Genomic DNA, 57,671 nt, shown 5'->3' on the forward strand with positions numbered 1-57,671 from the left:
CGTTCCGCGATGGATGGCTGTATACGGGCGATATTGCAGTGATGACGGAGGACGGTTATCTAAAACTGACAGATCGAACGAAAGATTTAATCAAGAGTGGTGGCGAATGGATTTCGTCCGTTGACCTGGAAAATGCATTAATGACACATGAGGATGTTTTCGAAGCAGCGGTTATCGCAGTACCGCATGTAAAATGGCTGGAGCGTCCGCTTGCGTGCGTTGTGTTAAAAGAGGGGAAAACTGCGGGCGATGAGACAAAACGGCAGTTGATTAGTTATTTGGAGGGTCAATTCGCTAAGTTGTGGGTACCAGATGACGTCGTCTTTTTGGATGAAATTCCGAAAACATCCGTGGGGAAATTTCTAAAAGCTTCGCTGCGTGCCAAACTAAATGAGCATTATCAGGAAGTATAAGAGAATAGAATAAAAAGGGACTAATCCTCACTGGCTTAGTTCTTTTTTGTGTGTGGTGCTAGTTTTGTCACAATTCACAGGACCTGTAGGATGTGAGTAACTTCACGATCCATTTACGAAAAATGTGGATATCTTTTTAAAAAAAGATGAATAATATAGTAAAAGTTAATTTCGTGTAGAAAATTCAGAAATTATAAACAGTTTTAGAAGTTATGCACGCCTGATTGTGGATAACTATGCATTTTGAAAAGTTATGCACAAAATATTGAATGAATCATTGTTGAAATAAGGTCATAGTGATTGAATGGTTTGCGTAAAGTAGTTAATAGAAAAGGAACTTGATTCTACGAGAGAACGTCCATATAACTTGAGTCAGCAGAAGTTCAAACTTCTGCTGACTCAAGTTATGCCTCCGGCGGATGAAATTTTGAGGGAGTCAAGGACGGCAGTCTAAGATCGCGACATCCTGTCGCAACAAGGAAGGATACAGTTCAATCCTTCCTCCCTGTAGGCCTCAAGTGCAATTCAAAATTTGGACGCAATTACGTCGGGGTGTAGCTGATTGTGCAAAGGTAGTTTGCACTTATATTCGGTATTTAGTAAAGTTAAATTGTGGGGGCATCGCGTGGAAAATTGGATGACGGAATTAATGAGTCAGTTCGGCTATTTTGGTGTTTTTTTATTAATTATGGTGGAGAATGTGTTTCCTCCAATCCCGTCCGAAGTCATTTTGACGTTCGGGGGATTCATGACAACGTATTCGGACATGACGCGGATGGGCGTTATCATTGCGGCGACGGCCGGATCGGTAATTGGAGCGATGATTCTGTATAGCGTTGGAATGCTTCTTGATGTTACGCGTTTAGAGAAAATTGTCGATCGATGGGGCGGTATGTTGCGCCTTACACGAAAAGATATTTATCGGGCTGATGCATGGTTCGACAAATATGGCTCTTTGACAGTCCTGTTCTGTCGCCTTGTACCACTGATACGGAGTCTTATTTCGATTCCAGCGGGGATGGCGAATATGAATTTTCTGCTATTTATCCTACTGACAACGGTTGGGAGTTTAATCTGGAATACGGCCCTCGTTTTTCTTGGAGCTGCAGTCGGAGATAATTGGCAATTGATCGTGCATTATATGGATATCTATTCAAACATTGTGTACGTACTACTAGCAATTGGCGGTATAGCGGTTTGTTTTTGGATCATTCGCTTCCGCAGAAAGAGAGTGTAATGGCTTATGGAATTATTTGATTTGATTAAAGCGTTGATTCTAGGATTTGTTGAGGGGATGACGGAGTTTGCGCCAGTGTCTTCGACGGGACATATGGTGATCGTCGATGATATGTGGTTGAAAACGGAGGAGTTTTTAGGGAAATATCCGGCAAATACGTTTAAAATTGTTGTGCAGTTAGGGTCTATTTTAGCTGTTGTTGTTGTATTTTGGAAACGATTGTTCAGTCTCGTAGGGTTATATAAAATCGAAGGTGCAGAGTCTAACAAAAAGTTCAATTTGGCACATGTCATCGTAGGTATGCTACCAGCAGTTATTTTGGGGTTTGCTTTTAAAGATTTAATTGATGATTATTTATTTGGAGTGGAAACAGTAATTGTCGCGCTTGTGGCTGGGGCTATTCTAATGATTATTGCCGATAAGTTTGGTCCGAAAAAACCATGGGTGAATACATTGGATCAAATTACATACAAGCAAGCATTTACAGTTGGTCTTGTACAATGTTTGTCACTATGGCCAGGATTTTCACGCTCAGGTGCGACGATTTCAGGCGGTGTGCTTTTCGGGATGAATCATAAGACTGCAGCTGATTTCACATTTATTATGGCTGTCCCGATTATGGCAGGTGCTAGCCTCGTATCCATTATGAAAAACTGGGAACATTTAAGCATGGATCACCTGTCGTTTTACATTGTGGGGTTCGTTAGTGCATTTGTCTTCGCATTGATCTCCATTCGCTTTTTCTTGAAACTTATTTCACGCGTGAAGCTTATGCCATTCGCAATTTATCGACTGGTATTGGCGGCAGTGTTAGCAGTAATCGTATTTTTATAAGAAATTGAAACGACTTCCGCATGTGAATATGCAGGAGTCGTTTTTTTGTAAAGACATATTAATATAGGTTCATATTCGAACCTAGTTTTTCTGATATCCGTCTACCTGTTTCTTTCACTTTTTCAATCAGAAACTCTGTCCGGCTGTCGGTAAGGGTGAAACTAACAACTCCTATACTCACTGCTCCTACAATTTCTCCTAATCCATCCCGAACGGCCACAGCGACGGAAGAAGTACCTTCTGTTCTTTCCCCATGACTCATTGCGTAGCCTTGTTTTTTGATCTGTTTTAGCATCGTTTCAACTGCCGGTAACTGGTCTGTAGGTAAAAAATTCTCCAATATGGTTCTTGATTTTGCGGCAGGCATATTAGCGAGCATCGCTTTATTGGCCGCGCCAATATGCATCGGAATACGTAAACCAAGTTGGTCGTAAATTCGAATGGAATTATTTTCACTGTCAATTCTTTCGACAACGATGGCTTCCAATCCACTTGGCTTACTGAGATAAATACTTTCGTCCACTTCCCGCATCAAGCGTTCCAGCTCAGGTCTAATTTTAGTGACATAATCCATGGAATCGTACACTTGCAGCCCATACTCCAGCCAGATTGTACCAAGTCGATAGCATTTTGTGCGTTCATCTTGCTCGACCATCCCTTGTTTGATCATCGCTTTTAATAATCGATGCATGGTGCTAAGGGGGAGCTCACATTGTTTGGAAAGATCTGAAATGGACAGACCATTATCTGTTGCGTGCGTCGCCAAGACATTTGCCACCTTCATGGCACGTTCAATTGATTGCATCGTAAACACCGCCTGTCGTTTAAATAAATACTATAAATGTTGAACTTTTGATTTTTATATAATCTCCAACGAAGGCGCCTACTGGGGTAGCCGACGCAAGAAGACAAAGGAGGGATGCAGTTCAATCCTTCCTTAAGCGCCGAGCGTTATAGGTAAGATTCTTTATTTCAACATAAATACGAATTTATTATTCTGAAAAAATAGTGATGTATTTTTCTAAATATATTGACATTGTATCACGGAGAGAATATATTTTGTATATAAACTTTCCACTGAAAGGAAACGTTTTCCACTATGCGGAAAAGGGTGAAAAGAAATGACTTATTGTTTATCAATGTACAAGCCACTAGAACGAGTGATTGTGAAGCATCCAAGTGAAGCGTTTCGGGATCAGAATCATCTCGCAGATCAATGGAAAACATTTAATTACCTTGAAGAACCAAATTTTGAGGAGGCCATTCGGGAATTCTCGGATTTTATATCGATTCTTGAAAAACATGTACCGCAGATTGATTATTTACCAGCTTCCACTCAGGTAGGAATGGATTCGCTATATGCGCATGATCCGGTAAAATTTACGCCGGCGGGAGCAATCATTTTGAAATCTGGTAAAAAGTTGAGACAACCAGAAGCGGCCGTCTATAGAGAATTCCTCATGGAAAAGGAGATTCCGATTGTCGGAGAATTGACAGGAGAAGCAGTATCAGATGGTGGCGATATCGTTTGGTTGGATGATAGGACGATTGTTGTAGGCCGTGGCTATCGTACGAATGATGAAGCCATTCGGCAATTGAAAGAGATGACTGCGCCTTTTGTCGATGAATTCATTGTGGTTCATCTGCCGCACGATCAAGGTGAAGAAGAATGTCTCCATCTGATGTCGTTCATCAGTATGGTAGACCATGATTTGGCGGTTGTGCATTCTCGTCTTATGCCGGTATTTTTCCGTCAATTGTTAGTAGAACGGGGTATTGAATTGATTGAAGTACCTGAGGATGAATATCATACTCTTGGTTGTAACGTATTAGCACTTGCACCACGTGTCTGCGTAATGGTAAATGGAAACGCTTCCACGAAGCAGCAGCTTTTGGACGCAGGTGCAACTGTTTACGAATATAAAGGCGATGAAATCAGTGTAAAAGGGACGGGCGGTCCGACATGTCTGACGAGCCCAGTTGTACGAAACTAAAATAGGGGAGTGGATGAATATGTATAAAAATGTAATCGTAAAAACACCAGGGGTAAGTTATTTGAATGGATTGACGACGTCTGATCTAGGAAAACCGATATTTGAAAAGTTACTAGAACAGCATAAAAGTTATATAGAAGCATTAGAAAAGTGCGGCGTGACGGTCACACATCTTCCGGCAAGTGAGGAATTTCCAGACTCGACGTTTGTGGAAGATGCGGCCGTATTGACACCTGATTTTGCGGTGATTACAAACCCGGGGGCGGAGTCACGTAACGGGGAAATAAAAGAGATTGAAAGTGTACTGAAAGGGTTTTACGACAAATTTCATTATATAACAGCACCTGGAACACTTGACGGTGGTGATATTCTTCAAGCTGAAAATCATTTTTATATTGGTATTTCTGAACGGACGAACGAAGAAGGGGCTCGTCAGTTGAAAGAGATACTAGAACAGGAAGGTTTTGAAGCAACTATTATCCCGCTGAAAGAGTTTTTCCATTTGAAAACTGGAATTGCTTATTTAGGAGATAACCGGATGGTCGTAGCGGGAGAGTTTGTGGAGCACCCGGCGTTTGATTCCTATGAAAAAATTGTGATTGGCAGGGAAGACGAATACTCCGCTAACTGTATTCGAGTCAATGACTATGTCATCATTCCGAGTGGCTATGAGGAGACGAAACGTAAGTTCACGGAAGAAGGCTATCAAACAATTGAACTTGATATGTCTGAGGTTCAAAAGCATGACGGAGGATTAAGCTGTTTGTCATTACGATTTTAAGAATGGGGAAAATATAAAGGGAAAACAGAGGAGGAAACTTCATGTCCAGTAGTGGGGAACAACCGCAACAAAATCTATTGAACCGTTCCATGAAAAGCCGCCATTTGTTCATGCTTTCGCTCGGAGGAGTCATCGGGACAGGCCTGTTTCTAAATGCCGGTTATACAATTAACCAGGCTGGAGCGGGAGGGGCCTTGCTCGGCTACTTATTTGGTGGTCTGATTTTGTACATGGTTATGGTCTGTCTTGGGGAGCTGGCTGTTCACATGCCGGTGACAGGTTCATTTCAAACGTATGCTACTCGTTACATAAGTCCTTCCGCTGGTTTTTCACTTGGGTGGATGTACTTCGTAGGTTCTGCGGCAACTGCGGGAGTGGAGTTTACTGCCGCCGGAATCCTTATGCAACACTGGTTTCCAGATGTCCCGATTTGGATTTGGTGTGTGGTATTCATGGTCCTACTCTTCTCATTAAATGCCCTTTCTACAAGGGGATTTGCAGAAGCGGAATTTTGGTTCGCGGGTATTAAAGTACTTGCGGTCATTTTGTTTATCATTATCGGGTTTGCCGCGATTTTTGGTTTTATTCCGTTAGAGGATAGAGGAACACCATTTTTAACAAACTTAGCTCCTACAGGAATGTTCCCTGCAGGCATTGCTATAGTATTCGTAACGATGATGAACGTAATTTTCTCCTATCAGGGCTCGGAATTGGTCGGGATTGCTGCAGGAGAAACTGAAAATCCAGAGAAGAACATTCCAAAAGCGATTCGAACGATTTTGTTCAGAATTGTGATTTTCTATATTGCTTCAATCATTGTATTGTCAGCTATTTTCCCTGCATCTGAATTGGGCTTACTTGCTAGTCCGTTTGTGACATTGATGGAACTTGCCGGTGTTCCGTATGCGGCAGGCATTATGAATTTTGTCATTCTGACGGCTATTTTGTCGGTAGGGAATTCGTGCTTATATGCATCGACGAGACTTCTTTGGGCAATGGCCAATGATGGGATGGCACCAAAAGTATTTGGTCGACTGTCGAAGCGAAAGGTTCCACTTGCCGCCTTGATGTTCACCATGACATTCTCACTTTTATCCTTGTTAACAAGTGTAATGGAAGCGGATGCGGTATTCATTTTACTGATGTCAATTGCAGGTATTTCCGTTACGATTTCTTGGATGGGAATTGCATTATCCCAGTTGATGTTTAGGCGGCGCTACTTAAAAGCAGGCGGAAAATTAGAGAATCTGAAATATAAGGTTCCATTCTATCCCTTTGTTCCGCTGTTCTGTATAGCATTTTGTCTGCTCATTCTTATCTTTTTAGCGTTTGATCCGACGCAACGGATTGGTCTTTACAGTGGCGTAGGATTTTTCATCGCTTGTATGCTGTTTTATAAATTTAAATTAGATAAACAGGATAGGATTGTTCATGTTATTGAAGTGAAACCTGTCGAATTAAAGGAGAATTAATATGGATGAACTAAGATGGGGTACGCCTTCTACACTTCGATCACTGTTATGTGAACTTGTTAGTTGGGATAGCCGCACGCTAACAAAGGGAGAGCGGACGTTTGCACCGAAAGTTGCCGAGAAGCTGAAGGGGTTGGAGTATTTCCGTGACAATCCGAGTCATTTGGAATTACATGACGCCGGCTTAGGTCGACAACTTGTCACAGCTTTGTACAAACATCCGGAGGCAACGGAGACGATTGTACTTATTAGTCATTTTGACACGGTTTGGACGGAGGAATATGGTGTGTTGGAGCCGCTTGCTTTTCATCCGGAGGAGCTAACGAAGAAATTGATGGAGCCTGGCTTTAAGAAGGATCTTCCCGAGGCAGCACGTATCGATTTGGAGACGGGGAATTACTTATTTGGTCGGGGGACGATGGATATGAAGATGGGGCTCGCCCTTCATATGCAGTTAATTGAAAAAGCGAGCGTAGAAAATTGGCCAATCAACCTGATCTTGACGACTGTACCTGATGAAGAAGTGAACTCGGCAGGTATGCGGGCTGCCGTCACGGAACTTGTCCGTCTTCGTGAAGAACACAATTTGACATTCAAATTATTTTTAAATAGTGAGCCATCATTTTCTCAAAACCCAACGGATATCAAGGAATATGTTTACTCGGGTACCATCGGGAAAATTATGCCTGCCGCTTTGTTCTATGGCAAGGAAACGCATGTCGGTGAACCGATGAAAGGCATGACTGCGAACTATATCGCTTCCTACTTAACACAGCGAATGGAATGGAATGAGCTATTCCGGGAGACGGATCTCGGCGAAAGTACGCCACTGCCTGTTTCGTTGCAACAAAAGGATTTGAAGCTACAATATTCGACACAAACACCGTATCGTGCAGTGGCCCTTTACAATGTCTTCTTATTGAAGCGCACCGCGGCGGAAGTGATGGATCTATTCGAGCAGGTGGCAACAGAAGCGATGGCTGCCTGTAATGAAAGTTACAAAGCCATTTGTGATAGAGAGCAAGTGCAAGGTGTAGGCGACGTGAAAGTATTGCGCTATGAGCAACTACTTGAACATGCTATACAAAAATTAGGTTGCGCGGAAGTCGAACGTTGGAAACAAGAAGCGCTCCAAAATGATGAGTGGGATGATCGTGAGAAGTCGTTGCGCATCGTCGATAATCTGATGATTCAGTGTCAAGAACTTGCACCGGCTACCGTTTTGTTATACGCGCCTCCGTATTATCCGGCTATCAATTCGTCGAATGATCCGCTTGTAACAGAGTCGATTGAGTTGATGAAGAAAATGGCGCAAACGTTTAATAACACCGTCGAACAAATTCATTATTTCAACGGTATTTGTGACTTAAGCTATGTCAATTTCGAAGACGATGCAAATGGCTGGACTGCATTTGAAAGTAACACACCGGTTTGGGGAGATACGTACAGTATTCCTTTCGCTGAGATGGCCCAGCTGAAAGCGCCTGTGCTCAATGTAGGTCCTTTCGGAAAAGATGCACATCAGCGAACAGAGCGGTTGCATGTCGACAGCGCATTCGTCGAAATGCCTGTCATGTTGGATATGCTTATTAAAAATATGTTTGTCATGAATGAAAATCAGCTTGCAATGACAGACTAATGAATATAAATCATGGAGACCTTCGAAATTTGTGAGGGTCTCCATTTTTGTCTGAGTCTGTTAAGATGAAAGAAAAAAGTGGAAGGTGAATCAAATGAAAGAGCAAATATTGATTATCGAGGACGAAGAAAATATCGCACGTGTCCTTCAACTTGAGCTTGAATTTGAAGGGTACGGAACAGGGATTGCGCATACGGGGCCTGATGGACTTATCAAATATCGTGAACAACAGTGGGATCTCGTTTTACTCGATCTTATGTTACCTGGATTAAATGGACTTGACGTTCTGCGACGCATTCGTGCAACCGAGGCGGGTACGCCAGTTATTTTGTTGACGGCAAAAAACGATGTGGAAGACAAGGTGGCTGGGCTTGACCTTGGTGCAAACGATTACGTAACGAAGCCGTTTGAAATTGACGAATTACTCGCTAGGATTCGTTCGGCACTTCGATTCTCAAAGACGAGTGCGCCTGTAGTTGCAAAAGATGAATATCTTCTTGAGTTCGCCGGTTTGTCTATTCATGAGCAAACACGCGAAGTGAGTCGGAATGGACGCACCATTGAATTGACACCACGGGAGTACGATCTTTTGCTTCATCTGTTGAAACACCCGAACCAAGTACTATCACGCGAACAGTTGCTAGACGCTGTTTGGGGGTACGATTATTATGGCGATACAAATGTCGTCGATGTATATATCCGTTATGTTCGGAAGAAAATCGAACAAGGAGAAAAAAGTACGCTTATCCAGACGATACGCGGTGTTGGTTATGTTTTAAAGGAGCAAGCCAATGAAGCTTAAAACAAAAATCCATCTTTTTTCGACACTCCTGATGCTTGTCATCTTAACCTTGACGAACACGGGCATCTATTTTGTGTACGAGAAGTTAGCGTATGATACGGAATATCATCAATTGAAGATGCAATCGGAGGACCTTGTTGCCTCACTCAGTAAGGTCACTGGACAAAATCCTGCACTGGTGCTCCTTGCGTATCTTCCTCCAATCGGTGCAGTTCGTGTTCTGGATTCCACTGGTAAGGAAATCGTTGAATCTACGACGGTTGAAGGAATGAGGAACTACCAACCTAAAGTTGAACCTTCGGAAAAATACTCAATCGACGAATTTAATAAGACACCGGCAATGGTCATCAATATGCCAATTATATGGACAGATGGCAAAGTGGTTGAACTACAAATGATTCAACTTCTAACCGATGTAAAACATAATTTACGCCTACTTATGCTCATCCTTTTGGGGGTAACTTTGGTCGCGATGATTCCGATAACAGCATCGAGTATTGGACTTGGGCGAATTGTGATTCAGCCGATTGAAAATCTTATACAAACGATGTCCCGAAGCCGGCAAACAGGAAATTATGAAAAGATCGATGTTGCTGTAGAAGGGAAAGACGAAATGGCGCAGATGGGCCATGAGTTCAATGATATGATGGGTCAGCTTGAGTGCAACTTCAAGAAGCAAGAACAGTTTGTTTCGAACGCTTCGCATGAATTAAAAACGCCGCTTACGGTTATCGAAAGCTATGCTCGACTTCTATCACGCCGCGGGTTTGATGACCGTGCGGTAGCGGAAGAGGCAGTAGGGGCAATCCTTGGCGAATCGGTACGGATGAAGGACATGATCGCGCAAATGCTACAACTGGCAAGAGGTCAAGAACACGCCACATTTAACTTCGAGAAAACAAATATCCATGCGTTAGTTGAAAAGACGTTGCAGCCGATGCGCCAAGCATACACGCGGGATTTTATATTAGAAGGGAATGAGCAGTCGGTTGCTGTGACAGATCCTGATAAACTCAGGCAGCTTCTATTCATTCTGCTCGACAATGCGAGGAAATATAGCGAACGGGAAATTAAAACAACGATTTCTGAAACTGAAACCAACGTTTCGATTGCTGTCACCGACTACGGAAATGGGATTCCTAAAGAAGCCATCCCGCAACTTTTCGATCGTTTTTATCGGGTTCATGAAGACCGAAACCGCAAAACTGGAGGAACCGGACTCGGACTGGCAATTGCAAAAGAACTTGCAGACGGCCTCGTTGCGGAATTGAAAATCGAAAGTGTTGTTGGAATGGGAACCACCTTCCGAATCATTATTCCGAAAGAGCAGATTCTCACCGATTTTTAATGTTTCCATCGTATGATAAATGGAAGGAGGCGAGTGGAATGCATAATTTCAAAAAAAAGCCATGGTTTATACCTACCCTCTTAACGATCGTAATATTAACAGTGGGTGGATTATATATAGCGAGTTTAATTAATAAGAAGGAGCCAATAGCGGCTGATCAAATTCGAACGCAGCTAGAGAATATGTATGGTGGAACAGTCGATCAAATTGCAATAGAGGGCAATGTCTATAAAGCTGACATGACACGAAGCGGAGCGAAATATTCAGCTGAAATCAATGCAGTGACGGGGAATGTTCTATCGATTACTCAGACAAGTGAAGTGATCGAAAAGACCCCAGAGCCACATATGCTTTCCGAAGCGGATGTTAAGGAAGTTCTCTCGAAAAAATATGCCGGGACTGCCGAACAAATTACCTTGAATACAAAGGGGAAATCGCCGGTTTACGAAGTAAAGCTGTCGAAAGATCCGAAGTTTACAAACGTGACGGTTGATGCGACAACAGGTACGATAACTTCTGAAGTTGTGAAGGAAACGACAGGGCAGGATGCACTGATTACACAAGAACAAGCCATTAAAATTGCACTTGGGCAACTTAAAAAAGTGGAAATAGAGGAAGTAGATGACGTCTCTTACGAAAAATCCGAAGATGGAGGCTATTACCTAATTGAAATAGATACCATGGATGATCGTGAAGTCACCTTTATAATCCACGCCATTTCGGGAAAAGTAATGTCCCAAACGTGGGAGGAAGGTTAACTTCATGTAGCCAATGATTTTATAAGGAAAGCGAAACGACAGTTACAGAAGGTTCCCATAACTATAAGTGGCGTAATTGATTTTCTCATCAAATTCTAATAAACCTCACACTTCCCTCTCATATTCGATTGGTAATATGAAGATAACAACAAAAGGAGGAGTTAAAAGATGAAAAAGTGGATGATGGTTCCAGCACTAGCAGGTGCGGTTATGATAGGTGGAGTTGCAATGGTGGCTAATGCAGGACAGGGTTTAGCGGCTACGCCAAAAGGTTTATTGTCAATGGAGGAAGCGAAAGCAATTGCTGTAAAATCAGTCGGTGGCAAAGTGACGGAAATTGAATTGGATCGTGAAAAATCTGGTGACGTCTACGAAGTAGAGGTACACTCGAAAGGAATCGAATATGACCTTGATATCGATGCGCAAACTGGTAAAATACTGCGTACGGAACAAGAGCATATGGATGATGACGACCGAGACGATCATGTCGTCCCTAATGGAAAGTACATTACAAAAGACGCCGCTATTAAAATTGCGATGAAACAAGCAAAAGGTATAGTGTCAAAAGCCAAATTGGACAATGACGATGGCCGTGTAGTTTACGAAATTGAAATTGAAGCGGGCGCATATGAATACGATTTTGATATCGACGCTATTTCAGGTGAAGTCTTGAAGTTTGAAAAAGACCGTCATGATAACGATAATGACGACGACGATGACGACAACGATAACGATAACGATTAATGGACTAAGAAAAGGACTGTTCCGGTAGCGGACAGTCCTTTTTGCATGGAGAAAGTAGCCTTATAATTCGTAGGTTTTACCAACTACAGCAAGTTCGGTAGGTCCATTGAAAACGATGCGAGCTGCGTCGAGAATCTCTTCAATATTCCCGTGCAATGGCAAGTGGGTTAAAATAAGACTTTTTACGCCCGCCTGCTTCGCCAATGTTCCCGCCTCACTGCCACCCATATGTCCTGGCGCTTTGCCGACGTGCTCTTCATATAAATTCGCCTCGCTAATTAACAAATCGGCGCCTCGTGCAAAATCGACAAGTTCGTCCCGCCATTCTGTATCGGCAGTAAGCACGATTGAGTGATCGCCAATGCTGAACTTCATAGCCAGGCAATACACGGGATGGATTGTCCGGCAAAATGAGACGTCAAAAGGACCGATTTGAGTAACGGCATCCTCGGAAATGGCGACGCCGACTGTCTGCTCTTTGTACGATAGCTTATCAAAATTCTCTTGATCCTGGATATGCCCATAAATCGGCAAGGCGGGTGCCGGTTTGCCGAGATAGAAATTAATGAGTCGGCTATATTGCAAGCTGCCGACATCCGCAATATGATCCGCATGATAAAGGCTAATGACAACTGCATCCAATTTGTCTAACGGCAAATAGTTTTGTAAGGAAGACAGCACCCCGCTGCCACAATCGATAAGGCAATGAAATCCTTCATGTTCAATAAAAAAAGACGACGTCGCACTGTTCGCTTTCGGATAGCCGCCCCAGATGCCGATAGGTGTAATTTTCATCATGCCACTCTCCTTTTTCTTTGTTGGTGTAAGTGTATCGTGGGGGATGGAAATGGGGAAGGGAAATGGCATGGTAGTCCTAACACATACGATGGAATCACTATTTTAAAAAACCGCACCCTTTTCCAAGAGGTGCGGTTCCACAGTCATCACTCTTTTATTAAACCTGACTCAACAAGGAAATCCTGTGCAACTTTCTCGACCATTAAACCTTCATTATCAACTTTTGCATTCATTTTTTGCATCGCTTCTTCATTGATCATACCTTCAAGCTGCTTTAATACTTCTTCAATCTCGGGATACTCTCTCAGTGTTTCTTTCCGCACAAGCGGCAGTGCATGATAGGGCGGGAAGTAGGATTTATCATCCTCAAGTACACGTAAGTCGTAATCTTGTAGTTGACCGTCTGTGGTGTACGAGTTGATGACATCGACTTCTTTGGCGCCAATGGAACGATACATAATTCCGTGGTCCATACCTTTGATGTCTTTAAATTTCAGACCGTATTCTTCTTGGAAGCCGGGTAAGCCATCCGGACGGTCTATAAATTCAAAAACAGCACCGAGTATGAAGTCCTCCGACACTTTAGCGAAGTCACTGAATGTCGTAACGCCAAGTTCCTCGGCTCTTGATTCATCCAACGCTAATGTGTACGTATTATTGAAGCCGAATGTGTTGAAGGCAATAATACCGTCTTCATCGACAAGCCGTTTTGTGGTTGCCAGCGTTTCTTCTGCTGTACCCGGATCTTCATGGTAATAGTTAACAACAATGGTCCCGGTGTAATCGGGTATGACGTCAATCAGGCCGTTCAACATGGCGTTCCAGACGACGTTCGAGCCACCTAGATTTTCTTTGTATATGACATCAATATCTGTTTGGTTTTCAATTAATTGCCCCATGACGTGTGACAAAATAATGCTTTCAGTATTGTTCCGAGAGCCCAGTGTCAGTGAATCTTTTTCGATGAAAATACAACCTGATAACATACTGGCTACAAGCAACGTCAACATCAATGCTATGCACTTATTTTTCATTTACTTCAATCCTTCCGGCGTGGTCCACTTTTCAATCGCACCGAAAAGCGTTTCAAGTACAATCGCAAGAAGTGCGGCTGGGATGGCGCCAAGTAAAATCAACCCATCAATGCCACGCGTAATTCCAAGGAAAATGAAATCTCCTAGTCCACCTGCCCCGATAAAGGCTGCAAGCGTTGCCGTACCGACATTAATGACTGCGGCAGTCCGAATTCCAGCCATAATAACAGGAAGGGCAAGTGGCAACTCCACTTTGAATAGAATTTGCATGCTCGTCATACCCATTCCTTTTGCCGCTTCTGTCGTTGCCTTGTCGACGTCCTTAATCCCTGCGTATGTGTTGCGGATAATTGGCAACAAGGAGTAGAGGAATAGTGCGGCTATCGCCGTTTTGACACCGATTCCGAAAATTGGAATCATGAAACCGAGCAATGCCAGGCTTGGAATGGTCTGCATGATCCCAGCGCCACCAAGTACAATCGTTGTTAGCTTTGGGACACGTGTGATCAAAATTCCAAGCGTAATCCCAAGAGCGATAGCGATCAACATTGAGAAGAATACCAGTTGAATATGAACAGAAGTCGCTTCGAGCACTTCTTTCCATCTCATTTGTGATTGTTGCGACAGTTGTTGCCAAATCGTTAAGTTATTCATGCGTTGTCCTCCGTTTCTGTCCACTGGCTCGACATAGCAGATAGCAATGAACCGCGCGTTACGACACCTAACACTTTTTGATAGTTATCGACGATGGGAATAATACCGAAAGGCGCACTGTCCATCATGATAATGGCATCTTTAGCTGTTGCAGTATTCGTTAAGAAGGGCTCCCGTGATCCCATAATTTCATCGATTGCTTTAATAACGCCCATCTTTTTGATTAAATCATAGGCGGAAACGATTCCGAGTAACTTGTTGTCATCATCGACAATGATCAGGTTTGTAATTTTTCTCTGCCGGATAAGCGTGAGTGCTTTTTCCGGAGAACGTTGAGGAAGAGAAGTGACAACCGATCCCGACATAATATCGGTAACAGGCATGAGTTCGGGATTTTGGGTGATTCGATGTTTCCCGATGAACTCCTCTACAAAGCCGTGGGCTGGTTCGTGCAGTAATTTTTCTGGAGTGTCCAACTGTAGTAGTTTACCGTCTTTCATAATGGCGATGCGGTCGCCCATTTTTAAGGCTTCATCCATGTCGTGTGTCACAAAGACAAATGTCTTATTTAGCTTTTTATGCAAAGCACTTACTTCTGCTTGTAGTTGGTCGCGTGTCAGTGGATCAAGTGCGCTGAACGGTTCGTCCATTAGGATAATATCGGGATTGCCCGCAAGTGCTCTCGCAATGCCAACACGTTGTTGTTGACCGCCGGAAAGTTCCTTTGGATAGCGAGTTGCGTACATATCTGGATCAAGACCGACCAAATCAAGCAGCTCGTTGACACGTGCTTTAACTTCCTTGGCGTTCCAGCCTTTTAGTTGGGGAACAATCGCAATGTTTTTTTCGATGGTGTAGTGGGGGAAAAGGCCAATTTGTTGAATGACATAGCCGATATTTCTTCGCAGTTCCGATGGATTATACGAGTTGATATCTTTGCCGTTGATGGAAATGGTACCACTGGTATGCGGTTCCATCTTGTTGATCATTTTCATCGTTGTCGATTTTCCCGAACCACTCGGTCCAATCAATACAAGAAATTCACCTTGTTGAATATCGAAGTTGACAGATTTTACTGCTTGGAAACCGTCACCATACACTTTGCTTACGTTTTCAAAAGTTAACATAAGTACCTCCTGTAGTTTTTTGAGAATAAATACACTCCTAAATAGTAGATGAAAAAATCATCCGTACTGAATAAAAAAGAAGACATATCCAGCTCGAAGTAGCTTTCGAACAATGTCTTACTAGATTAGTATAACACAATCAGATAGATTAAACAGATAATACTGTATTTTATGACAAGAGGTTCGTTAACGTGTAATCCTTAATTGTATAAATCAACTTGCCTACACTGGCACAATCAAGGTCCTTGAATATTAATTATTTTTTCGATATTGCAATTATTCTCCGATTATACTATCATTCATAATGAATCAGATTCTTAACAATTAAATAATATATATTTTGGTTCTCTGCTTTCGAGTAAGAGATTAATAAGGAAACAGGTGAGAATCCTGTACGGTCCGGCCACTGTAATTGGGAAGTGACTTCTATTTATAGCCACTGGTTGAAAAACTGGGAAGGCAGAAGAAACGATGATCCATAAGTCAGGAGACTTGCCAAAGTATGCATGCGTGATACCTTCCGGGAAAAGGTTGCATTGTGTATCTTTGAATTTTTTTATTAATTTTTTGAGCATACATTTGCCCCTACCTTTTTCTTTGAAGGTAGGGGTTTTTATTTTTGAAGAAGGAGCTGCGGAAAAATACCGATTAGAAATGATTCTTTAAACTTACAGGTGAAAGAAGAAATTGGAGGGATTTTCATTGGGTATATTACAAAATCAGTTGAAGAAATATTTTTCAATTTTGTTGAGTTTGTTATTGGCAGTATCGTTGTTTACACCAACTGTGGGGGCGATAGCACTTGATGCAAGGCAAGGTGTCAGTGCAGAAAGCTTTGGAGGAAATTCGACTGAGCAGTCACTCGATGTTAAAAATCAACTAGAATCGACAGACAATCTTGATTCAGAACCATTAAAAAAAGAACAATTGCTTGGTGAGGCGCAAGGAAGCGAAGAAGGTAATCTATCATTTTCAGAGGCCAATCCTAGCAAGTTTGCAGTTTTTGAAGACAATTCTATTCAAGTCTCGGTGCGAATAGAAGGGCTTGGGGAAACGATTATTCCTCCTATGGAATTCGATGTTGAAGCATATGATATAAGCCATGCAACTGGGGAGACTGCAAGTTCAGCAACACAAGGGCCGCGTGCTATTCATGCGATTGTTAAGGCATTGGAATTAAGCGGTTTTGATGTCTCAGATAAAACGAAGTTCGATTTTGGTGGTGGCAATTTCATCACAAATGTTGATGGATTGAAGATGAACGCGATTAATCCTAGTTTGGATGGATGGATGTATTTTGTGAATAACGAGTATGCAAATGTCGGAGTTGGGGATTTTCAATTAAAAGAAAATGACTCCATTACTTTATATTTTGTAACCAACTACTTTACAAATACATTTACATGGTTCGATAAAGAATTGGTTGAGGTTCATGCAGGTGAAGAAATTCAATTTGAATTAATGGGTGATAACTATGGATCAACTCAGCCGATTGATAATGCAGTCATCCTTGTAAATGATGCGCCACTCGAAATAGATGGCCAAGAAATTGAAACGGATGCGCAAGGCATTGCATCTTTACGATTCGATACACCGGGTGAATATCATATATCAGCACAACGACTTGATGGCCAGTACAGTAATATAACTCGTCCTTATAGCAAAGTCATCGTGCTAGAAGAAGGAGAAAAGGAACCTAGTCCCACACCTCGGTTATCTGTAGATTCAATAGTAGAGGCTGGAACCATCAATCCAGCGGTCACTGTGTTGGTAATAGATGATACATTCTCAGCTAATGTAACAGATAAAGCGAATTGGGCTATTCAGGAAAATACGACAGGTCTTGAAATCGATACAATCACCAGTGAAAGTAATCAGAAAGTGACGATTTCTTTTAACGGAAAAGCACAAGAGGGTACGTTTGCAATCACTGCACTAGCTGGAGCGTTGGATGGTAGCGATGCAAGTGAAACAAATTTGGTTGAGGTTTTAAAGGGTGAAAATGTTCCAGAAGAAACGCAGCTGGATAAAATGATTGAAGACACGGTTCAGTATTATAAATCAGGAAGTAAGAACGTGTCCTCATGGTGGCAGCTTGTTGCATTATGGGGGGCTGGCGAGAACCTAACGGACGGTTCTTGGTCATTGCCAAGTTGGCAAACGACAGATCCGAAATTGAAGGAAGATACATTTGACACGGAGCATATTCGTTATATTTTTGGTTTGCTGGCGATGGGGAAAGACCCTTCGAAAGCCTGGGAGACCAATCGAAATCTATATGCTGAATTAGCGGCACAGCAAAAAGCTGATGGCAGTATCGGTGGCATGAACAAACATGTATGGGCAATGCTTGCGTTAGACGCAGGCGAAAAGCTAGGTCAGGATGTAGGAAAGTGGAATAAAGACAAGAAACAGCAAGCAGTAAAATATGTATTGGATTCACAAAAAAGTGATGGCGGATTTGCTCTTTTCGGCAGTATATCTGATACAGATATAACAGGAATGGTGTTACTCGCGTTAGGGAATTATCAAGGTGATAGTGCTGTTGATGCGGCGATTGAACGAGCAAAGAAATACTTGAAAGAACGCCAATTAGATTTAACAAATGGCGGCTTCAACTCCCCGGGCAATTTTGGGATGGGAGATAACTCCAACAGTCTATCTACTTCTGTTTCAGGACTAGTAGCCGTTGGAGAAGATATGCTAGCAGAGAAATGGATTGTAAACGGAAAAACGGTAGTGGACGCATATAAAGATTTCCAAATGGAAAACGGCGGATTTAAGTGGAAGCACAACGATAAAAATGTAAATGGTATGGCAACAGAGCAAGCGCTGGTTGCATTGGCAGATATCCAAAAAGGGAAATCGGTATGGCAAAGGATTGCGGAACCGAATTTAGAAGAGAAACCAGATTCAGATACTGCTGTTCAATCGGCCATTCGAAGTGTTAGTGAACTGATGCTTCAAAAGGGAGTTCTGAGTGAATGGGGAGCAATTGGACTTGCAAGAGCTGGTGTTGAAATTCCGGCAAGTTACACTGATTTATTTTTAGCGAACTTGAATAGCCAAGTCATTGATAAAGTTGGCTCGGGGAGACTAAAAATTACCGATGTTGAACGTCTAACCATTGCAGCGGCAGCGGTTGGAATCGATGCACGCAATGCCAACGGACAAGGGTTTAGTTTGATTGAAAAAATCCATACGAGTGAGCATTGGACATGGGAAAATACTGATAGCATCCTTTATCAAGGAAACAACGGTATTATTTTTGCACTCATCGCCCTTGATTCAAAAGGGTTTGAAGTCCCCGAGAATGCAAAATGGACACGTGATAAGCTTGTTGCCGAACTGTTAAAGTATCAAAAAACAGATGGTTCATGGAGTTTATCGGCATCGACAACAGGTACTTCGAGTGTCGATATTACAGCAATGGCTTTGATTGCGTTAGCTCCATATCAAGATAAAACGAATGCAAAAACAGCAATCGACAAAGCGGTTGCATACTTATCAACTGCGCAAGGTCCTACCGGCGGATTTAACGAAGCATTTGTTGGTGGGATTTCCAGTGAAGCGACATCACAAGTCATCATTGGACTAACGGCAAATAACATCGATCCACGCGGAGAGCAGTTTACGAAAAATGGCATCCATTTAATTGACCATCTATTGAGCTTCAAGGCGGAGGATGGCGGCTTTAAACATACTGTAGCCGATAAAACTTCTAACGGGATGGCAAATGAACAAGCGCTACAAGCTCTTGTCGCATTTGATTTATTTGAAAAAGGCGAAGGTAGACTGTACGACTTTGGGAAGGAAGTTCAAACAGAACCAGATACGGTTGTAGTATCAGTAAAGCCTGATACACCATTTGTTTTTGATAATGATTCACAGCCGGATGTATCTAAACCCGTCGTACTGGATTTCCAGCAATTTGACAAGCTAGTGTTGCCAGAGATTACGGTGGAACGCGGAGATACGACATTAAATATCCCGGGAGATACTCAGGTTGAAGGTGTATGGGATAAGAAAATTCAAGCACCAACTTATCAAGAGACTAACAATAGCGATAAGGAAAAAGTTAACTCGAAACTAGATGGTAAAAAGGTATCAACTATTGACGCTCACATCAAAGTGGGTGGAGCCAAGCAAATTAACTTCAATCAACATGTGACTCTTACATTCAAGGATATTGGAGAACATGAAGCTGGATTTATTGATACTGCTGGAAACTTTGAATTGATTAAAAAGTATCCGAAAGCAGACGCCGCAAGAGGTGCAGTAGAAGATGTCTATGCTTACAATGACGGCGCTGACCTTATTATCAAAACGAAGCATTTTACTGAGTTTCTAGCGTTTGAAACGACAGCTATAGAGCCGGGAAATCCAGGTTCTGGAGGCGGCGGAGGTGGTACCCTTCCGACGATTGAGTCGGTTACGCTATCTGTTGAAAAACGGACAATGGATCAAGGCGATATTATTGGATCTATGGATGCTACCCTTCAAAGAGGTGACACAGCGTTTACTTTATTGGAAAGAGTAGTCCGTGAAAAAGGGATTTCAATTGATTATATTGGTAGCGGAGCAACGCTCTATGTTCAAGCTATTGACGGTTTAGGAGAGTTTGACGGAGGACCATTAAGTGGTTGGATGTATTCGGTTAACGGTGTGTACCCGGATCATAGTGCTGGAACCTACTATTTGAATGACGGAGATGTTCTTCGTTGGCGATATACGAAAGATCTAGGCCATGACATTGGTGGCGGTTATGTCTCTGGTGAAGAGCAGGACAAAGATAAAGACAACAATAACAACAACCAAGAGCAAACTATACCTGACGAGTCCATTACGGGTGCAACGAAATGGATGAAAGCGAACCGAGATTTCTCAAACTATGATCATTTTATCGATTGGGATGTACTTGGATTAGCAAGATCAAACCAAGCTGTTCCTAGTGCTTACTATCATGCATTTGAGAAATATGTAAAAGAACAAAAAGGTAGCTTTAGAAAAGTGACGGATTATGAACGTATGGTATTAGCTGTAACCGCAATTGGGAAGGATCCAAAAAATATTGCGGGCTATGACTTTATCGAGAAGATTTATAATAATGAGCGAATGACAGCTCAGGGTACAAATGGTGTGATTTTTGCTTTACTAGCACTTGACTCGAACAACTATGAAGTTCCGAAAAATGCAAGTTGGACAAGAGAAAAATTACTCAAGTGGCTTCTGGAGCAGCAAAATAGTGATGGGGGCTTCCCATTGGCAGAAGGTGCTACGAGTGATGTAGATATGACGGCTATGGCACTTCAAGCATTAGCAAACTATCAAAAAACACAAGAAGTGAAAACAGCAACAAACAAGGCGTTAGAATGGTTGTCGAAACAACAAAGAGTAGAAGGTGGCTTCCAATCAGCAGGCTCAGTGAATAGTGAAAGCATTTCACAAGTCATCATCGCCTTGTCTAGTCTTGGCATTGATTTGTCTGACAAACGGTTTAAGAAAGGGAAAGGTGATTTACGTACCGCACTTCTTGCATTTGTGAATAAAGATGGAGGTATCTCGCATACGAAAGGTAGCGAAAGTAACTATATGGCGACCCAACAGGGCTTGCTGGCCTTTATCGCTAATAATCGTTTGAAAAATGGAGAAAACCGTCTTTATGATATGACTGACGTATCTGGCAAGAAGCCAACCATTGCGTTTTTGGATGTCACGAAGCAAACATTTGGATATGAAGAAATTTCCCGACTCGTAGCAGAAGGTGTGATTAGCGGTTATCCAGATGGCACATTTAAGCCTAATGAACATTTAAATCGTGGACAAGCGGCAATTCTTTTTGCCAAGGCTCTTCGTTTGAATACTGCAGGATCACCGATTGGATTTAAAGATATTGCAAAATCTAGTTCTTTCTTTAAGGCAGCAAACGCAACAAAAGCTGCGGGTATCTTTATGGGCAAAGGGAATGGCACGACTTTTGGGGCTACAGACATTTTGACACGTGAACAAATGGCGTCTGTTTTGGTGCGGGCTTTTGATTTAAAATCTACAAATGAAGAAGTGAATATAGCAGATATGAACCATATATCAGCATCTCATCGGAAAGATGTAGAAATTTTATATCAGAATAAAATTACGATGGGGACAACAAGTGGGAAGTTCGACCCGAAATCATCTGTTTCTAGGGCGCAATTTGCGGTATTCCTATCTCGTGCAATGGACAATGGTGTGAAAAAGTAATGTGAGTGCTTTAATGTGGCGCATGCACCTGGTGCGCCAGTAATTATTTGTTTGCAGTATGTTGTACGTTTAGTCATTTTTGTTGGAGACTTTTGCAAAACGGAAGGAGGGCCATCGTTGAAAAGTCATGTGAAGTTGTTCGCTTTGTTACTAGCTATTTTTATGATGTTAAGTGCGTGTGGTACATCATGGCAGAAGCCGACGGGGCTAGAAAAACCAGAGAATGGGCAGCAAGAAATACCGAATGAGGGTCAGTCTGACGAACAGCAAGAGTCTGTTGAATTGGATGTAACAGAATCACAAGAAGATGAAGAAGTAAAAGAAATAGAAGACGTAAAAGTTGAACAAGAAAAACCGGTTGTGAAAGTGGAGAAGGCGAAGGAAACTTCAGCAACTAACAACGAGCAAGAAAAAAACAAAACAGCTACAATTGAGCAACCAAAAAATAAGCCAGTAGAACCTGAGCGTGTGGTTAATAAGCAACCAACTCAGCCGGTTCCAGAAGAAAAAAAGCCGGTTGTTACGACACCAGCACCCACTGCTCCACCTTCTACACCCTCTAAGACTCCACCGGCAGAAAAGCCAGTTGAAAAAGAGGAGCAGCCAGAACCAAAGGGGGATACAATTGTCTACTCAATTGTTATCTCCTCTACTGAAGTTCCATTGCCAGCGACCGAAATGGAGATTACTGACGGAGATACAGTTCTGAAGGCTTTAATTGCCATTACAAAAGATAAGAAGATTCAAATGGATTATCGTGGTGGACAAGGTGGCACTGCGTATATCGAGGGTATTAACAATGTGTATGAGTTTGATAGGGGCCAAGGGAGCGGTTGGATGTACCGTGTAAATGGCATTTTTCCGGACCGAGGTGCTGGGGTAGTTCCCTTAGTGGCAGGGGATCGAGTGGAATGGATTTATACGACAAATTTAGGTGTCGATATTGGCGCTGATTTGAAGCCGTTCCGCCGATGAATTTGCTTGAGAAAAAACCGACTTGTGTGTGCGAAAACGCATAAGGTCGGTTTTTTCCTTACTATGTTATAGCTATAAAAAGGCATCTTTCAACAAGTTTTTAGTATATGCAATAAAGGAAAGACGGTGTACATACATGGAAAATGGTTTTCGAGGCTACCATCCATTTGTGATTTTTTTCTATTATGTTTGTGTCGGGGTTTTAGCAATGTATATGAATCATCCATTGTTTTTACTGGTGGCGTGTTTATTGTTAATAGGCGTTAATCTGACGCATGACAATGGAAAAGCATTAAGAAAATGGGTGCCTATGCTTGTCGGAATGAGTGCTGTCATTATTTTGATCAATCCATTTATAAATTCACGAGGAACGACTATTTTCTTTTACTTTCGTGGAAAGCAAGTAACACTTGAAGCAACGTTGTACGGTGTTGTCATGTCGTTATCCTTAGTAATTATTCTACTGATGTTCATCTCATTTAATCTAATCTTAAATGGGAATAAATTTCTATTTGTATTCTCTAAGTTTTTGCCGAGGACTGCTTTTTTAATGATGCTAGCGATTCGTTTCGTCCCTCTTTTAAAAAGAAGGTTGGATGAAATCAACGATGTCCAGCGGATCCGCGGGATGACAATTGCGTCTGGAACGATACGGGAACGGGCAAAAAGTGGTATGACGATGATGCAGATTTTATTGACATGGTCGTTAGAAGAAGCGATTGAAACAGCAGATTCCATGAAGGCAAGGGGATATGGAATAGGAAAGAGAAGTCCGTACATTCCTTATAGAATGAGTAAACGTGATAAAGGCTGGCTGATAACGTTAGTTGCTCTTTTTGCCGTCTGTATCGCAGGTGGATCTCTAGGGTATGGGAAAATCATCATTTATCCGGAACTTGGTACCCTTCGCTTCTATTTATTCGATTGGATGATGCTGATTTGTATGATGGTCATTCTAGCATTTCCATTACTCGTTGAAGGGAGAGAGCAAGTGAAATGGAAGTATTCAATATAAAAAATGTGTCATTTGGATTTCCAGATGAAGTAGGGAAAGTACTTTCTAATGTAAATCTGACCATTGAAGAAGGGGAGTTTGTCGTCCTATGTGGACCAAGTGGTTGCGGTAAGACGACTTTGTTACGTCTGTTAAAAAAGGAACTTGCCCCTGTTGGCAATCGGACGGGCGAAATCTTGTATGCTGGAAAATGTTTAGAAGAGTGGGATGACCGAACGTTAATTGAACAGATTGGTCTCGTCTTTCAAGATCCAGATAACCAAATTGTGATGGATGAAGTGATGCAGGAAATCGTTTTTGGGCTAGAGAATCTTGGGTATTCGAATTTTGAAATGCGAAAAAGGGTTGCGGAAATGGTGCACTTTTTCGGCATGGAAGGTCTATTGCGATTAAAACCATCCGAACTATCCGGCGGACAAAAACAAATGCTCAATCTGCTGTCCGTTCTTTTATTGAAACCGAAAGTGTTATTGCTAGATGAGCCGACTTCGCAACTCGATCCGATTGCAGCGAAAGATTTGATCAGTATGTTGGAAAGGTTGAACAAGGAAATGGGGATTACGATTATTCTTGTCGAGCACCGTTTGGAGGAGCTATTTGCCGTTGCGGATCGAGTGCTTATGATGAACAGTGGAGAGATTGTTTATGAAGGAAGTAGTAGACAGCTCATTTATGATTTGTATACACATCAAGATGAGCGATTTATCCCTTATGTACCGTCGATTTCGCGACTTTATATGGAACAGGAAACGCATCCGGACTCCGGGCGAATCCCTTTAACGGTGAAGGAAAGTAAACAGTGGCTTGCAACGATGCCGAGCTCTACGGATATAGCTGTAGAGCTTGCGAAGACTAATGATCCCTTGAAAAATTCATCATTATTAGCCGTAAATGATGTCTATTTTCAGTATGACAAGAAAGGTGAAATGATATTAAAAAGCTTTTCCCTACATATTCAAAGAGGCGAGTTTTTTGCGCTAGTTGGCGGCAACGGGTCGGGCAAAACGACTGCGCTGAAAACTTGTATTGGAAGTGTCAAACCACAGCGGGGAACGGCCCGTTTTGAAGGAAAAGACACAAGCAAGTTGAAGGGCAAGGAACTGTATGAAAAGATTGCTTACTTACCGCAGAATCCTAGGACGTATTTTCTGCATGATACGATTGAAAAAGAGATGCAGGGGGCAGTGGTCCGCCACCAGGTCGAAAATGGTGATGCAGTGATAACTGAACTTGTAAATGCATTTGGTATCGAACATTTACGACATCGTCATCCTTATGATTGTTCGGGTGGAGAGGTACAAAAAGCGGCTCTTGCGTGTATGTTAATCGGCAAGCCTGACATGTTATTTATTGATGAACCGACAAAAGGGCTTGATCCGATTTCAAAAGAACGATTCTCACAAGTGTTAGCGAAGCTACATAGAGAAGGGTTGACCATTATGATGGTGACGCATGACATTGAATTTGCTGCTCAACATGCTGAAAGATGCGCGATGATGTTTGACGGAGAAATAACGGTCGATGGTACGCCGGAACAACTTTTTAAAGGGAATTACTTTTACACGACGGCTATTAATCGTGCGACCCGAATGAGTCCTGTACGTGAAGTACTGACGTTGAGGGGGGCGCAGACGACATGGCTCAATCCCGTAAGTATTTGACGATTGTTTCTTTTATCATCCTTGTGATGCTAGTGGTGTCTATCATGCTTTTTAAGTATAACTCGTATCTACTATTAAGCTTGGTCATCATTGGGTGCATAATGTTACCATTTTTTGCTCGTTTTGAAATGCGAGAAATTGCTGGTCGAGAGGTTGTACTGTTGGCGATGCTTGCGGCAATTGCTGCGGTAGGGCGAGTTCCTTTTGCGGGTTTACCAAGTGTTCAGCCAACTTCATTTGTTATTATTATGGCGGGGTTTGTATTTGGGGCAGAATCGGGCTTTATTGTAGGTGCTGTAGCAGCACTTGTCTCCAACTTTTTTCTGGGACAAGGTCCGTGGACGCCGTGGCAGATGTATGCATGGGGAATGATGGGCATGAGTGCTGGTTTACTCCGAAATACATGGTGGCTGAGGAATATATGGGGCAGATATGTGTTCGGTTTTATGTGGGGCTATGTTTTCGGCTGGTTTATGAACATGTGGATCGTCTTGAGTAATATTGAAAGTTTAACTTGGGAATTCTTTGCGGGTATTTATGTTGCAAGTATTTACTTTGACCTTGCACATGGGGTATCGAATGTATTCTTTCTTGCTGTCTTTAGTGCCAGTTGGATAAAAATATTGGAACGCTTCAAAAGGAAATACGGACTATTGAATACTGGGGAAATCTAGATTGGCTGAAAACACCACATTCTTTTGTGGTGTTTTTTCTTGCAAGTACTGTCTCGAGTTCCAACTGGACCGAATTTCCATTATGATGGATACAGAAAGAAGGTGCGACGTAAATGGATATGAATATTTTCATTGTTGAAGATGATGTAGCGATTTTTAATACCTTGAAAGAACGACTTGGCCAATGGTCACTCCATGTGACGGGGCCGGATGACTTTCATGATGTGATGGGTGCTTTTATTCAAGAGAAGCCGCATCTGGTCATAATGGACATCCAGTTGCCAGCGTATGATGGGTTCCATTGGTGCCGTGAAATACGTGCGGTTTCAAAGGTGCCGATCCTCTTTTTATCATCGCGTGATCATCCAATGGATATGGTCATGGCGATGAATATGGGGGCAGATGATTACATTCAGAAGCCATTCCATACGGATGTGTTACTGGCAAAAATTCAAGCGATCCTACGGCGCACCTATGCGTACGGGGAAGAAGCATCGGACATACTCGAATGGAACGGTGCAGTTATTGATATGAAGCGCGGCGTTATTCGGATGGACGGCAAGGAAGTTGAATTGACGAAAAACGAGTTTTTCATCTTGGCGGTACTGGTTCAATCGACTGATGAAATTGTGTCGCGTGATGATTTGATCCGCAAGTTATGGGATGATGAACGATTCGTCAATGATAATACGTTGACGGTAAATGTAACCCGTCTCCGGCAAAAACTTGCGGAACTTGGACTTGGTGAAGCAATCATTACGAAAAAAGGGCTCGGCTATATGGCGATTACGCTATAGGAAGGAGTTATCTACATGTTCATAAGTTATGTAAAAGATATGGCTAGCTGGATTACCTTTTTCCTACTATCACTTGGCTTGGCGGACATGCTTATTTGGCTGGATCAAGGAATTGATACGAAATTTTCGTCTGTGTTGTATGTCAATGTTCTACTTATCACAGCTCTCATTCTTTTTGTTGTCTGGCGTTACAGAAAAGAAATGAAGTTCACGAAAGAATTAGCTGCCCTGACGAATGATTCCGCGGCCGATTGGCATGAAATATTGCCAGAAACGGTTTTTATGCGTGATGAAATAACGAATGAAGTGTTACGACTTGCGGCGTTATCTTTTTCAAAGGAACTGGCCGATGTGAGACGTGCGAATGTTATTGAAAGTGACTATACCGCTGCATGGGTGCACGAAGTAAAAGCACCGCTCACTGCGATCAAACTCCTGATTGATGCACATCGCAATGATCCTGCTATTCGAAAACTTGAAGCGGAGTGGCTTCGCGTTTACTTGCTAATTGACCAACAGCTATACATATCCCGCCTGCCAACCCTCGAAGCAGATTATATTGTGGAAAACACGGATGTTCAACGATTGGCTGCGGCAGAAGTCCGCGAATTGGCTACATGGTGTATGGAAAAAAACGTTGCAGTCGAGTTTGAGGGGGAAGACGCAAAAGTGGTGACGGACGTTAAATGGAGTCGTTTCATTATTCGACAAATCTTGACGAATGCAGTGAAATACAGCCCGACAGGCAGTACAATCTTGATCTCCACAAAAGTTATGCCAAGTGCAAACGTCTTGCTGACCATAAAAGATGAGGGCTCAGGTATTCCGCCACATGACCTTCCTCGAATTTTCGATAAAGGATTTACCGGTGGGACGGGACGTCTTCAGAATGCAGCGACAGGGCTTGGACTTTATTTAGCGAAAACAGTAGCAGATAAACTTGGAATCACTTTGACTACTGATTCAATATTGGGCCAAGGAACGACGGTTACACTGATCTTTCCGACAGAAAATGAATTTGATCAAATTCGAACGGTTCGCAAAGGAAAAACGAATTAGTCCAACATGACAACAATGTCACATTGCCCTTGTTATTTGTCATGTGAATCACACGACCGTGGTTTCCTATCGCGGTACGATAAGGACATGATAAACAAGGAGGCAAAATTGATGGACTCATATAAAACCGTTTTACATGCACAAAACGTTCGAAAATCATATGGAACACGTGGCAACGTTCAACAAGTATTAAAAGGAATCGATCTTCGTGTCGCTGAAGGAGAATTCGTGGGCATCATGGGATCGTCTGGAGCAGGGAAGACGACATTGCTCAATGTTCTTGCGACAATTGACCGCGCGACAGAAGGGGCAATCCTGATTGGTGGCTCTGATATTTCGAAGATGAAAGATGCAGAGCTGTCTGCATTTCGTCGTGATAAGCTCGGATTCATTTTCCAAGATTATAATTTGCTCGATACGCTGACTGTAAAGGAGAATATTTTATTGCCCGTATCGCTTGGGAAAATGAAGAAAAGAGTGGCGGAGGCGGAGTTTAATAGCATCGCTGATATTCTAGGCATTAAAGACCTTGCACATAAATATCCCCATGAAATTTCCGGTGGGCAAAAGCAACGGACATCTGCTGCGCGCGCATTGATTAACAAACCATCGATGGTATTCGCCGATGAGCCAACAGGTGCGCTCGATTCAAAATCAGCGTCCTCCCTGCTCGGCACGATGGAGGATGTCAACAAAAAGCGCGGTGTCACGATTATGATGGTCACACATGACCCTGTCGCTTCAAGCTATTGTAGCCGCGTAGTGTTTCTAAAAGACGGCAACATTTACTCGGAACTCTATCGTGGCGATAAAACGAGACAAGCCTTCTTCCAGGACATCTTAAATGTCCAAGGCGTTCTCGGGGGTGACAGCGTTGACACTATTTGACCTTGTCATTCGGAGCATGCGGAAAAATATAAAACACTATTATTTATATTTCTTCGCGTTGATTTTAAGTGTTGTGCTGTATTTTGTCTTCGCAACATTGCAATATGATTCGGCGGTTATTAGTGAGCGGTCTGACTCGATGAATATGGATTCCGCATTTAAAGTGGCGGGTGTCTTACTGATATTTATCGCCGGGATATTCGTTGTCTATGCGAATGCGATTTTCTTGAAAAGAAGAAGTCGAGAAATTGGGCTGTATCAATTGATTGGATTGACGAAAGGCGCAGTAGCTCGACTGCTCATTATTGAAAATGCCCTTCTAGGAGTGGGGGCGCTTGTCATTGGGATTGGTGCAGGGATGCTGGTCTCTCGTGTGTTCTTGTTATTGCTGATGAAACTAGTCGGTTACGACGGGTTCATCGAGTTATCCTTTTCGATGGCAGCCATTATCCAAACGGCCGCTGTGTTTGTTGCAATCATCGCACTGACGTCTGCTCAAATGTTATATGCCGTTTACCGGAATACGCTGCTTGACCTATTCAATGCCGATAAAAAAGGAGAGCATCCGAAAAAGCCTAAAGCGTTTGTGTCAGCTGTGTTGGCTTTGCTCGGCATTGCACTTATTGTTTTCGGTTATTGGTTGTCAGGGCGCATGATGAATGCAATGATCATGTTCAATATGTTAGCGGTGCTAGCATCAACAATTTTTGGGACGTATCTTCTATTCCGTGTCACAATCAGTTGGTTGTTTTATCAAATTCGAATGCGCAGGCAGGGGCATCTTGGGTTACACAATAGTTTGTCACTTGCCCCGCTTATGCATCGCATGAAAGGAAATGCTAACTCGCTGACCATCATTACAGTGTTATCTGCCATGACGCTAGCGATGTTGGCAGGCTCGTATTCCCTTTATTATTCAACAGAAAAAGAAACACGCTACGTTATGCCTTTCGATTTCATGTTTGAAACGGGTGAAGACGAGGTGAAGCAGTTTACTCAGAAACTTGCTGAACGGGACATCACCTTTACGGAATCGACAGTTGAGGTACTTTGGGCGGATGGCATAATGGACGTCGATAACGCGCCGGAATGGCTAGGGATGATGACGCAAGTGAAAGTAATTAGCGCGAAACAGTTGCAAGATGCTGGGCTCGCCATCGAAACACCGACTTCGAAAACTGCATCTCTCCATGACGCTTCAATTGTCTGGATGTTGAAAACGGTGAAAACACCATTTGATATTGTTTTGTCAAGCGGAGAAAATGAAGTGCGAATACCAGTTAGTGAAGTTGGCCAAGGGAATGTCGTGAACTATCCAGTCAGCGATTCGCAACTTGTTGTGGAAGATGCTGTTTATCAAGAACTGAAAAAAACGTTACCCCCTGTGGGAGCTATAGGGGATGAAAAGCATCTTGAAACATTGTATGCGGTAAATATAGTGGACAAAGAAAAGGCGGCAGAAGCGTCGGAAATTTTTCAACAATTGAAGGAGGACAATTACCCGTTCGATTTTTACTCCATGTATAACAGGTCGATGCAGAGCAACGGCTTACTCATCTTCATAGCAGGCTTCCTTGGACTTGTGTTCCTCATCTCGACAGGTAGCATTTTATACTTCAAACAAATGACGGAAGCGGAACAGGAGAAGCAAAGCTACGCGACGTTACGACAGCTCGGCTTCACAGTACAAGACATTATGCGCGGCATCGTCCGTAAGCAAGTGTTCGTCTTCGGGGTACCGTTATTGATCGGTTTATTGCACTCTGTGTTTGCCATCAAAGCCGCATCATTCCTCTTCATGTCTGATATCACAGTACCAGCCGCCATCGCGATGGGTGTATATGCATTGATCTATCTTGTGTTTGCTTTCTTGACGATTGGTTACTATCGAAAGACTGTGAAGGCAGCATTGCGATAATATGCATACCAATTTTCAAGGGGTGACAGATGACTTGAACTGAAAGCAGAAATCCGTAAGAGCAACTTCTGCTTTTGCGGATTTTTTATCTAACATGACAACACTGTCACATTGAACGACTTGTTTGTCACGTAAATCAAACGACCGGTACGAAGACGCGCGGTAAGCTAATGATATAAATAAGCAAACATGGGGGCATTAGGGTGAAACAACATACAACGATTTTACATGCAAAAAATGTACGAAAATCATACGGTACTCGTAGCAATGTTCAACAAGTATTAAAAGGAATCGATCTTCGTGTTGGCGAGGGAGAATTCGTTGGCATTATGGGATCGTCTGGAGCTGGTAAGACAACATTGCTCAACGTTCTTGCAACTATCGACCGCGCGACAGAAGGAGCTATCCTTATTGGTGGCTCCGATATATCTAAGATGAAAGACGCAGAGCTGTCTGCATTTAGGCGTGATAAGCTCGGATTCATTTTCCAAGACTATAATTTGCTCGATACGCTGACTGTAAAAGAGAATATATTATTGCCCGTATCGCTTGGGAAAATGAAGAAAAAAGTGGCGGAGGCAGAGTTTAACAGCATCGCCGATATTCTTGGCATTAAAGATCTCGCACATAAATATCCCCATGAAATTTCCGGTGGGCAAAAGCAACGGACATCTGCTGCGCGCGCATTGATTAACAAACCATCCATGGTCTTCGCGGATGAGCCAACGGGTGCACTCGATTCAAAATCAGCGTCCTCCCTGCTTGGCACGATGGAGGATGTCAACAAAAAGCGTGGTGTCACCATTATGATGGTCACGCATGATCCTGTTGCATCAAGCTATTGCAGTCGTGTCGTGTTCTTGAAAGACGGCAACATTTACTCGGAACTCTATCGTGGCGATAAAACGAGACAAGCCTTCTTTCAGGACATCTTGAACGTTCAAGGCGTTCTCGGGGGTGACAGCGTTGACACTATTTGACCTCGTCATTCGCAGTATGCGGAAGAATATTAAGCATTATTACTTATACTTTTTTGCACTGATTTTTAGTGTTGTGTTGTATTTTGTTTTTGCGACACTGCAACACGACGCGGCGGTTATCGAGAAGTCAGCAAAGTCGATGAATATGGCAGCGGCATTTAAAGCAGCGGGCATTTTACTGATTTTTATTGCTGGCATATTCGTTGTCTATGCGAATGCGATTTTCTTGAAAAGAAGAAGTCGAGAAATTGGGCTGTATCAATTGATTGGATTGACGAAAGGCGCAGTGGCGCGTCTTCTCATTATCGAAAATGCCCTTCTTGGGGCGGGGGCACTTATCATTGGGATTGGAGCTGGGATGCTTGTCTCCCGAGTGTTCTTATTATTACTGATGAAGTTGATTGGGTACGACGGGTTTATCGCAGTGTCATTTTCGCTAGCAGCGATTATCCAAACTGCTGTTGTATTTGTTGCGATCATTATCTTGACGTCTGCTCAAATGTTAGTTGCTGTTTATCGCAACACGTTATTGGATCTATTCAATGCCGATAAAAAGGGGGAGCATCCGAAAAAGCCTAAAACAGTTGTGTCAGCGGTGTTGGCGCTTCTCGGTATAGGGCTCATTATTTACGGTTATTGGTTATCAGGGCGCATGATAAACGAAATGCTATTCTTCAATATGTTGGCAGTACTAGCATCAACGATTTTAGGAACGTATCTCGTATTTCGTGTCACGATTAGTTGGTTATTTTATCAAATTCGAGCGCGTAAGCAAGGGCATCTAGGATTGCATAATAGTTTGTCACTTGCTCCACTGATGCACCGTATGAAAGCGAACGCCAACTCGCTGACGATTATTACGGTATTGTCCGCAATGACACTTGCGATGGTGGCCGGTTCCTACTCACTATTTTATTCGTCGGAAAAAATGGCGCAGACATCAATGCCTTTCGATTTTACGTTTACAAATTATCCAAATGAAGAAGGTTTGGCAGATGAATTTGCTGAAGAACTGAAAGTGGCAGGTATTGACTTCAAGCAGGCATCTATTAACGCTTTAGATACAGGTGGTATGCTCGATATTTCCAGCCGTTATTGGTCAGGCGCCAATAACGTGCGTCCTTCTGTTTCATTTTACATGGCAGAACAATTACGTGCAGCAGGGAAAGATGTACAAATTCCACCAAAGGGTAGTGCAATATCTCATGATATGAATTTGCATCTAGAAGCAAAGCCAGAGGAGTTTCCGGCTACGCTGACGATTATGGATAATGATTTGGAGTTGCCGATTCAAGTGGTTGCTGTTGAAAAGGACAGCATTATGAATATGAATTTGGGTGGTAGTCCGATGATTGTCAGCGAGGAGACGTTTGCCGAGTTGGAGGGGAATCTCGTAACAGACGAGGACAGTGATTGGTCGTTAGTCATCGAGACGTTCCAAGTGCCAGATGATGACCAACGTGCAAAAGCATCGGCCATTTTCATGCAGGATAAATACGCAGGAGGCGCACCTACGGAATACCGTATGGATTACCATACGCTCTATCAGAATGCGATTCAGACCAATGGTTTACTAATCTTTATCGCAGGCTTCCTTGGGCTCGTATTCCTCATTTCAACAGGTAGCATTTTATACTTCAAACAAATGACGGAGGCAGAGCAGGAGAAACAAGGCTATGCGACAATGCGTCAGCTCGGCTTCACCGTTCAAGACATTATGCGCGGCATCGTCCGCAAGCAATTATTTGTCTTTGGCGTACCGTTACTAATTGGTTTGCTACACTCGATATTTGCCATCAAAGCCGCATCGTTCCTTTTCATGTCTGATATAACGGTACCCGCTTCGATTGCGATGAGCTTGTATGCGTTGATTTACTTGGTCTTTGCTTTCTTAACGGTCGGTTACTATCGCAAAACCGTGAAAGCGGCGTTATGATACTTCATCATCCTATTTTGATAAAAAAACGTGAATGTTTCAACATTCACGTTTTTTGCGTGTTCAGAAGATATCCTGTGGTATTCTAAGTTTCGTGCAAAAAAGATTCTTTGTTGCATGCAGTAATTGAATGTGTGGACAGTAGGAATGAGGAGGGATTGTATCATGGAGGTATTGAAATGGTTGGTTGGTCCGGCGAATGATTTTATGTGGACGTATATACTGATTGGTGCTCTTTTGGCAATTGGTGCTTACTTCTCGATTCGTACGAAATTCGTCCAAGTACGGTTGTTTGGCGAGATGTTCCGTCTGGTCTTTGAGAAAAAAGAAAGCAATGATGGTGTTTCCCCGTTTCAGGCGTTTACCATTAGTGCTGCGTCTCGGGTAGGGACGGGCAATATTACAGGCGTTGCACTTGCAATTGGAATTGGAGGTCCTGGAGCTGTATTCTGGATGTGGATTATCGCAATCATCGGGATGGCGACAGCGTTCGTGGAAAGTACGCTTGCACAGGTTTACAAAGTGAAAGACGGCGATACTTTTCGAGGTGGGCCTGCTTATTACATGCAAAAGGCGCTTGGATTGCGGAAACTTGGGATTGTGTTTGCGATTCTTTTGACGGTCTGTTTTGGCTTTATTTTTAACGCGGTTCAGTCGAATACAATTAGCCAATCGTTCACGGATGTTTTTGGCATTCCTGAATGGCTAGTGGGTGTTTCACTGGTTTTATTAACGGCAGTTATCATTTTTGGTGGCGTGAAAAGGATTGTCAAAGTCACGCAAACCATTGTCCCGGTTATGGCGATTCTCTACATACTTGTTGCGGCTTACATCGTGATGACGAACATTACGGCAGTTCCTGCTATGTTCAAGTTAATCATTGAGCATGCTTTTGGTATTCAGGAAATGGTCGGTGGTGGTATCGGTGCGGCCATGATGCAAGGTATTCGACGAGGGCTATTTTCAAACGAAGCCGGGATGGGGAGTGTGCCGAATGCAGCAGCTACTGCAAGTATCTCTCATCCAGCGAAGCAGGGACTTGTTCAAAGCCTTGGTGTCTTTTTCGATACCATCATTATTTGTTCAGCTACCGCATTTATCATTCTGTTGGCTGATCTTTATGGTACTGGAGCACAGGATGGGATCATCTTGACACAAGCGTCGATGGCTGTGCACGTTGGGGCGTGGGCTCCTTACTTCATCGCGGTTGCCATTATGTTTTTCGCGTTTAGTTCGATAATAGGGAATTACTATTATGGTGAGACCAATATTGAATTTATCAATGGGAATAAATCATGGATGACAGTTTACCGTGTTGCTGTACTTGGTATGGTGATGTTTGGTGCAATGGCAAAAGTTAGCGTTGTTTGGAGCATGGCGGATTTATTCATGGGGATGATGGCGATTTTGAATTTGATTGTCATTCTAATGCTTGGTAAAGTCGCATTCAAAGTACTGGATGATTTCACGGTTCAACGTAAAAAAGGTTTGAATCCAACTTTTAAAGCAAGTACGATTCCAGGTCTGACAGGTGCTGAGTGTTGGGAAGAAAAAAAGTCTGAAAAATAATAGCAAGACTCAAAAAGCATCGGTGCTTTTCACCGATGCTTTTCTTAATTTAGTAAAGTTACATTTCCTCCGGTGCTGCCATTCCTAATAAGCGCAAAGCTTCTTTCAAGACAGTGGCAGTACAGCTAATGAGCGCGATTCGATAGGTTAGATGGTTGGCATCCGAAAGCACCTGGACATTGCCGTAAAATGAGTTGAAAGCTTGTGCAAGATCGACTGCATACTTTGCAATGAAGGAAGGATCTGCATGGTCTGCGGCACGTTTAATGACTTGTGGGAACTGCTCAAGTGTTTTTACGATTTCCCATTCAAAATCATTTACCTCATCGACTGTAAAAGTAGTTGTGTCATCAGCTTTTCTTAGCACTGCATGAGCCCGTGCGCATGCATATTGGACATATGGACCAGTTTCGCCTTCTGTTTGGAGCATAGTTGCCAAGTTAAACTCGATATCGTGTTTTCGGTGCTGCTTTAGATCACTGAAAATGATAGCACCAACGCCAATGGCCAGAGCAATCGCTTCTTTATTTAATAAGTTAGGGTTTTTTTCTTCAATATTTTTTTGTGCAAGGGCAATGGCATCGTTCAGCACTTCTTCCAATAATACGATTTTCCCTTTGCGTGTGGACATCTTTTTTCCGTCCTTCAAGATGAGTCCGAAAGGGATATGCTCGATTGTATCTGCCCAGTCGTAGCCCAGTTTGCCGAGTACCTGCTTCACTTGTGTGAAGTGAAAGCTTTGTTCATTGCCAACGACGTACAGCGATTTCACGAAGTTATAGGTTGTTTTTCTGTCGATGGCGGCGCTCAAATCACGAGTCGCATACAATGTAGCGCCATCTGATTTTTTAATCAAACAAGGCGGCATATCCTCATCGAGCTCAACGACTAACGCACCATCCGACTCCACCAACAGTCCTTTGTTAGCTAACTCGTTGACGACGGGTTCCATTTTGTCATTATAATAAGCTTCGCCGTTATACGAATCGAAGGTGATTCCTAGCAAGTCATAAATGCGTTGAAACTCTTTCAGTGATGCTGATTTGAACCATTTCCATAATGCGAGTGCCTCGGTATCGCCGTCTTCAAGCGCTTTGAAAGCTGCTCTACCTTGCTCATTTAGCGAGTCATCTAGCTCTGCTTCTTCGTGGAAACGGATGTACAGCCCCAATAGTGTTTGTATCGGTGCTTGTTGAACTTCTTGCTCACTTCCCCATTTCCGATACGCTGTGAGTAACTTACCGAACTGCGTTCCCCAATCGCCGATATAATTAATCTTCACGGTATTAAAACCATTCTTTTCGAGTAATAAAGCAATCGAATTACCGATGACGGTAGAGCGTAGATGGCCCATAGAAAACGGCTTTGCAATATTAGGGGAGGACAAATCAATCGTGACAACTCCGCCATTGCCATCATTATTGGAACCATAAGATGTGGATTGTTTGTGAATGGTTTGCAGTAAAAAACGAGTGATTTCAGAACGATTAACAAATATATTCACATAACCACCCATAGCTTGCGCTTTTAAGATTAACGGATGATTGATGGCTTGAGCCAGTTCTTCAGCAATGACAACGGGGGATTTTCGTAATTCCTTTGCAAACGGGAAACAGGGTAGTGCCAAGTCACCTAAATGTGTATGAACGGGCCGTTCAAGCATACTTTCTTGTATCGGAATCGGACTAAATTGTTGTAGAACTTGCAAAATATCTTTTTTCATCGCCAACCACTCCTCGTTTATTTATTTGAACAAAAAAAGCCCTCGTCTCAAATTAATGAGACGAAAGCTTAGCCTCCGCGGTACCACTCAAATTGCCCATACAGGGCCACTTTCTCATAACGGCGAGTCACCGGCTTTACAAGCATCTCAGAAGTGCGGTTCACAACCATTCTTTACTAGGCTCCCATCGTCCCTAGTTTGCTGAAAAAGAAATGACTGTTACTCTCTTCGTCATAGATATTGTATTTGAATGTAGCAAAATTGGAATCAGGTGTCAATGAGGAATCTGTCTATTCTAAAAAATGCGTGGTAGCAAAATATTTTTTGACTGCGCGATATTGTTTATAACTTTGTAGATAGTTACGTACATGTTGATAATGACGGTCACAATGATAAGCGAAAAAAACTGTGGATATGTGGATAAGCCTTTGTTAATCGAACGTAAAAACTTTTCTCCTATTTACGTTATAACCACAACATGTTAGGGTAAAGAAAGTAAATGAGACACAACATATAGTATTGAACGATGAAATGGTACCGACACCGGTTTAAAAGGGAATCCGAAATAATGGAGCTGTCCCCGCAACTGTAAGCGCCGACGACCGCCGAATAAGCCACTGTGGAGAGCACACCATGGGAAGGGCAAGGCAGGAAGGACGAAGCGTGAGCCAGGAGACCTGCCTTTCATCGTCAAGCGACACTTTCTTCGGGGGTTGAGAGGTTGAAGCGAATGGGATGCTGTTTTTTTCGTGAGGCCCTATTCCGTTTCCAACAACGAACCCATGGGCGATAGCTCTACCGATAAGGTGGACCTGTCGCTTTTTTAATGAAAACTTATAGACAACATATTAGACAACATATAGAAGGAGATGGTCGTTTTGACTACTAAAATTGCGAAAACTGGAATTGATCGTATAGTGGATGAGTTACAGGGTGAATTTGGTGCGGGGAAAATAGAACCGCTCGTCATCGCAAGTGAACGCTGGTTACAGAAAAATCCGGAGGGCTCTCAGTCTGAATGGACGAAAGCGATGACGTTAGAATCACTAAGCAACTTGGACGAGTCAACAACGTACTGGACATTTGTTGCAGCACGTATCCATCTCCGTGACGTCTATGCGCGACAAGAACAACTACGTGGGGCAAAAGTCTATACAGATTTTGCGAACAACGTTGCCCGTCTTGTTGATCAAGGCTTGTACACATCTGTATTGACAGAAAAATATTCACACGAAGACCTTGTCCATCTTGGACAGTTAATGGAACCCGAACGGGACAAGCTATTTACATATATCGGATTAAAAACGTTGATGGACCGCTATGTAGCAGTCGATTTCAATAAACAATCGGTTGAACTTCCACAAGAGCGTTGGTTGATTATTGCGATGATGCTCATGCAAAATGAAACGGAAAATCGTCTTGGAAAAGTAGCGGAGTCATACTGGGCAATGAGCAACTTGTTTATGACCGTGGCGACGCCGACATTGTCGAATGCTGGGAAACCACATGGTCAATTGTCGAGCTGCTTTATCGACACAGTCGACGATTCTTTGCAAGGAATCTACGACAGCAACACGGATATCGCCAACTTGTCGAAATACGGTGGCGGCATCGGTGTTTACATGGGGAAAGTGCGCAGTCGTGGTGCTTCCATCAGAGGATTTAAAGGTGCATCAAGCGGAGTCCTTCCGTGGATTAAACAGTTGAATAACACGGCAGTCAGTGTTGATCAGCTTGGACAACGCCAAGGTGCAATCGCCGTATACTTGGATGTTTTCCATAAAGATATTTTCACTTTCCTTGATTTGAAACTGAATAATGGCGACGAGCGCTTACGTGCGCATGATATTTTCACAGGTGTATGTTTACCGGATATTTATATGGAACAAGTAGAAGCGCGCGGTGAATGGCACTTATTTGATCCACATGAAGTCCGTACGGTAATGGGTTATTCTCTTGAGGACTATTATGATGAAACAAAAGGCGGCGGTTCTTTCCGTGAGAAATATATGGAATGCGTCAACCATCCAGAATTGAGCAAGGAAACTGTCCCTGCTATTGACCTTATGAAACGTATTATGCGCAGTCAGCTTGAAACAGGCGTGCCGTTTATGTTCTACCGTGATGAAGTCAATCGTGCTAATGCGAACAAACATGAAGGTATGATTTATTCTTCCAACTTGTGTACAGAAATTATGCAAAATATGAGTGCGACGCAATTTGAATCGGTTACACTCGAAGACGATATTGTTGTCACACGTTCAAAACCAGGCGATTTCGTTGTCTGTAACTTATCTTCCATTAACTTAGGACGTGCAGTTCCTGCAAGTGTTTTAGAAAGACTTATTAAAATTCAAGTGCGTATGCTCGATAATGTTATCGATTTAAATAAAATACCGGTTGTCCAAGCACAACGGACAAATTCACGTTACCGTGGAATTGGTTTAGGAACGTTCGGTTGGCATCACTTGCTGGCGCTACAGAACATTCAATGGGAATCGTACGCAGCGGTGGATTATGCCGATAAACTATATGAAAAAATTGCGTATTTGACGATTCAAGCATCCTCGGAACTAGCGAAGGAAAAGGGAGCTTATCCTTTATTTGAAGGATCTGATTGGCAGTCTGGTGCTTATTTTGAAAACAAAGGATACGATTCGAAAGATTGGCGTGAACTCCGTGCGGATGTGGCGACTAACGGTATGCGGAATGGCTATTTGATGGCAGTTGCGCCGAATAGTTCGACGTCTGTCATTGCAGGCTCAACAGCGTCTATCGATCCCGTCTTCAAGCCGTTTTATCATGAAGAAAAGAAAGACTATAAGCTTCCAGTCGTGGCGCCTGACTTGGATCATAATACGTACGATGTCTATCGCCGTTCTGCGTATATTGTAGACCAACGTTGGTCGATTAAACAAAATGCAGCAAGACAGCAGCATATCGACCAGGGAATCTCATTCAATATATATGTACCAAATAACATCCGTGCTTCCGTTCTCCTTAGCTTACATGTACAGGCGTGGAAATCCGGTATGAAAACAACGTATTACACACGATCGACTGCGACGGACATTGAAGAGTGTGAATGGTGTCATTCTTAATCGCCTACGCAACGTGGAGTGGAAATACACAAGAAGTCGCGGAACTCATTGAGCACCAGCTAAGAGATGCAGGAATTTCCGTAACAACGTATCGAATCGGCGGGGGCGTCATTCCGAACCCTCGCCATTTCGATGCGTTGATCATTGGATCGTTTACGTGGGATAAGGGTTCAACCCCTGACGAAGTAAAAGACTTCGTTGCGGACGTGGGCTATAAACCGGATAATGTGTACGTCTTCGGAACGGGAGACACCCAATTTGGCGGTGACGCATTATTTTGTAACGCCGCTGTGAAATTGGCACGGTTTTACGCATCAACATACGAGCCATTGAAAATCGAACAAAGCCCACGTGGCGTACAAGAATCAAAAGTGATCGAATGGTCGAAAGGGGTCATCCAACATTGGAAAAACTGACACGAGTAAAGGTACTAGAACCTGCAAATCCAAATAAATCAACAGCTATTTTTGGTGGACAAGCGAGCGGGATCCTTAATTGGAACGACCTGGCGCATCCACATTTCTATACATTACGACAACGAATCCGTTCACTCTTCTGGACGGCGAATGAAGTCGATATGACGCAAGACGTCAAGCAATTTTCGACATTGACGAAGCCAGAGCAAGATGCATTTCTAAAAATTATTGGCTTACTTGCAACACTTGACGGACCTCAAACGGATATAGCGGCGAAAATTGCCCAATACACGACTGACCCATCTGTGAAATCACTGATGTCGACAATTGCGGATCAGGAAAGTGAACATAATCATTCGTACGCTTACGTTTTGTCTTCCGTGACGACGTTAGATAAGCAGTTGGCTTCGTTTGAAATGGGGCGTACAGATGAAGTGCTTATGCGCCGTAACGAACGAATTGTCGATGTCTACAATGAATTTGCAGAGCAGCCGACAATTGAGTCCGCATTAAAAGCAATGGTCTATACGACGCTACTTGAAGGAATGTTTTTCTATAGCGGTTTCGCATTTTTCTATAATTTGGCGCGCAATCAGAAAATGGTCGGCACATCGACGATGATTTCCTACATAAATCGTGATGAACTACAGCACGGTAAGGCAATTAGCGATATTTTCCGCGCAGCACTTGCAGAAAATCCAGAACTCAATACAGACGCATTTACAGAATGGATTTACGATCAATTTAAGCACTCCGTTGAACAAGAAGTGGCTTGGAGCCGTTATGTGTTAGCGGATATCGAAGGCATCGACCTTGTCGAAATGGAAGGCTACGTGAAATATCGGGCAAATAAAATGCTTCGTATGCTTGGACTCAGTGAAATCTATCCCGAATTCACCGATAATCCAATGAAGTGGATTCGAGCATATGTCGATAGCTTCGACGATACAAAAACAGATTTCTTTGAACAGACATCACGTCAGTATGTGAAGACAAGTGATTTGAATGGTTTTGATGATTTATAAAACTGGTGCGAGCCGCTACCACAATTCAAAGACCGTAAATGATGTCAATAACTGACACCAGATATGAAAAGAGTGCACACGATATATTTCGTGTGCACTCTTTTTATATCAATTTACATGCATGATGTTAAATAAAATAGAGCAAACTCCAATATCAAATTTTTCCATGTAGCCTTTCTTAAGACTCGGCCATGCATGGAGTGTGCTGTTGAATTATATTGGAAGAAGCTATATCCTTTAAAGAAAGAACCGTACGAACTAATCAGGGAAATAAGATATATTCGCCTTTTTGTATAGGGAGTATTGATCTGACTGAACGAGGAGTTTTCGATTATCAAGAGGAAATAAGACATCTACAAAATTGTTTATCTTTGAAGCGGCACATTTTATGTGATTATGCCTGTGGTGGAGAGGGCAGTGGTTCATTTGACTAGAAGACCCCGCTTTATATTATAAAGGGAGTGTTACGGTGGAAAATCGATACACGAGACAGACGTTGTTTAAGCCTATTGGACAGGTAGGTCAGGACAAGTTGAGCTCGTCGCATGTTGTCATCATTGGTTGTGGCGCATTGGGATCAGCTATTTCGGAAACACTCGTCCGTGCTGGAGTGGGTAAATTGACAATTGCGGACCGTGACTATGTTGAATCGACCAACTTACAGAGGCAACAGCTATTTAGCGAACAAGATGCACGGGATGGCGTACCTAAAGTGGTTGCGGCTGAAAGGCGTCTGAAGGAAATTCGACAAGACGTAGACATCGTAACAGTGCTCGATCATATTGACGGTCCTCTCATGGAGGAAATCACGCAAGGCGCTGATTTGATTATGGATGCCACTGATAATTTTGAAACACGTCTATTGATGAATGATGTCGCATGGAAAACGGGGATCCCGTGGGTGTACGGTGCGTGTGTAGGTAGCTCGGGTACTTTTTTTTCGTTCATTCCAGGGAAGTCGGCCTGTTTCCGTTGTTTGCTTCCGGTATTGCCAGCGGTGAATGAAACATGCGATACAGTAGGCATTATCGCACCTGCAGTCCAAATTACGGCTGCACATCAAAGTGCAGAAGCGCTAAAATGGCTAACGGGTAATGAAGAGGCGATGCGAACGAAAGTCTATCATTTTGATGTCTGGAACAATTCGCATGTAGAGGCAGGGATTTCCCGCATGCGTAGCGAAGTATGTGAGACGTGTGGAACAATTCCGACATATCCCGCGTTAAATCGCGCAGAAGGGACCGGTTATGCGGTATTATGCGGCAGGGATACGGTACAGATCATTCCGGATAGTGCACGTTCTTTGACGATTGCGGATGGAGAAAATGTTGCGAAACGTCTTGGGGATCCGTACAAAGTGACGCCTTTTTTTGTGGAATTCAATGCGAATGGCTATCGCTGTATTTTATTCGGTAATGGTCGGCTGCTAATTCATGGATTGAAGGATATAAAGGTAGGGCGTAAACTGTACCATCAATTTTTTGGCTAAACGGGAGGAAATGTCTTGTCTCATTTACATGATTCGAATAAAGAGAAGAAGCTGGTATGTTGTGTGTTAACGGTAAGTGACACGCGTGATGTGGCGAACGACCGGAGTGGATGGACAATCCGAACAAAGCTTGAAATGGCTGGGCATCATATTTTCGAAACGCGGATATGCCGGGATGATCAGATGGAAATTGAGTCGATACTTGAGGAGTGGCTAAGAAATCCGAATGTCCACGCCATCATTACGACAGGTGGAACGGGGATAGGCTTTCGTGATATCACGATTGAAACGGTGACACCTTATTTTACGAAAACGCTTGATGGGTTTGGTGAGTTGTTCCGCTTCTTAAGCTATACGGAGGACGTAGGATCGAAGGCGCTACTAAGTAGAGCGACTGCGGGTACGATTCAGGAGAAAGTTTTGTTCGCACTTCCTGGATCAGTGAAGGCGGTCGAGTTAGCGATGGATAAGTTGATTGTTCCTGAAATTCATCATATTGTGCATGAACTGAAAAAGCATCTGGAGGATTGAAAAGCGTAAGGATGCATGAAGCATCCTTACGCTTTTCGATCAAAGTCTCCATTTTTCCCACCAGTTTTTCGGAGAAGCATGGTTGGACCAATAATCATTTCTTTACCAGCGGCTTTACACATGTCGTAAATAGTAAGAGCGGCAGCAGAAGCGGCGGTAAGTGCTTCCATTTCGACGCCTGTCACGCCTTTTGTTTTTGCCTCAGCTTGAATAAAGACTTCGTAATGCGCAGTTGTTTCATCGATATTCCACTCAAAACGGATATCTACACCTGTTAGGGGGATCGGATGGCACATCGGGATAATCGTCGACGTGTTTTTTGCAGCCATGATTGCGGCTACTTGGGCTACTGCAAAGACATCGCCTTTTTTGTTTGTGCCTTCAGTAATTTGCGAATGGATGGTTTCATTGACAATGATAGAGGATGTGGCAATAGCGGTTCTAATGGTTTCGACTTTATCGGAAACGTCAACCATCTTGGCACGTCCTTGTTCGTTGAAATGTGTAAGTTCAGACAATGGATTCATTCCTTTCAAGCAATATAAGGTTAGTATACCAGAAGAATGTGGGGGGATTAGCATGGTAGAGATGAGGAAACCAATTCCGGTGTCGGAGGCGGTTCGGCTCGTTATGGATCATTTACATATTAGAGGGACAGAAATGGTTCCGCTTGAACAAACGTATGGAAGAATTCTTGGACAACCCGTCGTTGCTAGACATGATGTGCCGTCTTTTGACAGGTCGCCGTATGATGGCTTCGCGGTTCGAGCGCAAGATACAGTGGGTGCCTCAGGGGACGACCGGATTGCCTTCGATGTGATTGGTGAAATTGGGGCCGGATACGTCGCGGACCGACCGATTGGTAAGAGGGAAGCATACCGGATTATGACGGGTGCACCGATTCCTGAAAATGCTGACGCGGTGGTCATGTTGGAGCAAACTGTCGAGCACACAAGTGGCTTTACTTTACGAAAACCGTTTAGCCCTGGGGAAAATATTTCTTTCAAAGGTGAGGACGCGAAAGAAGGCGAACTTCTCATTGAGAAAGGAGCATTGATTCATCCAGGGACCATTGCACTTCTTGCCACGTTTGGTTATGCGAATGTGGAAGTGGCCAAGCGCCCTACTGTGGGCATTCTATCCACAGGTACGGAGTTATTACGGGTTGACGAGGAACTAGTGCCGGGAAAAATACGTAACTCGAATGGTCCGATGATTGCAGCGCAACTAGATCGGATGGGGATTGGCTATCAGTCGTACGGTATGGAGGCAGATGATTTAGATGCGTGTACGGAAATCGTAGAAAAAGCGCTAGCTGAAACGGATATACTGATTACGACGGGCGGCGTTTCTGTCGGTGATTATGATTATTTACCTGCTATTTATGAGCGTTTGGGTGCTAAGGTTTTATTCAACAAGGTGGCGATGCGGCCTGGTAGTGTGACGACGGTGGCGGTATTGGGTGATACATTATTATTTGGGTTATCGGGTAATCCATCGGCTTGCTTCACAGGGTTTGAATTGTTCGCGCGTCCAGCCATTATAGGGATGATGGGTGGAACGGCTCCATATATGCCAAGGATGAAGGCGGAACTTGGTGAAGATATTCTAAAACCAAATCCGTTTACCCGCTTTATCCGCGCGATATGGGACATGACCCCAGAAGGAATTGTAGTTGTGCCCGCAGGTTTCAATAAATCAAATGCGGTATCTTCTATTGCAAGAGGAAATTGCCTCATCGTTTTGCCGAGTGGTACGCGCGGATTTGTGACAGGTACGAAAGTTGATATACTTTTACTTGGCGTCGAGCAGGGCGCTAGTGAATGGTTTTTATGAAGACACTTCATGTTGTTGGATATAAAAATAGTGGCAAGACGACTCTAATTGCGAGATGGGTCCGGTTATTGAAAAAAGAAGGATTGTCGGTTGCTGTGCTGAAACATCATGGGCATGGTGGACAGCCAGCTATGCCGGATTCTTTGACCGATACGATGCAGTTTTTCGACAGTGGTGCGGATGTTTCGGTAGTTGCAGGTGGCGGTGTTGTTCAATTGTTGGTCAATGAAGAGCCTGAGTTCACTAGTATGATAGAAATGGCGACAATCGGCGATCCGGATGTTTTACTGATAGAAGGGTATAAGGAACAACAAGGCGAGAAAGTAGTTCTGTTAAGGAGTGCAGAAGACTGGGAGGCTTTGCAGAACTTGTGCGGCATTCGACTTGTCGTAGGTTGTCCAGAAATTACGATGGATAGCAGGAACATTGAGTCGAGAACAGCTTCTGAACAGTTAGATTGTTGGTTATTGGAATGGATTGAGAGGGATAGCAATGAAACCGTTTGAAATTGTAGAAACACCGATCGATACACAGAAGTATACAGACTATGTCCTCCATGCAGGTGCCGGAGCAGTGACCGTATTTACCGGGCATGTGCGAGAATGGACACATGGAGTGCGCACATTATATTTAGCGTACGAGGCGTATGTTCCGATGGCGGAAAAGAAACTGGCGCAAATTGGTGCAGAAATGGAAGAGAAATGGCCAGGCGTGAAAGTAGCCATTGCGCATAGAATCGGAGAGATGCATATTTCTGATATTGCTGTACTAATTGCGGTATCATCACCACATCGGAAGGCAGCCTATGAAGCAAATGAATATGCCATTGAGCGCATCAAGGAAGTTGTACCGATATGGAAGAAAGAAATCTGGGAAGATGGCGAAGAGTGGATTGGTGGACAGAAAAAGTATCCGGAAAAAAGGAGTGAGGAACAGTGATTAAGGTGAACTATTTTGCAAGACTGCGCGAACTGACCGGCAAGATGGAAGAAACGATTGAACAACAATCGATGACAGTTAATGAGTTGTTGGACTGGGCGGAAGCTACCTATCCGGGTTTTGGTAAAGATACAGTGCATGTTGCGGTCAATGAAGAGTATGCCTTGAAGGAAGATATTATCCAAGCCGGTGATATTTGTGCATTTATCCCGCCGGTGAGTGGCGGATGACAAGGACGGTTGGCGTCGTTCTTGCAGGTGGATTATCCCGGCGATTCGGCTCTCCCAAAGCATTCGCAAAACTGGGGGAGCGGTATTTTTATGAGATTGCCAAAGAAGCGTTGGAAGCCCAATGTGATGAGGTTATTGTTGTGACGCGGCAGGAACTTTTAGCGCAATTTCCTGCCAATGTTAATGGAATGATTGATATAATGGAATATAAAGGACTCGGTCCGCTTGCAGGGATTCTGTCTGCAATGGAATCTGTGGAAGCGGACCGCTATATCGTGTTGCCTTGCGATATGCCATATGTGGACGACGAGGTTGTCGAGAAGCTGTTGGCTCAGCATCAACAAGGTGTGACGGCAGTTATAACAGACGGCCGACACCATCCACTTGTATCCGTATGGGATGGATACGTGAAAAGCCATCTACGTGAAGCGTTGGACAACGGACAATTGCGTGTGATGGAAGTTCTTTCGCGTAGTGGCGTGATATGGATTGAAGGCAGTTTATTGGTGGATGATGTAAAGCGAGTGTTCACAAACGTGAATACACCCGAGGTATTGGAAAGGAACTGAGCGCATGGAAGCAGTCGTAGATAAGCTGGGACGTCCGATTCGGGATCTTCGAATATCGGTGACGGACCGCTGTAACTTCAGATGTTCTTATTGCATGCCGAAGGAAATATTCGGTGATGATTATGTATTTTTACCGAAAAAAGAATTGCTGTCGTTTGAAGAAATTGAACGGTTTTCCCGCTTGTTTGCCTCACTGGGTGTCAAGAAGCTCCGTTTAACTGGTGGTGAACCGTTAATGCGACGTGATCTTCCAGAATTGATAGCGAAGCTGATGGAGATTGAAGGCATTGAAGATATCGGACTGACAACGAATGGCGTGCTGTTGAAACAATACGCACAGCCGTTGTATGATGCCGGACTACGCCGTTTGAATATGAGTCTTGATGCGTTGGACCCGGAGATTTTTGGGAAATTAAACGGACGAGGCATTAAACCAGATCTCATCCTTTCCAATATTGATTATGCACAAAAAGTTGGCTTTGAAATCAAAGTGAATATGGTCGTGCAAAAGGGAGTCAATGAAGGAGAGATTCTCCCAATGGCTGCCCATTTTAAAGAGCGGGGCATTACATTGCGTTTCATCGAGTTTATGGATGTGGGTAATGATAATGGCTGGAGCTTTGAAAAGGTGGTCACGAAAAAAGAAATATATGATAGGTTGCGTGCTGTGCATGACATGGAACCTGTCGAGCAGGATTATTATGGTGAAGTTGCAAAACGCTATCGTTACACGGATAACGGGGCGCAGGTCGGTTTCATCACATCTGTGTCGGAATCGTTCTGTTCAACTTGTACACGAGCAAGATTGTCATCAGATGGTAAATTGTATACGTGTCTGTTTGCTTCGGAAGGATTCGATTTGCGGGAATTGATTCGTAGTGGAATGACGGATGTGGAGCTGCTCGATGCAATTGCAGGTGTTTGGGAGCGTCGTGGAGACCGTTATTCGGATGAACGGACGGAGCAGACAGCCAAAAATCGCAAGAAAATTGGAATGAGTTATATAGGTGGATGAGGCGCTACGATTAAGTAGCGCTTTTTTTATTGCTTAGGAAATTATAAAATCTCGAACTGTGGATAAGTTGCGACGTATAGATTTTGCGTCTAGGCTCCAGCGCCTAGCCCCTCGAGTCGTTGGGCCTACAGGATGTAGGTCATGCAGTGGGGAAGGATTGAATTGCATCCTTCCTTGTTGCCACAGGACGTGGCGTTTTTAGACTGCCTTCCTACTTGTCGGGGCTGAACAGGCGCTTGCGCTTTTGTTCTGGAAATAGCGTAGTTGTGTTGAAGGACTTTAGTGGAGTGCTGTAATCAATCTTCCTAAACTGTGGAGATGTGTTAAAATTGCGATAACGAAAGAGTAGGGGGAATTTGAATGAAACCAAGAATTTTTATAACTAGAAAACTAGATGAAGGTGTCATTGCGCCGCTTCGAGAGAAGTTTGATGTGCGGATGTGGGAGTCGGAAAGTGTCAAGGTTCCGTGTGAAGTACTAGTAAAAGAAGTGGCGGAAGCGGATGCGCTTTGGAGTGTGTTGGCAGATTCAATTGACCGTGAAGTGCTGATGGCCGGGGCAAAGTTGAAAGTTGTTTCAAATCTAGCAGTCGGTTTTAACAATATTGATCTTGAAGTAGCGAAAGAACAGGGGATTATCGTGACTAATACACCGGGCGTTCTGACGGAAACGACAGCGGATCTTACTTTTGGCCTGCTTCTTGCGACAGCACGTCGTTTGATGGAGGCGGAACATACAGTGCGATCGGGCAATTGGACGTCGTGGTCCCCGATGGGGTATACGGGCATGGATGTTGGTGGTGCAACTCTGGGGATTATTGGTATGGGACGGATCGGTGAAGCGGTAGCTCGCAGGGCAAAAGGATTTGATATGCGTATTTTGTATCATAATCGAAGCAGAAAAATGGAGGCGGAAGCGGAGCATGGTTTTGAATATGTCGAATTGGACACACTGCTGGAGGAAGCAGATTTCGTCGTGATTCTCGCGCCTTATACACCGGCAACGGCGGGATTAATTGGGGCGAGGGAGTTGGGGCTTATGAAAAATACTGCAGTTCTTATCAATGTTGCACGTGGTGGGATTGTCGATGAGGCGGCGCTTTATGAAGCATTAAAAAACGGTGACATTTGGGCGGCAGGTCTCGATGTTTTTGCAACAGAACCTGTGCCAAAAGACAATCCACTGCTGACACTGCCGAATGTTACGGTATTACCGCATATTGGTAGTGCGAGTATTGCAACGCGACTTGGGATGATGACCTTGAATGCGCAGGCGATTACGGATGTGTTGGAAGGAAGAGAGCCGGATAATCGGGTTGTTTGAAAATCGGGAGATGATGTAGATGAAAGGTTCAGCGGTACCGTATTTAACATTTTATGGACAAGGGAAAGATGCAGCAGATTTCTATGCAAAGGTGTTTGGACTGGAGAACCTTAGGACGGAAAGGTACGGAGAGGCCAATTTCCCATCACCGCCAGAAGCGACAGATTATCTGTTGCATTGCCACTTGCAAAAAGGTGATTTTCAAATCATGCTTGCAGATTCTGTGGATAAGCAGCCTGCCAGTACAAGGCATGGTCTTTCACTTACTGTTCAATGTGAAAATGTAGATGAGGCACAGCGTTTGTACGACGATTTGCGCGCAGAAGGTGAAGTGCTGATGGAACTACAGGATATGTTCTGGGGTGCGAAATTTGGCAAAGTGAGAGATAAGTTTGGCTTTGTGTGGGATTTGAATTGCGAGAAGGAAGGCTAGGTTATTAAGATGAAAAAATGGAAGACTCCTCATTTGAAGGGGTCTTCCGTTTTATTTATTTTAAAAACCCGACTACTGCCTCATTCACCAAATAAGCGCCAAGCTTCACTGTACGGTTGTTTTCATCCAAAACTGGATTCACTTCCGAAATATCAAATGATAGGGTTTTATCATGTGCAGTGACTTTTCGAATGATGGATCTGACGACGGCAGGATCTAATCCGAATGGGGATGGCGCACTGACACCTGGTGCGAAGGCGGCATTCAGAACGTCTGTGCATAATGTTAAAAAGATAAAATCATGTTGGTCGATAAATTGATCGAGTTCTTCAGTGAGAGATTCCATATCGTCTTCGTATAGATAGGCCACACCAAGCTCGTCTGCACGATCAAAGAGTTCTTGCGTGTTGCCATACCGCTGAATCCCCGCAACAAAATAACTACTTTTCTTGTCGTGATCAAGAATTTGCTTGAACATCGTACCCGACGAAGGTTGTTCATCGTAAGAACGTAAATCAAAATGGGCGTCGAGGTTGATGATACCAAGGGAGGCATCTTTTCCAATAAATTTTCGAACGCCGAGATAATGACCATAAGCAGTTTCATGACCGCCGCCTAAAATGATAGGAGTCATCTGTTGCGTTAATGTTTCAGCCACTGCATCGCCTAATTGCTGCTGGGCTTGTTCGAGCATATCACCTTGGCATTCAATATTACCCCTATCGACAAGGTGTTTTCCCTCTTCCAATCTCCAGGGAAGTTTTGCGAGTTCACCTCGTAGCGCATCAGGTGCTTTTGCTGCCCCAAGTCGTCCGTGGTTGCGACGAACACCTTCCTCGCATTCAAAGCCAATGAGGACACATGTATTGGAAGAAGCGGCGGATTCAGCAAATTCTACTACTTGGTGATAACGAAAACTGGCCCATTCTGTCGCGTGGTCCATACGTCCAGACCATACCGCTCGGTTTACTTTTAGGGGCAATAGACTCATCCTTTACTTAGTTTTTTGTAAACCAATCCCAGACGCCAAGCGCATCCAGAAAAACAATAATAATGGCGATTGGCGTTAAATACTTCAATAGATAGAACCAGCAATTAAAGAACAGCTTGCCGATGGTAGAACCTTGTTTCATTTCATCAAATAATTCTTGTTTAGATAACTTTAATGGGATGAAAATAGAAATTAATAATGCGCCAAGAGGCAACAATACATTACTCACTGCAAAATCGACTAAGTCAAAGACTGTCTTATCGAACAGTTTGACATCGGCCATTATTCCGTACGATAAGCATGAGGGAATCCCGACAATGAAAATCGCCATTCCAATTGTCCATGTGTATTTCTTCCGTTTGGAAGCATCGTTTTTTGTCATCGTTGCAACGATAATTTCAATCATTGAAAATGCGGAAGTTAGCGCTGCGAATAAGAATAAAATCAAAAATGCAATAAAGAACAGAGTCCCAAAAGGCATTTGACTAAAAACGGCAGGTAGCACGGAGAAAATCAATGTCGGACCAGCATCTGGCTCAAGACCGAATGCGAACACGCCTGGGAAAATCGCTAGACCCGCTAATAGAACGATGATGATATTCATGCTAATAATCGATATCGCTGATCCCGGTAAGTTTTGCGTTTTCGGAAGATACGAAGCATAGGTCACCATGACGGAAGCGCCTAATGTCAGTGTGAAAAATGCCTGTCCTAAGGCAAATAAAATGGTTTCGGATGTTAATTTAGTAAAGTCAGGCACCAGAAGGAATTGTACACCTTCCATTGCTCCGTCCAAGCTAAGCGAACGGATGACGATGATGATAAATAAGATGAACAGCGCGGGCATCATGATTTTACTAGCCTTTTCGATTCCCTTTTGAATACCTTGAGCTACGATAATAATGGTAAGCAACATAAAGATCAATTGACCGGCTAATGTTGCAAATGGGTTCGCTATAATTTCGCCGAATAAAGGTCCAAACTGATCTTGTGAAAGTCCGGACATGCCTCCGGTTAGTGCTTTCCCTAGGTAGAGGATAATCCATCCCCCAACAACACTATAAAAAGACAACACTAAAAAGCTAGTTACAACACCGATTCTTCCTGTAATATGCCAAGCGGAATTTGGTGCGAATTTCTTATAGGTCGTAATGGCATCACTTTGACTTTTACGACCAAGAATAAATTCACCGATGAGAAGCGGGAATCCCAATAATAGTGTGAATAACAGAAAGAGTAGTAAAAAGGCTCCGCCACCACCTGTTCCCGCGACATAAGGGAACTTCCAAATGGCCCCAAGTCCAATCGCCGAACCGGCTGCTGCTAAGACGAATCCGATTTTTGATTTCCAGTGTTCTTGCTGAGACATAAATTCAATCCTTTCGATGCAAAGCTCTTTATAAATAGTAGCGTAAAAAAGTGGTACTGTCACTCATACGAGCGATGTGTCAGCCAATACAGGGTTACTCTACTTATTATATGAGACAAATAGAAATGATTATTCATGAAGAGCTTGCCCGAGTACTAATGGGTTACTTCGATGAAAATCCGAAAGGTTAGGACCGCAAAGAGATGATGTAGCTCATGCGAGGATGGGTAAATCATCTTTCTGATAGCTGGGAAATGGAGGACATTGAAGAAGCACGGTATATTTGATTGTTATTGAATGGCGTTAATGTGTAAATGAAATTGTGTCATCAGTGGGCAAACCGACTGATGGCACGTTTTTTGATTCGCATGCTGGCGATAACCTATTCGAGCGCATAAAAAAAGCGTCATCCTATAAAAATAGAATGACACCCATCTATCATTTCCCGCCAAGCAAGTTAAACAACCCGCCGGCAATACTTCCTTCGTCACGTGAACCTCCACCAGGTGTTTGTGGTGCAGCGGCAAATACGCGGCTAGCAAGTCTAGAGAATGGCAACGATTGAACCCATACTGTTCCGGGACCCTTCAGAGTGGCGAAAAAGAGTCCTTCGCCGCCGAATAATGCCGTTTTCACGCCTTTAACCATTTCAATATCGTAATTGACCTCTTGTGTCATCGCAACGAGACAACCAGTATCTACGCGTAATACTTCACCAGGGTCAAGTTTGTACTCGATAATGGTTCCGCCGGCATGTACGAATGCCATGCCATCGCCTTCGAGTTTCTGCATGATGAAACCTTCACCGCCGAAAAAACCAGCGCCAAGTTTACGTTGAAATTCGACGCCGATGGAAACACCTTTCGCAGCGGCTAGGAAAGCGTCTTTTTGACAGATGATTTTGCCCTTATATTGACTCAAATCTAAAGGGATAATTTTCCCGGGATAAGGGGAAGCGAAATAGACATGCTTTTTTCCTGAACCGGAGTTTGTGAACATCGTCATAAATAGACTTTCTCCAGTTAACACGCGTTTTCCGGCGCCCATTAGTTTGCCCATCAGTCCACTACCGCCAGACGATTTCGAGCCATCGCCAAAAATAGTTTCCATTTTGATGCCATCTTCCATCATCATAAGTGAGCCCGCTTCTGCAATGACCGTTTCTTGTGGATCAAGTTCAACTTCTACGAACTGCATGTCGTCCCCATAAAGTTTGTAATCGATTTCGTGATTGTTCATGTAAACTGATTCCTCCTTAACCGTTTTAGTTGCTACTACCAATACGTTTGATATTCGGAAAAGTTTCATCGAGCTCCATCATTTTTTAGGATGTCGATATAGTTCCATAGATGTGTAACGATTTCGCGTACTTCCGGTTCAAATTGGGTATCACTGTATATTTCATGGAAGGATTGGGTGACTGTTTCTAAAATGAATATGCGCGGTTGCGCTGACCGTATTTCGTCCAATAAAAATTGGGTGTATTGAAAGCCGTTTGATTTTGACTCATCTTTAAGTTGTTTCAAAAGATCAGCTAATTGTGTGGTAAGAATGTCCTTTACATCGATTTTTGTGTGACTTGGAGATTGTGAAAAGTTAAGCAACTCTGGACCGATTAACGTGTCGTTTGTTGCAATCATATCGCTCATAATGGCGTCGATTCTTCTTGTTGTAAATTGGGCAAGTCGATGGATATCGATTTTATCGGTTGAACTGGTATTCCAAAAGTGGACAAGATGCTGAATCATACCCATGAGGATTACTGCACAATCGGCCGCGTATGCTTGTGCTTTTTCACCGTAAACATCAAGCAATCTTCCGGACAACCAGGAAATTTCCATAAAATGATGCTTAGTGATGAATGATCTTAAATCGGCATCGCCTGAGCTAAAAACCGATTCGTAAATCGGCAAAAGATTGTGCTCGCGATTGACGTGCATACGTATGACAATCTGTTCAGACAAGATATTCTTATCCTTAATGTCTTGACCAATTAATAATTCTCTTCTTTTAATGGTGGCTTCATCGTGGGCATATTCTAACATCGCCATTAGGCATTCGTTTTTTGACGTGAAGTAATTATAAAAAGTCCCCTTGGAGATTTGGGACTCCTCCAAAATATCTTGAACAGATGTAGCTGTAAACCCTTTTTCTGCAAACAGTCGTCGTGCAGCTAATAAAACTTGGCGTTTACGATTATTCATACAGTCACCTTTTCCTTGTGATTGGCTACCAATCCTATCCTTTTTTAGAGGTGAGGACTAATAAAAACAACGTCTTTGTACTTGCAGTATAGTTATATGGTAGCTTACAAAGGTGATTATATCAATGAAACCAAATTTTTTTCAATGAAAGCGATTACGAAGGTTGCTAATTTTGGACTGTCGGTATAAAATGTTCAACAGGGTGTACGGAGAGTACAAGTTTTATCAGTTATATAGTAAATGGGGGATTAGATGGATATTCAAAAACTGCATGAAAAGCCGCCATATGGCATGATTGCGATTCTATTTATAGGAACATTTGTAGCATTTTTGAATAATACACTGTTAAATGTCGCGTTGCCGACAATCATGACAGAGTTTTCAGTAAAACCGTCCGAAGTACAATGGCTGACGACGGGGTATATGCTGGTCAATGGTATTATGATTCCAGCCAGCGCATTCTTCGTTCAAAAGTTTACGAACCGTAAATTATTTTTGACTGCGATGACGTTATTCGCAATTGGGACATTTATTGCCATCATTACGCCAACATTTGGTTTACTAATTGTTGCACGGATGATTCAGGCATCGGGTTCCGCAATGATGGTACCGTTATTGATGAACATCATGTTGACAGCATTCCCGGTTGAAAGACGTGGAGCGGCAATGGGGATGTTCGGTCTAGTCATGTTTACGGCGCCAGCAATTGGACCGACATTGTCAGGATGGGTTGTCGAACATTATTCATGGCGAACACTTTTCGTCATTGTCTTACCGTTTGCGATTTTAACGCTCATTTATGCGTTTTTCAAATTGCGTAACATTACACCGAATCGTGATGTGAAGTTAGACATCTTCTCGCTTGCATTGTCGAGTGCCGGTTTTGGTGGCTTGCTGTATGGATTTAGTTCAGCGGGTGATAAGGGTTGGACATCGCCGCTTGTCTATGGAACGATTTTGATCGGAGCGATTGCACTTGCTGCATTCATTATCCGCCAACTTCGTATGGATGAACCAATGCTTGATTTCAGGATTTATAAATACCCGATGTTTGCATTAGCATCTGTCATTTCGATTGTTTTATCCATTGCGATGTTTTCTGCGATGATTTTGACACCGCTATACGTACAAAATGTACGCGGGATTGCACCGTTTGAGGCTGGGATTTTGATGCTGCCAGGTGCGGTCCTAATGGGTCTGATGTCTCCGATTACGGGTAAATTGTTCGATAAATACGGGGCACGCGCGATGGCAATCATTGGCCTGACCATTACGATTATCACAACGTTCTATTTAAGCAGATTGGACATGGATTCTGGTTATTATTACATCATGATGCTTTATACAGTTCGGATGTTGGGTATTTCGCTTGTCTCGATGCCAATCATGACAAATGGTTTGAACCAATTGCCGATGATTTCAAATCCGCATGGTACGGCTATGAACAATACATTACAACAAGTATCGGGAGCCATTGGTACGGCCATCCTTCTGACGATTATGACGAAAAGGATGGAAAGCTCAGGTGCGGATCTTACTGCGAATGCTGCAGCGTCTGGAAATGCACCAACAACGAGTGAAGGACTTGCGTTGTTGCAACAAGAAATTGCAACGAAAGCAATGCTTGACGGAGTGAATTTTGCCTTCTTCATCTCCATGATTGTAGCTGTGGTTGCACTGCTATTAACATTCTTTGTGAAGCGGGTCACACCGCCGAAGAGTGACATGTCATCTGATACGTCGAAGGAAAATGCAAATTAAAGAAAAGTTCGGAATGTAGTCTAACCGAATAAAGTTAGACAAATAGTTTATGCAACTTTTAAGATCTGAGTTCGGTATTTTACCGGTTCAGGTCTTTTCTTTTAGCCCCTGGACAAGCAATCAATTGTCCGGGGGTTTTTCTAGGCTCCGAGTACCCTTCGCTTTTCTTTTCATCTTTGGACAAACAAAGGAATAACATGGGGTATGTCGAAGTAGTTAAATACATTGTTAGTATTTTCGGAATGATTTGTATAACGGAAGGGGAAATGATGCAATGCAATTAAACAACTATATCGGGGGTTCGTGGCAGGACGCAGAGGGAGCGGACTATACGGCGGTTACAAACCCAGCAAATGGCATGGAACTGGCGCAAGTAAGGCTATCAACAAAGGATGACGTCGACAAGGCAGTAAAAGCTGCAAAAGAAGCGCAGAAAAAATGGGCACTCATTCCGGCACCGAAACGTGCTGACTATTTATATGAAATTGGACGTTTAATGAAAGACAAGAAAGAACATCTGGCACAAGTGTTGACCAAAGAGATGGGCAAAGTGATTGAGGAAGCGCGTGGCGAAGTCCAAGAAGGCATAGACATGGCGCTTTATATGGCTGGAGAAGGGCGTCGACTATTTGGAGAAACCGTACCGTCCGAGTTGCAGGATAAATTTGCAATGAGTGTACGTGCACCAATTGGGGTTGTCGGGCTAATTACGCCTTGGAATTTCCCGGTGGCCATAGCGACGTGGAAGTCATTTCCGGCAATCGTCGCGGGGAATACATTTGTTTGGAAACCAGCGACAGAAACGCCGATGATGGCGTATGAACTGGCGCTGATCTTTGAACAAGCAGAACTTCCTACGGGTGTCGCAAATATCGTATTTGGTGCCGGTTCGACAGTAGGAACGGCGATGATCGAACATCCTGACGTGCGGGTGATTTCATTCACAGGGTCAACGGAAACGGGGCGTCATGTCGCGGAAACCGGGGGACGTCATTTGAAAAAAGTGTCGCTTGAAATGGGTGGTAAAAATGCGGTGATCGTGATGGATGATGCAGATATTGACCTGGCGGTGGAAGGGATTCTCTGGAGCGCGTTCGGTACGGCAGGGCAGCGTTGTACGGCATGTAGCCGCGTCATTGTGCATAAAGATGTTAAGAGGGAGCTTGAGGAGAAGCTCGTTGAGGCGATGAAGGATTTATCGATTGGCGATGGATTGGATGAATCGGTGAAGATTGGTCCAGTTATTAATCGACAAGCGATTGAGAAAATACACAGCTATGTTGGCATTGGCAAAGAAGAAGGCGCGAAATTGTTGGTTGGCGGTAATGTATTGTCTGACGGTAAGTTTGCTGCTGGGCATTACTATGAG

General features: G+C 43.3%; 49 protein-coding genes, 2 riboswitches and 1 other annotated feature (2 of these 52 running past the window's edge). Of the genes, 38 read left to right on the forward strand and 11 right to left on the reverse strand.

Annotated elements, in window-relative coordinates:
- The 3 genes from ACIQ0H_RS07100 to ACIQ0H_RS07110 form a co-directional block, all read left to right on the forward strand.
- Positions 1 to 413 carry the 3' portion of a long-chain fatty acid--CoA ligase gene (locus tag ACIQ0H_RS07100; protein WP_403412821.1) on the forward strand. Its footprint begins 1,210 nt before the window's first position, so only the last 413 of its 1,623 coding nucleotides appear in the window; its start codon lies off the left edge, out of view; it ends in the stop codon at positions 411 to 413.
- Between the two features lie 625 nt (positions 414 to 1,038).
- Positions 1,039 to 1,650, forward strand: coding sequence for a DedA family protein (locus ACIQ0H_RS07105; RefSeq protein ID WP_403412823.1), 612 nt, complete (start codon positions 1,039 to 1,041; stop codon positions 1,648 to 1,650).
- Positions 1,651 to 1,656: 6 nt separating this feature from the next.
- On the forward strand, positions 1,657 to 2,484 hold the full coding sequence (locus tag ACIQ0H_RS07110; protein ID WP_403412824.1) for an undecaprenyl-diphosphate phosphatase: 828 nt from the start codon (positions 1,657 to 1,659) through the stop codon (positions 2,482 to 2,484).
- Positions 2,485 to 2,542: 58 nt separating this feature from the next.
- Here ACIQ0H_RS07110 and ACIQ0H_RS07115 read toward each other — a convergent pair whose 3' ends face one another.
- Positions 2,543 to 3,289: an IclR family transcriptional regulator gene (locus tag ACIQ0H_RS07115; protein ID WP_403412825.1), complete on the reverse strand. Its 747-nt coding sequence runs from the start codon at positions 3,287 to 3,289 to the stop codon at positions 2,543 to 2,545.
- A gap of 316 nt (positions 3,290 to 3,605) precedes the next feature.
- On the opposite strand from ACIQ0H_RS07115, the gene ACIQ0H_RS07120 reads away from it, so the two are divergent.
- The 8 genes from ACIQ0H_RS07120 to ACIQ0H_RS07155 all read left to right on the forward strand — a co-directional run bounded on the left by ACIQ0H_RS07120 (position 3,606) and on the right by ACIQ0H_RS07155 (position 12,022).
- On the forward strand, positions 3,606 to 4,478 hold the full coding sequence (locus ACIQ0H_RS07120) for a dimethylarginine dimethylaminohydrolase family protein (RefSeq protein WP_403412827.1): 873 nt from the start codon (positions 3,606 to 3,608) through the stop codon (positions 4,476 to 4,478).
- Between the two features lie 19 nt (positions 4,479 to 4,497).
- Positions 4,498 to 5,259 carry a dimethylarginine dimethylaminohydrolase family protein gene (locus tag ACIQ0H_RS07125; RefSeq protein ID WP_403412829.1) on the forward strand — a complete coding sequence of 254 codons (762 nt, stop codon included), beginning with the start codon at positions 4,498 to 4,500 and terminating at the stop codon, positions 5,257 to 5,259.
- 41 nt (positions 5,260 to 5,300) lie between these two features.
- Positions 5,301 to 6,731, forward strand: a complete 1,431-nt coding sequence (locus ACIQ0H_RS07130; protein WP_403412831.1) for an amino acid permease — start codon at positions 5,301 to 5,303, stop codon at positions 6,729 to 6,731.
- Position 6,732: 1 nt separating this feature from the next.
- A complete protein-coding gene (locus ACIQ0H_RS07135) occupies positions 6,733 to 8,370 on the forward strand; it encodes a M20/M25/M40 family metallo-hydrolase (protein WP_403412833.1) in 1,638 nt (545 codons plus the stop codon).
- A gap of 94 nt (positions 8,371 to 8,464) precedes the next feature.
- The gene (locus tag ACIQ0H_RS07140) at positions 8,465 to 9,172 is read left to right on the forward strand and encodes a response regulator transcription factor (RefSeq protein WP_403412834.1); all 708 of its coding nucleotides are present in this window, start codon (positions 8,465 to 8,467) and stop codon (positions 9,170 to 9,172) included.
- The gene (locus ACIQ0H_RS07145; protein ID WP_403412836.1) at positions 9,162 to 10,520 is read left to right on the forward strand and encodes a sensor histidine kinase; all 1,359 of its coding nucleotides are present in this window, start codon (positions 9,162 to 9,164) and stop codon (positions 10,518 to 10,520) included. Before ACIQ0H_RS07140 ends, ACIQ0H_RS07145 begins: the two co-directional genes overlap by 11 nt.
- A gap of 38 nt (positions 10,521 to 10,558) precedes the next feature.
- Positions 10,559 to 11,278, forward strand: a complete 720-nt coding sequence (locus tag ACIQ0H_RS07150) for a PepSY domain-containing protein (protein ID WP_403412837.1) — start codon at positions 10,559 to 10,561, stop codon at positions 11,276 to 11,278.
- 168 nt (positions 11,279 to 11,446) lie between these two features.
- The gene (locus ACIQ0H_RS07155; protein WP_403412838.1) at positions 11,447 to 12,022 is read left to right on the forward strand and encodes a PepSY domain-containing protein; all 576 of its coding nucleotides are present in this window, start codon (positions 11,447 to 11,449) and stop codon (positions 12,020 to 12,022) included.
- A 60-nt stretch (positions 12,023 to 12,082) separates the two neighbouring features.
- Here the strand turns inward: ACIQ0H_RS07155 and ACIQ0H_RS07160 are convergent, their stop codons facing one another.
- From ACIQ0H_RS07160 to ACIQ0H_RS07175, 4 genes are all read right to left on the reverse strand, one after another.
- Positions 12,083 to 12,817, reverse strand: coding sequence for an MBL fold metallo-hydrolase (locus tag ACIQ0H_RS07160; protein ID WP_403412839.1), 735 nt, complete (start codon positions 12,815 to 12,817; stop codon positions 12,083 to 12,085).
- Positions 12,818 to 12,966: 149 nt separating this feature from the next.
- Positions 12,967 to 13,854, reverse strand: a complete 888-nt coding sequence (locus tag ACIQ0H_RS07165) for a glycine betaine ABC transporter substrate-binding protein (RefSeq protein WP_403412840.1) — start codon at positions 13,852 to 13,854, stop codon at positions 12,967 to 12,969.
- Entirely contained in the window at positions 13,855 to 14,508 is a 654-nt protein-coding gene (locus ACIQ0H_RS07170) for an ABC transporter permease (RefSeq protein WP_403412842.1), read from the reverse strand.
- Positions 14,505 to 15,635, reverse strand: coding sequence for a betaine/proline/choline family ABC transporter ATP-binding protein (locus ACIQ0H_RS07175; RefSeq protein ID WP_403412843.1), 1,131 nt, complete (start codon positions 15,633 to 15,635; stop codon positions 14,505 to 14,507). Before ACIQ0H_RS07175 ends, ACIQ0H_RS07170 begins: the two co-directional genes overlap by 4 nt.
- 324 nt (positions 15,636 to 15,959) lie before the next feature.
- Positions 15,960 to 16,149, forward strand: a riboswitch (cobalamin riboswitch).
- A gap of 188 nt (positions 16,150 to 16,337) precedes the next feature.
- Here ACIQ0H_RS07175 and ACIQ0H_RS07180 point away from each other — a divergent pair.
- From ACIQ0H_RS07180 to ACIQ0H_RS07235, 12 genes are all read left to right on the forward strand, one after another.
- A complete protein-coding gene (locus ACIQ0H_RS07180) occupies positions 16,338 to 21,875 on the forward strand; it encodes an S-layer homology domain-containing protein (RefSeq protein WP_403412844.1) in 5,538 nt (1,845 codons plus the stop codon).
- A 117-nt stretch (positions 21,876 to 21,992) separates the two neighbouring features.
- The gene (locus ACIQ0H_RS07185; RefSeq protein ID WP_403412845.1) at positions 21,993 to 22,850 is read left to right on the forward strand and encodes a DUF4430 domain-containing protein; all 858 of its coding nucleotides are present in this window, start codon (positions 21,993 to 21,995) and stop codon (positions 22,848 to 22,850) included.
- A 136-nt stretch (positions 22,851 to 22,986) separates the two neighbouring features.
- On the forward strand, positions 22,987 to 23,865 hold the full coding sequence (locus ACIQ0H_RS07190) for an energy-coupling factor transporter transmembrane component T (protein WP_403412846.1): 879 nt from the start codon (positions 22,987 to 22,989) through the stop codon (positions 23,863 to 23,865).
- Entirely contained in the window at positions 23,847 to 25,526 is a 1,680-nt protein-coding gene (locus ACIQ0H_RS07195) for an ABC transporter ATP-binding protein (protein WP_403412848.1), read from the forward strand. The genes ACIQ0H_RS07190 and ACIQ0H_RS07195 overlap by 19 nt, the downstream gene beginning before the upstream one ends.
- Positions 25,502 to 26,200 carry an ECF transporter S component gene (locus tag ACIQ0H_RS07200; RefSeq protein WP_403412849.1) on the forward strand — a complete coding sequence of 233 codons (699 nt, stop codon included), beginning with the start codon at positions 25,502 to 25,504 and terminating at the stop codon, positions 26,198 to 26,200. Before ACIQ0H_RS07195 ends, ACIQ0H_RS07200 begins: the two co-directional genes overlap by 25 nt.
- A 113-nt stretch (positions 26,201 to 26,313) precedes the next feature.
- On the forward strand, positions 26,314 to 26,997 hold the full coding sequence (locus ACIQ0H_RS07205; protein WP_483882532.1) for a response regulator: 684 nt from the start codon (positions 26,314 to 26,316) through the stop codon (positions 26,995 to 26,997).
- 15 nt (positions 26,998 to 27,012) lie between these two features.
- Positions 27,013 to 28,056, forward strand: a complete 1,044-nt coding sequence (locus ACIQ0H_RS07210) for a sensor histidine kinase (RefSeq protein WP_403412850.1) — start codon at positions 27,013 to 27,015, stop codon at positions 28,054 to 28,056.
- Between the two features lie 111 nt (positions 28,057 to 28,167).
- Positions 28,168 to 28,944, forward strand: a complete 777-nt coding sequence (locus ACIQ0H_RS07215; RefSeq protein ID WP_403412851.1) for an ABC transporter ATP-binding protein — start codon at positions 28,168 to 28,170, stop codon at positions 28,942 to 28,944.
- The gene (locus ACIQ0H_RS07220; RefSeq protein ID WP_483882533.1) at positions 28,922 to 30,862 is read left to right on the forward strand and encodes an ABC transporter permease; all 1,941 of its coding nucleotides are present in this window, start codon (positions 28,922 to 28,924) and stop codon (positions 30,860 to 30,862) included. The genes ACIQ0H_RS07215 and ACIQ0H_RS07220 overlap by 23 nt, the downstream gene beginning before the upstream one ends.
- A gap of 197 nt (positions 30,863 to 31,059) precedes the next feature.
- On the forward strand, positions 31,060 to 31,842 hold the full coding sequence (locus ACIQ0H_RS07225) for an ABC transporter ATP-binding protein (protein ID WP_403413441.1): 783 nt from the start codon (positions 31,060 to 31,062) through the stop codon (positions 31,840 to 31,842).
- Complete coding sequence (locus tag ACIQ0H_RS07230) at positions 31,829 to 33,778, forward strand: FtsX-like permease family protein (RefSeq protein ID WP_403412855.1); 1,950 nt, start codon at positions 31,829 to 31,831, stop codon at positions 33,776 to 33,778. Before ACIQ0H_RS07225 ends, ACIQ0H_RS07230 begins: the two co-directional genes overlap by 14 nt.
- A gap of 165 nt (positions 33,779 to 33,943) precedes the next feature.
- Positions 33,944 to 35,347 (forward strand): alanine/glycine:cation symporter family protein, encoded by a 1,404-nt coding sequence (locus tag ACIQ0H_RS07235; RefSeq protein WP_403412857.1) that lies wholly within the window; start codon positions 33,944 to 33,946, stop codon positions 35,345 to 35,347.
- 58 nt (positions 35,348 to 35,405) lie between these two features.
- On the opposite strand, the gene argS is transcribed toward ACIQ0H_RS07235, so the two are convergent.
- A complete protein-coding gene (gene argS, locus ACIQ0H_RS07240) occupies positions 35,406 to 37,070 on the reverse strand; it encodes an arginine--tRNA ligase (RefSeq protein WP_403412859.1) in 1,665 nt (554 codons plus the stop codon).
- A gap of 53 nt (positions 37,071 to 37,123) precedes the next feature.
- Positions 37,124 to 37,314: a binding site (T-box leader), on the reverse strand.
- A 270-nt stretch (positions 37,315 to 37,584) separates the two neighbouring features.
- Positions 37,585 to 37,769, forward strand: a riboswitch (cobalamin riboswitch).
- Between the two features lie 170 nt (positions 37,770 to 37,939).
- Here argS and ACIQ0H_RS07245 point away from each other — a divergent pair.
- The 5 genes from ACIQ0H_RS07245 (at position 37,940) to ACIQ0H_RS07265 (ending at position 43,632) form a co-directional block, all read left to right on the forward strand.
- Positions 37,940 to 40,171, forward strand: a complete 2,232-nt coding sequence (locus tag ACIQ0H_RS07245) for a ribonucleoside-diphosphate reductase subunit alpha (protein WP_403412861.1) — start codon at positions 37,940 to 37,942, stop codon at positions 40,169 to 40,171.
- Positions 40,156 to 40,587 carry a flavodoxin gene (locus ACIQ0H_RS07250; protein WP_403412863.1) on the forward strand — a complete coding sequence of 144 codons (432 nt, stop codon included), beginning with the start codon at positions 40,156 to 40,158 and terminating at the stop codon, positions 40,585 to 40,587. The genes ACIQ0H_RS07245 and ACIQ0H_RS07250 overlap by 16 nt, the downstream gene beginning before the upstream one ends.
- Positions 40,551 to 41,612, forward strand: a complete 1,062-nt coding sequence (locus ACIQ0H_RS07255; protein WP_403412865.1) for a ribonucleotide-diphosphate reductase subunit beta — start codon at positions 40,551 to 40,553, stop codon at positions 41,610 to 41,612. Before ACIQ0H_RS07250 ends, ACIQ0H_RS07255 begins: the two co-directional genes overlap by 37 nt.
- Positions 41,613 to 42,081: 469 nt before the next feature.
- Positions 42,082 to 43,101, forward strand: coding sequence for a ThiF family adenylyltransferase (locus ACIQ0H_RS07260; protein WP_403412867.1), 1,020 nt, complete (start codon positions 42,082 to 42,084; stop codon positions 43,099 to 43,101).
- A 15-nt stretch (positions 43,102 to 43,116) separates the two neighbouring features.
- A complete protein-coding gene (locus tag ACIQ0H_RS07265; RefSeq protein WP_403412869.1) occupies positions 43,117 to 43,632 on the forward strand; it encodes a MogA/MoaB family molybdenum cofactor biosynthesis protein in 516 nt (171 codons plus the stop codon).
- A gap of 26 nt (positions 43,633 to 43,658) precedes the next feature.
- Here the strand turns inward: ACIQ0H_RS07265 and moaC are convergent, their stop codons facing one another.
- Complete coding sequence (gene moaC / locus ACIQ0H_RS07270; protein ID WP_403412871.1) at positions 43,659 to 44,150, reverse strand: cyclic pyranopterin monophosphate synthase MoaC; 492 nt, start codon at positions 44,148 to 44,150, stop codon at positions 43,659 to 43,661.
- Between the two features lie 61 nt (positions 44,151 to 44,211).
- On the opposite strand from moaC, the gene ACIQ0H_RS07275 reads away from it, so the two are divergent.
- The 8 genes from ACIQ0H_RS07275 to ACIQ0H_RS07310 all read left to right on the forward strand — a co-directional run bounded on the left by ACIQ0H_RS07275 (position 44,212) and on the right by ACIQ0H_RS07310 (position 49,977).
- Positions 44,212 to 45,468 (forward strand): molybdopterin molybdotransferase MoeA, encoded by a 1,257-nt coding sequence (locus ACIQ0H_RS07275; RefSeq protein ID WP_403412873.1) that lies wholly within the window; start codon positions 44,212 to 44,214, stop codon positions 45,466 to 45,468.
- Positions 45,456 to 45,974: a molybdopterin-guanine dinucleotide biosynthesis protein B gene (gene mobB, locus ACIQ0H_RS07280; protein ID WP_403412874.1), complete on the forward strand. Its 519-nt coding sequence runs from the start codon at positions 45,456 to 45,458 to the stop codon at positions 45,972 to 45,974. Before ACIQ0H_RS07275 ends, mobB begins: the two co-directional genes overlap by 13 nt.
- Positions 45,961 to 46,407 carry a molybdenum cofactor biosynthesis protein MoaE gene (locus tag ACIQ0H_RS07285; protein ID WP_403412876.1) on the forward strand — a complete coding sequence of 149 codons (447 nt, stop codon included), beginning with the start codon at positions 45,961 to 45,963 and terminating at the stop codon, positions 46,405 to 46,407. Before mobB ends, ACIQ0H_RS07285 begins: the two co-directional genes overlap by 14 nt.
- Complete coding sequence (gene moaD / locus ACIQ0H_RS07290) at positions 46,404 to 46,637, forward strand: molybdopterin converting factor subunit 1 (protein ID WP_403412878.1); 234 nt, start codon at positions 46,404 to 46,406, stop codon at positions 46,635 to 46,637. The genes ACIQ0H_RS07285 and moaD overlap by 4 nt, the downstream gene beginning before the upstream one ends.
- Positions 46,634 to 47,206 carry a molybdenum cofactor guanylyltransferase gene (mobA, locus tag ACIQ0H_RS07295; RefSeq protein ID WP_403412880.1) on the forward strand — a complete coding sequence of 191 codons (573 nt, stop codon included), beginning with the start codon at positions 46,634 to 46,636 and terminating at the stop codon, positions 47,204 to 47,206. Before moaD ends, mobA begins: the two co-directional genes overlap by 4 nt.
- Positions 47,207 to 47,210: 4 nt before the next feature.
- Positions 47,211 to 48,221, forward strand: a complete 1,011-nt coding sequence (moaA, locus tag ACIQ0H_RS07300) for a GTP 3',8-cyclase MoaA (protein ID WP_403412881.1) — start codon at positions 47,211 to 47,213, stop codon at positions 48,219 to 48,221.
- A gap of 360 nt (positions 48,222 to 48,581) precedes the next feature.
- Positions 48,582 to 49,544: a 2-hydroxyacid dehydrogenase gene (locus ACIQ0H_RS07305; protein ID WP_403412882.1), complete on the forward strand. Its 963-nt coding sequence runs from the start codon at positions 48,582 to 48,584 to the stop codon at positions 49,542 to 49,544.
- 19 nt (positions 49,545 to 49,563) lie between these two features.
- Positions 49,564 to 49,977, forward strand: a complete 414-nt coding sequence (locus ACIQ0H_RS07310; RefSeq protein WP_403412884.1) for a VOC family protein — start codon at positions 49,564 to 49,566, stop codon at positions 49,975 to 49,977.
- 55 nt (positions 49,978 to 50,032) lie between these two features.
- Here ACIQ0H_RS07310 and hutG read toward each other — a convergent pair whose 3' ends face one another.
- The 4 genes from hutG to ACIQ0H_RS07330 form a co-directional block, all read right to left on the reverse strand.
- Positions 50,033 to 50,968, reverse strand: a complete 936-nt coding sequence (gene hutG / locus ACIQ0H_RS07315) for a formimidoylglutamase (RefSeq protein ID WP_403412886.1) — start codon at positions 50,966 to 50,968, stop codon at positions 50,033 to 50,035.
- Between the two features lie 7 nt (positions 50,969 to 50,975).
- Entirely contained in the window at positions 50,976 to 52,337 is a 1,362-nt protein-coding gene (locus ACIQ0H_RS07320; RefSeq protein ID WP_403412888.1) for a sodium-dependent transporter, read from the reverse strand.
- A 438-nt stretch (positions 52,338 to 52,775) separates the two neighbouring features.
- Positions 52,776 to 53,576 (reverse strand): TIGR00266 family protein, encoded by an 801-nt coding sequence (locus tag ACIQ0H_RS07325; protein WP_403412890.1) that lies wholly within the window; start codon positions 53,574 to 53,576, stop codon positions 52,776 to 52,778.
- Between the two features lie 65 nt (positions 53,577 to 53,641).
- Positions 53,642 to 54,541, reverse strand: coding sequence for a TetR/AcrR family transcriptional regulator (locus ACIQ0H_RS07330; protein WP_403412892.1), 900 nt, complete (start codon positions 54,539 to 54,541; stop codon positions 53,642 to 53,644).
- 252 nt (positions 54,542 to 54,793) lie between these two features.
- Between ACIQ0H_RS07330 and ACIQ0H_RS07335 the strand changes: the two genes are divergently transcribed.
- The gene (locus ACIQ0H_RS07335; RefSeq protein WP_403412894.1) at positions 54,794 to 56,302 is read left to right on the forward strand and encodes a DHA2 family efflux MFS transporter permease subunit; all 1,509 of its coding nucleotides are present in this window, start codon (positions 54,794 to 54,796) and stop codon (positions 56,300 to 56,302) included.
- 274 nt (positions 56,303 to 56,576) lie between these two features.
- Positions 56,577 to 57,671: the 5' portion of an aldehyde dehydrogenase family protein gene (locus ACIQ0H_RS07340; RefSeq protein WP_403412896.1), read on the forward strand. It continues 384 nt past the right edge of the window; 1,095 of the gene's 1,479 nt are visible here — the first part of the coding sequence; it begins with the start codon at positions 56,577 to 56,579; the stop codon falls past the right edge of the window.

Source organism: Sporosarcina sp. NPDC096371 (assembly GCF_044762865.1).
Lineage (GTDB): Bacteria > Bacillota > Bacilli > Bacillales_A > Planococcaceae > Sporosarcina.

Excerpts from the sequence above, each read along its gene's own strand:
- ACIQ0H_RS07170 (WP_403412842.1), bottom strand. The coding sequence starts at position 14,508 with ATGAATAACTTAACGATTTGGCAACAACTGTCGCAACAATCACAAATG.
- ACIQ0H_RS07110 (WP_403412824.1), top strand. The coding sequence starts at position 1,657 with ATGGAATTATTTGATTTGATTAAAGCGTTGATTCTAGGATTTGTTGAG.
- ACIQ0H_RS07115 (WP_403412825.1), bottom strand. The coding sequence starts at position 3,289 with ATGCAATCAATTGAACGTGCCATGAAGGTGGCAAATGTCTTGGCGACG.
- ACIQ0H_RS07125 (WP_403412829.1), top strand. The coding sequence starts at position 4,498 with ATGTATAAAAATGTAATCGTAAAAACACCAGGGGTAAGTTATTTGAAT.
- ACIQ0H_RS07250 (WP_403412863.1), top strand. The coding sequence starts at position 40,156 with ATGGTGTCATTCTTAATCGCCTACGCAACGTGGAGTGGAAATACACAA.
- ACIQ0H_RS07145 (WP_403412836.1), top strand. The coding sequence starts at position 9,162 with ATGAAGCTTAAAACAAAAATCCATCTTTTTTCGACACTCCTGATGCTT.
- ACIQ0H_RS07320 (WP_403412888.1), bottom strand. The coding sequence starts at position 52,337 with ATGTCTCAGCAAGAACACTGGAAATCAAAAATCGGATTCGTCTTAGCA.
- ACIQ0H_RS07330 (WP_403412892.1), bottom strand. The coding sequence starts at position 54,541 with ATGAATAATCGTAAACGCCAAGTTTTATTAGCTGCACGACGACTGTTT.
- hutG (WP_403412886.1), bottom strand. The coding sequence starts at position 50,968 with ATGAGTCTATTGCCCCTAAAAGTAAACCGAGCGGTATGGTCTGGACGT.
- ACIQ0H_RS07130 (WP_403412831.1), top strand. The coding sequence starts at position 5,301 with ATGTCCAGTAGTGGGGAACAACCGCAACAAAATCTATTGAACCGTTCC.
- ACIQ0H_RS07235 (WP_403412857.1), top strand. The coding sequence starts at position 33,944 with ATGGAGGTATTGAAATGGTTGGTTGGTCCGGCGAATGATTTTATGTGG.
- ACIQ0H_RS07190 (WP_403412846.1), top strand. The coding sequence starts at position 22,987 with ATGGAAAATGGTTTTCGAGGCTACCATCCATTTGTGATTTTTTTCTAT.
- argS (WP_403412859.1), bottom strand. The coding sequence starts at position 37,070 with ATGAAAAAAGATATTTTGCAAGTTCTACAACAATTTAGTCCGATTCCG.
- ACIQ0H_RS07165 (WP_403412840.1), bottom strand. The coding sequence starts at position 13,854 with ATGAAAAATAAGTGCATAGCATTGATGTTGACGTTGCTTGTAGCCAGT.
- ACIQ0H_RS07120 (WP_403412827.1), top strand. The coding sequence starts at position 3,606 with ATGACTTATTGTTTATCAATGTACAAGCCACTAGAACGAGTGATTGTG.
- ACIQ0H_RS07310 (WP_403412884.1), top strand. The coding sequence starts at position 49,564 with ATGAAAGGTTCAGCGGTACCGTATTTAACATTTTATGGACAAGGGAAA.
- ACIQ0H_RS07285 (WP_403412876.1), top strand. The coding sequence starts at position 45,961 with ATGAAACCGTTTGAAATTGTAGAAACACCGATCGATACACAGAAGTAT.
- ACIQ0H_RS07255 (WP_403412865.1), top strand. The coding sequence starts at position 40,551 with ATGGTCGAAAGGGGTCATCCAACATTGGAAAAACTGACACGAGTAAAG.
- mobA (WP_403412880.1), top strand. The coding sequence starts at position 46,634 with ATGACAAGGACGGTTGGCGTCGTTCTTGCAGGTGGATTATCCCGGCGA.
- ACIQ0H_RS07135 (WP_403412833.1), top strand. The coding sequence starts at position 6,733 with ATGGATGAACTAAGATGGGGTACGCCTTCTACACTTCGATCACTGTTA.
- ACIQ0H_RS07215 (WP_403412851.1), top strand. The coding sequence starts at position 28,168 with ATGGACTCATATAAAACCGTTTTACATGCACAAAACGTTCGAAAATCA.
- ACIQ0H_RS07160 (WP_403412839.1), bottom strand. The coding sequence starts at position 12,817 with ATGAAAATTACACCTATCGGCATCTGGGGCGGCTATCCGAAAGCGAAC.
- ACIQ0H_RS07245 (WP_403412861.1), top strand. The coding sequence starts at position 37,940 with ATGGTCGTTTTGACTACTAAAATTGCGAAAACTGGAATTGATCGTATA.
- ACIQ0H_RS07210 (WP_403412850.1), top strand. The coding sequence starts at position 27,013 with ATGTTCATAAGTTATGTAAAAGATATGGCTAGCTGGATTACCTTTTTC.
- ACIQ0H_RS07305 (WP_403412882.1), top strand. The coding sequence starts at position 48,582 with ATGAAACCAAGAATTTTTATAACTAGAAAACTAGATGAAGGTGTCATT.
- mobB (WP_403412874.1), top strand. The coding sequence starts at position 45,456 with ATGGTTTTTATGAAGACACTTCATGTTGTTGGATATAAAAATAGTGGC.
- ACIQ0H_RS07195 (WP_403412848.1), top strand. The coding sequence starts at position 23,847 with ATGGAAGTATTCAATATAAAAAATGTGTCATTTGGATTTCCAGATGAA.
- ACIQ0H_RS07200 (WP_403412849.1), top strand. The coding sequence starts at position 25,502 with ATGGCTCAATCCCGTAAGTATTTGACGATTGTTTCTTTTATCATCCTT.
- ACIQ0H_RS07275 (WP_403412873.1), top strand. The coding sequence starts at position 44,212 with ATGGTAGAGATGAGGAAACCAATTCCGGTGTCGGAGGCGGTTCGGCTC.
- ACIQ0H_RS07150 (WP_403412837.1), top strand. The coding sequence starts at position 10,559 with ATGCATAATTTCAAAAAAAAGCCATGGTTTATACCTACCCTCTTAACG.
- ACIQ0H_RS07155 (WP_403412838.1), top strand. The coding sequence starts at position 11,447 with ATGAAAAAGTGGATGATGGTTCCAGCACTAGCAGGTGCGGTTATGATA.
- ACIQ0H_RS07335 (WP_403412894.1), top strand. The coding sequence starts at position 54,794 with ATGGATATTCAAAAACTGCATGAAAAGCCGCCATATGGCATGATTGCG.
- ACIQ0H_RS07205 (WP_483882532.1), top strand. The coding sequence starts at position 26,314 with ATGGATATGAATATTTTCATTGTTGAAGATGATGTAGCGATTTTTAAT.
- ACIQ0H_RS07175 (WP_403412843.1), bottom strand. The coding sequence starts at position 15,635 with ATGTTAACTTTTGAAAACGTAAGCAAAGTGTATGGTGACGGTTTCCAA.
- ACIQ0H_RS07325 (WP_403412890.1), bottom strand. The coding sequence starts at position 53,576 with ATGAACAATCACGAAATCGATTACAAACTTTATGGGGACGACATGCAG.
- moaA (WP_403412881.1), top strand. The coding sequence starts at position 47,211 with ATGGAAGCAGTCGTAGATAAGCTGGGACGTCCGATTCGGGATCTTCGA.
- ACIQ0H_RS07140 (WP_403412834.1), top strand. The coding sequence starts at position 8,465 with ATGAAAGAGCAAATATTGATTATCGAGGACGAAGAAAATATCGCACGT.